Source organism: Glaciihabitans sp. INWT7 (assembly GCF_014217685.1).
Classification (GTDB): Bacteria; Actinomycetota; Actinomycetes; order Actinomycetales; family Microbacteriaceae; genus Lacisediminihabitans.
In genome coordinates, this window is the sequence record NZ_CP043653.1 from 1,641,906 (window position 1) to 1,699,576 (window position 57,671).

The following is a 57,671-nucleotide window of genomic DNA, read 5'->3' on the forward strand; positions in this document are numbered from 1 at the left end:
GGTGTCACCGCGAGGTCACGAGCGAGTCCGGCGACCTCGACGCGGCCGAAGGACCGCGCAGTCTCCAGGATCTGCTTGTGTCGCTCAGGAGCGTACATCGGACCTCTTTGTCGTGGAAATAACAACATCGGGAATGTTGTTCTGCGTTTATATAAGTCCGTTTGTGTCCGCTTGTCAACTCATATGCCATTCACAGGCGTGGCGTGTCGCGGAATGGTCGCGAGCGCAGCCGTAACTCCGGGGCACGCACAAGGATCGGTGCAGTCCCCCGGAACCCGACCCGCGCAGACAGAAACGCGAGGGGCACTGCGCCGGCGCCAAGAGGCAGCGGTGTCAGAGCGCAGCGCTGTCAGAGCGCAGCCGGGTCAGAGCGCAGCCGGGTCAGTGAGCGCCGGGTCAGAGCGCAGCCGGGTCAGTGAGCGCCGGGTCAGTGACCGCCGGGTCAGTGGGCGGCTGCATCCCAGTTCGCCCCGAGGCCGATCTGCACCTCGAGTGGCACCGCGAGGTCAGCGGCGTGCCCCATCCGATCGGTGACGAGCGCGGTGAGCGCGTCGAGCTCGCCGGCGGCCACCTCGAAGACCAGTTCGTCGTGAACCTGGAGCAGCAGCCGAGACTCGAGCCCCTTCTCCTCGAGGTCTGAGGCCACTCCGAGCATCGCGATCTTGAGGATATCCGCGGCCGAGCCCTGGATCGGCGCGTTGAGTGCGGCTCGCTCGGCGTTCTGCTTGAGCACCCGGTTGTTGGACGCGAGGTCGGGGAACGGACGACGACGACCGAAGATCGTCTCGGTGTAGCCGTCTTCACGCGCCTGGTCCACGACGCTCCGCAGGTAGTCGCGCACGGCGCCGAAGCGCTCGAAGTAGTCGGTCATCAGCTGCTTCGCCTCGGAGTTCTCGATGCGCAGCTGCTTGCTCAGTCCGAAGGCACTGAGGCCGTAGGCGAGTCCATACGACATCGCCTTGACCTTGGTGCGCATCGCCGAGCTGACGTCGGCCGGGTCGACACCGAAGATGCGGGAGCCGACGAAACGGTGGAGGTCCTCGCCGGAGTTGAAGGCCTCGATGAGTCCGGCATCCCCGGAGAGGTGTGCCATGATCCGCATCTCGATCTGCGAGTAGTCGGCGGTGAGCAGTGTCGTGAATTCCGGCCCGCACTCGAAGGCGGTGCGGATCTCACGGCCCACCGAGGTGCGCACCGGGATGTTCTGCAGGTTCGGGTCGGTCGAGGAGATGCGGCCCGTGCTCGTGCCGGTCTGGTCGTAGCGGGTGTGAACCCGGTGGTCGTCCGCAATGGCCTTCTCCAGGGTGTCCACGATCTGCCGGAGTTTGGTGGCGTCCCGATGCTGAAGCAGCAGGTCGAGGAAGGGATGCGGATTCTGCTCCTGGAGGTCGGCGAGGGAGGCGGCATCCGTTGAATACCCGGTCTTGTTGGCCCGGGTCTTGGGCATCTGCAGGTCGTCGAACAGCACCTGCTGCAGCTGCTTCGGCGACCCGAGGTTGATCTCCCGTCCGCCGATCTCCGCATAGGCGCGGGAGGCGAGATCCGCCGCGGTCTCTCCGAGCTCCCGATTGAGCCGCTCGAGGATGCCCGGATTCACCGTGATTCCGGTCGACTCCATCGCCGAGACGACGGGGATGAGAGGCAACTCGATCTCCCGAAGCACGCGCAGTGATCCCTCGTCGAGACGCTCGGTCAGGTACTCCGAGAGTCGCAAGACGTACCACGCCTGCGTTGCGGCACTCACCGCGTCCGCCTCCGGCACGAGCTGGTTGGGATCCGGTTCGGCCAGATGCTCGCCGAGGTGCGTATAGACCTGATCCGCGAGCGGCTGGTCGTGACCACCGGGCTTCAGAAGCCACGCGGCGAGGGTCGTGTCGAAGGCGACGCCGTCGAGCGCGAGACCGGCCTTCTGCAGGCGCTTGAGAGTGGGCTTGTAGTCGAAGAGGTACTTCGGCGCCGGGGAGGCGAGCCAGGCGGCGAGAGCGTCATAGTCCGGGCGACCCGCGGCCCAGGGCACATACGCAGAGTCATCCGCCGTCGCGAGCCCGAATCCGATGATGCCCTCGTGACCGATATCGAGGTGCAGGCCGAGAGCGCGGGTTCCCTTCGCGCTCACCGTCGCGATCCAGTGGCCGAGCTCTTCGTCGATCATCGTTCGCACGCCGGGAATCTCCGACACCGGGGCCGCCGAGCCCCCACCGGTGGACTCCAAGGAGACCGGGTCGCCCGCCGCCGCGGCGATCTTCAGCACGCGGTCGAGCAGCGTTCGGAACTGCAGCTTGTCGAAGACTTCGCGCACGGCCGCCTCATCGATGGGGCGCCGGTCGAGATCGTGCGGGCCGACGGGCAACTCAACGTCCGTGAGCAGGTGGTTGAGTTTGCGGTTGCGGATGGCGCGGTCCTGCTGCTCACGGAGCTTCTCCCCGACGACGCCCTTGATCTCATCCGCGTGGGCGAGCACCTCGTCGAGTCCGCCGTACTGGGTGATCCACTTGACTGCGGTCTTCTCCCCCACCTTGTCGATGCCGATGAGGTTGTCGCTGGTCTCGCCGACTAACGCGGCGACATCCGGGTACTGATGAGGTTCGATGCCGTAGCGCTCGAACACGGCATCCCTGTCGTATCGCTTGAGCTCCGACACCCCGCGCGCGTTCGGGTAGAGCAGGGTCACGTCGTCGTTGACCATCTGGATCGCGTCCCGGTCGCCGGAGACGATGAGTACGCGGAATCCCGCCTGCGCGCCCTTCGATGCGAGGGTGGCGAGGATGTCGTCCGCCTCGTAGTCCTCTTTCGAGATCGTGGTGATGCCCATGGCGTGGAGCGCCTCTTCGAGAAGCGGGATCTGGCCGATGAATTCCGCCGGAGTCTCGCCTCTTGTGCCCTTGTATTCGGGGTACTCCCTGGTGCGGAACGAGTAGCGCGAGATGTCGAAGGCCACCGCTAGATGGGTCGGCTTCTCCTTCTGCAGCAGGTTGAGCATCATCGAGATGAACCCGTGGATCGCGTTGGTGTGCTGACCCTCCCGGTTCTGGAAACTGTCGACGGGCAGGGCGTAGAACGCCCGGAAGGCAAGCGAATGCCCGTCGATAACGAGGAGGGTAGGCTTTTCGTTGTCCGGCACGAAGCCAGCCTATCCGCGGCCGCCGACAGCCCGCAGCCCGCCAGGAAGAAGACGATGACCATCATCCCCGACGATCTCGACCCCGAACTGGTTGAGCGGCTCGTGAACTCCGGTGGCGGCGCTCTCGCCCAGAAGATGGGCTTCGAATTCCTCGAACTCTCGGCTGAACGCTCCGTCGCGACCATGCCGGTGGATGGCAACACCCAGGTCGTCGGGCTGCTCCACGGCGGCGCGCATGTCGTACTCGCCGAGACTCTCGGATCCGTGTCATCCGCGATCCATGCCGGCCCGGGTCGCATCGCGGTCGGCATCGAGATCAACGCGACCCACAGTCGCTCCATCACGTCCGGAATCGTCACCGGCACCTGCGTCGCACTCAATCTGGGCCGCACCCTCGCCACACACGAAATCGTGATGCGGGATGAGCAGGGCAGACGACTGTCGACCGTGCGCATGACGAACTTCCTACGCGACGCTTGAGACTCACGGGGCGGGGCCGGCTTCGGCGGCGTCCACCGCGTCGGTGCTGAGGTTTCGCGGCTTCTGGCCAATGGTGCCTGCGGGGAGTATGCCCACAGCGGAGCCCCGCGCAGCCACGCCGCGCAGCAGGCGGCAGGCACGGCGTGTCGTCCGGGATCTCCGCTCTGGGCATCACCGGCAACGAAAGAAGCTGCACGCGCGGAAGCGCGCGTCGACGCCGGCGGAGGTGCGCGCTACTTCTTGGCGGAGAGCTGCTCGATGATCGCCTGGGCGACGTCGTGCATGGTGAGGCGACGATCCATCGACGCCTTCTGGATCCAGCGGAACGCCTCCGGCTCGGTGAGGCCCATCTTCTCGTTGAGGAGGCCCTTTGCGCGGTCCACGAGCTTGCGGGTCTCGAAGCGTTCGACGAGGTCGGTGACCTCGGCCTCGAGGGTGATGATCTGCGCGTAGCGCGCCAGCGCGATCTCGATCGCCGGCAGCAGGTCGTTCGGCGTGAACGGCTTGACCACGTAGGCGAGTGCGCCGGCCTCTGTCGCCCGCTCCACGAGCTCCTTCTGGCTGAAGGCGGTGAGCAGGACGACGGGTGCTATGTGGTTCTTGGTGAGGCGCTCTGCGGCGGAGATGCCGTCGAGGAGCGGCATCTTCACGTCCATGATCACGAGATCCGGGCGCAGCTCAGTGGCAAGGGCGACAGCGGTCTCCCCGTCCCCGGCCTCTCCGACGACTTCGAAACCGTTGTCTCGCAGCGTTTCTACGATGTCGAGGCGGATGAGCGACTCATCCTCGGCCACCACCACACGGCGGGGGGTCTGAGTAGCGTTTTCCTGGTCTGGCACGATCACAACCCTACGGTATTCTTGGGCTCGGTATCGTGCGCCGGTGTGGCGGAATGGCAGACGCGGAGCACTCAAAATGCTTTGCTCGAAAGGGCGTGTGGGTTCGAGTCCCACCACCGGCACGATGGGGCGAGACCGCAGCGGGTCGTCGGTCAGGCGGTCGCCGTCACGACGAACGCGGTGACGAGCGGATGCGGCGAGGCCGTCATCCAGTCCCTCAGAGCCGACAGCGCGTGATCCTGTCGCTCGGGCATGAGCGCGGAGAGCACCGGCCCGTACGGTGTGCCGAAGATGCCGTTCACGGCATCGTCGACACTCGGCCAGTCGAGCCGCAAGGAGGTGGTTTCGATCGCGGCGCCCTCGAAGCCAGCGAGGATCTTCACCAGCTTCGCGCGGGTCATCTTGAACGAGTCGAAATCCCAGGCCCGGGTGAACGGCTCGTCGATACCCTCGTCACGCAGGGCGTCTCCGTAGCTGTCGAAGGGCTCCAGGCGCATCGCCGCGACCCAGACGACGATGCCGAGGCTGCCGCCCGGACGAAGCACCCGCTTCATCTCCGCGAGAGCGGCCGCCTGGTCGCGCACGAAGGGGAGGCCGTGCTGGCAGAGCACCACGTCAACGGAGTCGTCTTCCAGCGGTAGGGCTGTCGCCGGTGCCTCGAGCGTCTCGATGGGCGCCCCGTCCGGGTCCGCACCGCGAGACACCTCGCCGAGCATTCCCGCGCTGATGTCGCTCGCAATCACCCGGCCGGTCGGTCCCACCGCCGTGGCGGCGGCCCGGGCGACCGCTCCGGTGCCCGAGGCGACATCGAGCACGGTGAGGCCCGATCGGGGCGCGACGGTCTGCACCAGATGACGCGCCCACGGTTCGAAGACCGTCGGAAGGAGGTAGTGGCGATAGTTCTCGGCGATCGAGTTCGATTGGAACAGGCCCGATCGGGCATCCTCAGTCATTCTTCGCTCCTCGTGGGTCCGGGCTGCGCTTCAGGGTGTAGTTAGGCTGGTGCTCGCCCACTGCCCGTGACGACACCGCTGGAGAACTCGTGACCGACCTGCCCACACCTGGTTCATCGGTTCCGAACACGCCCGCGGGCTGGTACCCGGACCACACCGGTGCCGCCCAGTTGCGCTGGTGGGACGGTGCGGCCTGGACAGAACGCGTGAGTCCCAGCGCGCCGGCATCCGGAGTCACGCCGTATTCGCTGCGGCCGGCACCACTGACGGTGCCCGCCGGCACTCCCGTGTACAACGTGTTCATCTGGGTCATCGCCCTGCTTCCGTTACTCGGCATCGTGACTCTACTCACGATCAACCTCTCCGCTCTAGTGGCATCCCCCTCCGACCCGCTGGCGATGTACCAGGACCCGGGATACATCACGAGCCTGATTCTCGGCTGGCTCGTCTACGGGGGCGCCGTGGTGCTCGCCTACTTCGACCGGAAGCGGCTGTTGCGTGATGGCTACGACCGGCCATTCCACTGGGCCTGGACCTTCTTCAGCGGTGGCGTCTATGTGATCGGGCGGTCCGTCATCGTCGGCCGGCGCGCGGGTCACGGCCGCGCGCCGCTCTGGGTCTGGGTCGCCATCACGGCGGTGGTCGTCGTGCTCAATGTGGTGAAATTCAGCATGTTCGTGGCCGACTTCGTCGGCACGACCCCGCTCTCGAGCTGAGGTCTTCCGCACTGTCCAAAGGACGCTAGGGTTGCCACAACTTCTGGAGCACCCTCATGGGTAGTCTGCTGTATGGCAATTCGGGCACCGAGATCGGTTTCGACGACCGTGCACTCGTGCACCTGCAGGTGGTGATCACCGCGAAACTCCGGCGCCGGGAGGGATTCCTCTTCACCTGGACCAGCTCGGCGGAGGCCGGAACGGGTCGGAGTTCCATCTGGTTCGACCAAAGCAGCGCCATCGTCTATCGCTATGCCGGGAGTCGGGCCCCCACCCTCAACCGCGCCTGGATCGAGGCCCTCATGCTCTCGGCCAACAGTGCCGGAGGTCTGCAGTTCTCGAGCGAGCCGATCGCCGAGGGGCCGTCGCCCGATTCGACGGCGAAATAGCTCCCGCTTCGGGCGGGCCGCCCCGTCGGCGCAGCCAACCAGAGCATCAGGCCACCTGCAGCGTCGATCGTTACCGCGGGATGGACCGCCCGGGCCGCGGGTCAACCTGCGGCTTCTGCCGGGCGAGTTCCCCGCCGACTCGTCCGCCGTGGGGCCGCCCGTGGTCAGCGAATTCCTCCCGGAAGTACGCCATCTTCCACTTTCCGAGTTCGATCCGCGTGCCGGTGCGCAGAACCTGCCCGCCGTCCTTCCGCCCGCTCGCCTCGGCGAGACGTGAACTGCCGCTCAGTTCGCCGATGGGGTAGAGCACATATTCGTCGTCTTTCGTGTGACGAATCTCCGCGTGCACCGGACTCAGACCCTCGAGTTGCAGGTCGGCTTCGGCTCCGGAGCCGATGGTGGTCCCGTTGGGGAGCAGGTCGAACTCCCGAGGCATCTGGCCGTTCCAGTTCTCCGAGCCGATGACGAAGATCAGCCGGGGACGCCCCGAACCCGGCAGGTAGTGCGTCGTGGTGACCCTGCGGCGGATGCGGCGGCTCACGGTGGGCACGAGAGGGAACAGAGTCGCCGGGGGAAGGGACACTGCGGGGGTCGCAGTGGAGCGCCGGCGAAGCAGTGGAGCAACAGCCGCAGCGCTCCCGAGCCTGATGTGCGGGGAGCCGGTGACGACACGCTGCATCACCGGGGCGTTCACGTCGCCGATCCGCGCGATGACGCCGTCGGGTCCGGTCAGCGTGACGGACAGGCCGTACCCCGCGATCTCCTGGGCGAGGGAGCGGATGTCGGCGAGCTTGACGCTGCGCCCCTGCATGAGCATCTCGGGGTGGTTCGCGAAGATCTCGATGTCGCTGCCCGCCGCCGTGACGGTGCCTTCGAGGGTGTGAGGCCCATCCGCGCCGATGTCATCGCCGTCGGGCTCGTCCAGCGAGAAGCTGAGATCAATCTCCAGCCGGGGAACGGCCACCATGATCAGTTGCGGTGCTGGTCTGCGCCGGCAGCCTGGTCGTCACTCGTGGTGACGCGGAGTGTGCCGTTGAGCTTCCAGGTGGCGCGCGGGGCGTCAGGGCCGATGTCGCGGGGCACCTCGACGGTCATGTCGATGAAGCTGTAATTGACCGCGGCGCCGCGCCCGGTGAGGTACGACCACATCTCCCGCCCGAGATCCGTCCAGTCGCTGATGCTGCGACCCTCCGGCCCCGCCGAGTCGTCGAATGGGCCCGAAACCTGCTGTGAGTCAGTCACGATGAAATCCTTCCCGAGTGGTTGATCTCACCGTACCGAGACGGTGAGGCTGGCCGCCGATTTCACAGCCGACGGCCAGCCTCTTTCCCCCTCCACAGGGAGTCCGCGATCAGTCTGCGGCGTAGGCCGGTGCTACCGCGTTGTGAGCATCGCCGACACGGTGAACTCGCATGTCGTTGGTGCCACCGGAGATTCCGGGAGGGGATCCGGCGATGACCACGACCTTCTCGCCGACGACGGCCCGGTTGTGACCGATCAGGATGTCGTCGACCTGGCCGAACAACTCATCGGTGTGGGTCTTGCGCTCCACGCGATAGGTCTCCGTGCCCCACACCCAGGCGAGACGATTGCGGATGCGCTCCTCCGGCGTGAAGGCGATGATCGGGATGCGGTTGCGCAGCCGGGACATCCGTCGCACGGAATCGCCGGATTCGGTGAACACGCAGAGGAACTTGGCCTCGACGAACTCCGCGACCTCCGCGGCAGCCAGGGTGATCGCGCCGCCCTGGGTGCGCGGCTTGGTGCCCAGCTGCGCGATGCGCTCGAGCCCGTGCTCCTCGGTGGAGGTGATGATGCGTGCCATGGTCTGCACGGTGATCACGGGGTATTCCCCCACGCTGGTCTCGCCGCTCAGCATCACGGCGTCTGCACCGTCGAGCACGGCGTTCGCGACATCCGAGGTCTCGGCGCGGGTCGGGATCGGGCTCGAGATCATGGATTCGAGCATCTGGGTGGCGACGATGACCGGCTTGGCCATGCGACGGGACAGCTCGACCGCGCGCTTCTGAACGATCGGCACCGCCTCGAGCGGCAGCTCCACTCCGAGGTCTCCTCGGGCGACCATGATGCCGTCGAAAGCATCGATGATGGCTTCGAGGTTGTCGACGGCCTGCGGCTTCTCGACCTTGGCGATGACCGGCACCTTTACGCCCTCTTCGGCCATGATCTCGTGCACCCGCACGATGTCGTCGGCGTTGCGCACGAAGGAGAGAGCGATGAGATCCGCGCCGAGCTTCAGGCCCCAGCGGAGGTCCGCCTCATCCTTCTCGGACAGCGCGGGCACGTTCACGGCGACACCGGGCAGGTTGATGCCCTTGTTGTTCGACACCGCGCCGCCGACGACGACCTCGGTGGTGACGACGGTGCCGTCGGTCGAGATGACCTTGAGCTTGACCTTGCCGTCATCGATGAGGAGGGGATCGCCCGGCTTCACGTCGTTGGGTAGGCCCTTGAAGGTGGTGCCCGAGAGCTCCTTCGTGCCGAGCACGTCTTCGATGGTGATCTTGAAGATGTCGCCGACCGCGAGGTCGTGGGGCCCGTTCGCGAACTTGCCGAGTCGGATCTTCGGCCCCTGCAGGTCGACGAGCACGGCGACGGCCCGGCCGGAGTCCGCGCTCGCCTTGCGGATGTTCGCGTAGACCTCCTCATGCACGTCGTAGCTGCCGTGGCTGAGGTTCATCCGTGCGACATCGACTCCGGCATCCACGATGGCGCGGATGTTTTCATAGCTTGCCGTTGCCGGACCGAGGGTTGCGACGATTTTTGCGCGTCTCATGTGTTTCTTTCTGTTGTGGGAAGAACTCGTGAAGAGTGAGAGGAAGAGAGGGCCTTAGATCGCGATGGCGCGATCGGTCGGGGCGACCGGGGACGGGAGTTCGGTGTCGCCCTCGAGGAAGCGGTCCACGGCGGCTGCGGCGGCGCGGCCTTCCGCGATGGCCCAGACGATGAGGGACTGGCCACGACCGGCGTCGCCGGCGACGAACACGCCGGATTCGCTCGTCTGGTAGTCGGCATCGCGTTCAACGTTTCCACGCTCGAGCGGAAGGCGCAACTGGGACTCCAGGGCGTCGCTCTCCGTTCCCGTGAATCCGAGGGTGAGAAGCACGAGATCCGCCGGGATCTCCCGCTCGGTGCCGGCCTTCGGAACGCGACGCCCGTCGAGATATTCGGTCTCCGCGACGCGGATGGCTCGAACCTCACCGGCGTCGTTGGAGAGGAATTCCACGGTGGACGCGAGGTAGACCCGTTCTCCACCCTCTTCGTGTGCACTCGACACCTCGAAGAGCGTCGGGGACATGGGCCAGGGCTGGTGCTCCGGACGTTCGTGGGGCGGCTGGAGTCCGATGGCGAGGTTCGTGACGGAGAGTGCCTGCTGGCGGTGCGCCGTGCCGATGCAGTCCGCCCCGGTGTCGCCGCCACCGAGCACGACGACATGCTTTCCGTCGGCGGTGAGCTGATCGACGATCACGTCGCCGGCGCCCACTCGGTTCTGCTGAACGAGGTAGTCCATGGCGAAGTGCACGCCGGAGAGGTCTCGCCCGGGGATGGGGAGGTCGCGCGGCTTCAGCGCACCGGTGGCGACCACCACCGCGTCGTACCGCGCTCGCAGCTCATCCCAGGGGATGTCGACGCCGATGTTGACACCCGCCCGAAAACGGGTGCCCTCGGCCTGCATCTGCTTGAGACGGAGCTCGATATGGCGCTTCTCCATTTTGAAGTCCGGGATGCCGTAACGCAGGAGACCGCCGATGCGGTCGTCCCGCTCGAAGACAGCGACCGTGTGACCGGCACGCGTGAGCTGCTGGGCCGCGGCGAGGCCGGCGGGGCCGGATCCGACCACCGCGACGGTCTTTCCGGTGAGGCGCTCGGGGGGATGCGGCTCCACCCAGTCGTTGGCGAAGGCCTGATCGATGATCGCGACCTCGACGTTCTTGATGGTCACTGCGGGCTGGTTGATCGCGAGCACGCACGAGGACTCGCAGGGGGCGGGACACAGCCGACCGGTGAACTCGGGGAAGTTGTTCGTGGCATGGAGTCGCTCGATGGCCTGTCGGCCCTCTCCGCGCCAGGTGAGGTCGTTCCACTCCGGGATGAGGTTGCCGAGCGGGCAGCCATGGTGGCAGAACGGGATGCCGCAGTCCATGCAGCGACCAGCCTGCTTGCGCACGGTTGCCGCATCGCCCTGCTCGTAGACCTCTTTCCAGTCCATCAGTCGCAGCGCGACCGGACGCCGCGCGGGCAGCTCCCGCTCGCGCGTCTTCAGGAATCCCTTGGGATCAGCCACCGGTTACCTCCATGATCCGAGACCAGACAACATCCCCGTCGGGGTCGAGCCCCTCTTCGACCGCGGTCGCGCGCGTCGCGATGACCGCGGCGTAGTCGCGGGGCAGAACCTTGACGAACCGGGCCATCGACTCGTCGAGGTTCGCGAGCATGCGGGCCGCGACCGCGGAGTCCGTCTGTGCGAGGTGCTGCCGGAGCAGGTCGGTGACGATCTCGACATCGCCCGCGCCCAGCGGCAGCAGTTCGAGCTCGCCAGAAGCGAGGGCATCGCGGTTGACCCGCTCGGGTGCGAGGTCGAAGACGTACGCGGTACCGCCGGACATGCCCGCGCCGAGGTTGCGCCCAGTGCCTCCCAGGATCACAGCGAGGCCTCCGGTCATGTATTCGAGGGCATGGTCACCGACTCCCTCGACGACGGCGGTCGCGCCCGAGTTGCGCACGAGGAACCGTTCGCCAACGATGCCGCGGAGGAACAGGCTCCCCTGCGTCGCTCCGTAGCCGATCACGTTGCCGGCGATCACGTTGCGCTCGGCCGGGAAGCTGCTGTTGCGGTCGGGGCGCACGATGATCTGTCCCCCACAGAGACCCTTGCCGACGTAGTCGTTGCTGTCCCCCTCCAGTCGCAGGGTGATGCCGCTCGGCACGAACGCCCCGAAGGACTGCCCGGCGGTTCCGCGCAGGGTGATGTCGATGGTGCCGGTCGGGAGGCCGTTCTCCCCGTGACGGAGCGTCACCTCGTGGCCGAGCATCGTGCCGACTGCACGCTCGGTGTTGCGGATCGGGAGCGAGATAGCGACTGGCTCTCCGCTCTGCAGCGCGGCCTCGCTCTGCCGGATCAGCTCCACATCGAAGTGCTTGTCGAGCTCGTGCTCCTGCTGGGAGACATTGGATCGCGGTTCGTCCGCACCGAAGACAGGTCCGTCGAGGATCGGCGCGAGGTCGAGCCCATCAGCCTTCCAGTGCTCGATCGCCCGGTTGACGTCGAGCAGCTCGGAGTGTCCGACCGCCTCTTCGATCGAGCGGAATCCGAGCTCGGCGAGGTACTCGCGCACCTCCTGAGCGAGGAATTCGAAGAAGTTCACCACGAACTCCGGCTTTCCGGTGAAGCGCTTGCGCAGCTCGGGGTTCTGGGTGGCCACGCCGACGGGGCAGGTGTCAAGGTGGCAGACGCGCATGAGGATGCACCCGGAGACCACGAGCGGGGCGGTGGCGAAGCCGTACTCTTCGGCTCCGAGCAGTGCCGCGACGATCACGTCACGACCGGTCTTCATCTGGCCGTCGACCTGCACGACGACGCGTCCGCGCATTCCGTTGAGCATCAGCGTCTGCTGGGTCTCGGCGAGGCCGAGCTCCCAGGGCGTTCCCGCGTGCTTCAACGAGTTGAGCGGGCTCGCGCCGGTGCCTCCGTCATGGCCGGAGACCAGCACGACGTCCGCGAGGGCCTTAGTGACACCGGCGGCGACAGCTCCGATGCCCGACTGGCTCACCAGTTTGACGTGCACCCGGGCATCCGGGTTCGCGCGCTTGAGGTCGAAGATCAGCTGCTTGAGGTCTTCGATCGAATAGATGTCGTGGTGCGGCGGCGGGCTGATGAGGCCGACGCCGGCGGTGGCATGGCGGGTCTTGGCGATCCAGGGGTAGACCTTGTTCGACGGCAACTGGCCGCCCTCACCGGGCTTCGCCCCCTGTGCCATCTTGATCTGGATGTCTGTGGCATGCGTGAGATACATGCTGGTGACGCCGAACCGACCGGACGCGACCTGCTTGATCGCGCTGCGGCGCTGGGGATCGAGCAGGCGCGCGGTGTCCTCGCCGCCCTCCCCCGTGTTGCTCTTGGCTCCCAGGCTGTTCATCGCGATGGCGAGTGTCTCGTGCGCCTCGCCGCTGATCGAGCCGTAGCTCATGGCACCGGTGGAGAACCGCGTGACGATGGATGCCACGGACTCCACCTCGTCGATCGGCACGGCCGGGCGTACGCCATCGCGCAGGGAGAATAGTCCGCGGAGCGTCATCAGGTGGGTGGCCTGCTCGTCCACGAGTTTCGTGTACTGACGGAAGATGTCGTAGCGCCGTGACCGCGTAGCGTGCTGCAGCTTGAAGACCGTGTCCGGGTTGAAGAGGTGGGGCGGGCCCTCGCGGCGCCACTGGTACTCCCCGCCGATGGCGAGCCGCTCGTGCGCGTTGATGGCGCCGTCCTCCGGGTAGGCGGCAAGATGGCGCGACGCACTCTCCGCGGCGATCACGTCGATGCCGACGCCACCCAGAAGGCTCGAGGTACCGGTGAAGTACTGGGCGACGAAGGCCTGGTCGAGTCCGACCGCCTCGAAGGCCTGGGCGCCTGCGTAGGAGCCGACCACGGAGATGCCCATCTTCGACATGATCTTGAGCACACCCTTGCCGAGGGCCTTGATCAGGTTCTTCACGGCCTTCTGCGCATCGATGCTGGAGATCATGCCGCTGCGCACGAGCTCCTCGGCGGACTCCATGGCGAGATATGGATTGATCGCCGAGGCACCATAGCCGATCAGGAGCGCGACATGATGCACCTCCCGCACGTCCCCGGCCTCGACGATGAGCCCGACCTTCATGCGGTTCTCGGCACGGATGAGGTGGTGATGGACCGCCGCGAGCATGAGCAGGGACGGCACCGGGGCGAAGTCCTTATTGGAATCGCGATCCGACAGCACGATGAACAGCGCGCCGTCGGCGATGGCGGTATCGACCTCGTCGCACATGGCGGCGATGCGCTGCTCCATGGCTTTCGGACCCTGGTCGACGCGGTAGAGACCCTTGATCGTGCGGGTGGGGTTGAAGGCCTGGCGAGAGGACTTCGGCGCGATGTGCTGGATCTTGGCCAACTCGTCGTTGTCGATCACCGGGAAGTCGAGGATCACCTGGCGCGCGTGCTCCGGGGTGGCATCCAGCAGATTCCGCTCTGGGCCGAGGCCGAGCTTGAGCGAGGTGACGACCTCCTCGCGGATGCTGTCGAGGGGCGGGTTCGTCACCTGGGCGAACTGCTGGGTGAAGTAGTCGAAGAGCAGGCGGGGTCGCTTCGAGAGCACGGCGATCGGCGTGTCGGAGCCCATGGCACCGAGAGGCTCTGCGCCGTTCTCCGCCATCGGCTTCAGAAGGATCCGCACCTCCTCCTCGGTGTAGCCGAAGGTGCGCTGGCGACGGGTGACCGAGGCGGGGGTGTGAACGATGTGTTCGCGCTCGGGCAGGTCCTTGAGGTTGATGCGACCGCTCTCCAGCCAGGCGCCCCAGGGCTCGGATGCCGCGAGCTCGCTCTTGATCTCGTCATCTTCGATGAGGCGTCCGGCCTCGGTGTCGACGAGGAACATCTTGCCGGGACGCAACCGGCCCTTCCGCACGACCCGCTCGGGGGCGATGTCGAGAACACCGATCTCGCTCGCGAGCACGACGAGACCGTCGTCGGTGACGAGGTAGCGGCCGGGGCGGAGTCCGTTGCGGTCGAGCGTTGCCCCCACGAGCGATCCGTCGGTGAAGACGAGGGCGGCCGGGCCATCCCACGGTTCCATGAGCATCGAGTGGTACTCGTAGAAATCGCGCCGCGCGGGGTCGATGTCCAGCTGGTTCTCGTAGGCCTCCGGCACCATCATCATCATCGCGTGCGGCAGCGACCTGCCCCCGAGGTTGAGCAGCTCGACGACCTCGTCGAAGGACGCGGAGTCGCTCGCCCCCGGCGTGACGATGGGCAAGATCGGCGCGAGGTCGCCGAGCAGTTCAGACTCCAGCTGCGACTGACGGGCACGCATCCAGTTGCGGTTGCCCTGCACCGTGTTGATCTCACCGTTGTGGGCGATCATGCGGAATGGCTGCGCGAGCGGCCACGACGGGAAGGTGTTGGTGGAGTAGCGCGAGTGCACGAGGGCGAGCTTCGACGCGAAGCGCTCGTCGGAGAGGTCGGGATAGAAGGGCTCGAGCTGGAGCGTGGTGACCATGCCCTTGTAGACGATGGTGCGGCAGCTCAGGGAGGGGAAGTAGGCGTTGAGTTCCCGTTCGGCCCGCTTGCGCAGCCGGAACGATTGGCGGTCGAGGGCGATGCCCCGCACCGGCGCACCCGCGGAGCCGAGCGTGCTCGACAGGAAGACCTGCTCGAAGAACGGCATCGCCTCACGTGCGAGGTTTCCGAGCCCATCCGGACGCACCGGGACTTCGCGCCAACCGAGCACCGTGAGGTGCTCCTGCTCGGCGAGGGCCGCAAACTCCTGCTTGATCGAGGCGCGCTCGTCGGCGTCGACCGGCAGGAACGCCGTGCCGGCGATGTACTCGCCGACGGGCGGGAGCGAGATGCCGGAGACCGCGCGGAAGAAGGCATCCGGAATCTGCGTGACGATGCCGGCGCCGTCACCCGTTCCCGCGTCCGACCCGATGGCACCGCGGTGCTCGAGGTTGCGAAGGGCGCCGAGGGCGAGGTCGATGATGTCGTGCCCGGCGGTACCCCGCAGGGTCGCGACCATCGCGAGACCACAGGCATCCTTTTCGCGGCGCGGGTCGTACATCCCGGTCGCGGCGGGAGCGGTGCTGAAGCGGGAGAAAGCTGGCGTGAGTGCCATGGTGAAACCGTCCTCACGAAGTTACGTCGGCAGGTGGGACGGCGGCGGCCCGAAGAGTTGAAGCCCGAGATGATTGCGATACTCAGACGCTGGGGTGCGGCGCCCGACCTTCGATGCCGTAATTCACGGCATTTTTCCGGTGAGACTTCAGGGTATTACGACTTCAGGCGGGTGCCGCTTGTGACGGACTTCCCGCTTGTTGCGGCGCCGCCCTGAGGAGCGGATACCGTTGCCGATTCGGAGTGCGAGTAGTTGTCGAGATCGGCATCGTTGTCGGTCTCATCGTATTCCGAGTAGGTGTCCGCAGAGTCTACCGCAGCCGTCGGGGACCACTGCCGACCGGGCACATAGGCGCTGGGCTCGAGGCCGGGGTGGCGACGCGATTGCACGACGAAGATGATCACACCGACAAGGATCGCCCCCCAGGCCGCCCAGATGTTCGTGCGCACCCCCAGGAAGATCAGGCTGGGGTCGATGCGGATCGACTCGAAATAACTGCGGCCGAGGCCGTACCAGATCAGGTAGACAGAGAGCGTCTTGCCCCACTGGAGGGTGAACTTCTTCGACAGATACAGGATCACCAGCACGCCGGCGACGTTCCAGATCACTTCGAAGAGGAACGTCGGCTGGAACAGCGTTCCCGCCGGGAGCCCCGCGGGGAATGCCGGGTTGGACTTCTCGATCTCGAGGCCCCACCACGCGTTCGTCGGCACACCGTACAGCTCGTGGTTGAAGTAGTTGCCGAAGCGGCCGAAGGCCTGAGCGAGCAGGAGGCCGGGCGCGAGGGCATCCGCGAAGGTCCAGAACCGCACGCCGGTCATGCGGCAACCGATGTAGACACCGATCGCTCCGCCGATGAGCGATCCGAAGATCGCGATTCCGCCCTCCCAGATGTAGAGGATGTGCAACATCTTCTCGGCAGAGCCGAAATAGTCGTCGGGATGGGTGACGACATGGAAGATGCGCGCGCCGATGATGCCGAGCGGCACCGCCCACAGAGCGATGTCGAGCACCACACCGGACTCCGCGCCGCGCGCCTTGAGCCGCTGGTTGGTGAGGATGGTGGCGGCGATGATGCCGACGAGGATGCAGATGGCGTAAGTACGGATACTGAGATTCGGGGAGACGAAGGTCAGGCCGAGGCTGTTGAGCCATTCGCCGAGGTGGATCGCCTGCCAGGCTTCGCTCGGGCTGGGGATGCTCAGGGGAATAACCACTTTTCGAGGGTGCCTTTCGTACTGACGCTGGAGTGCTGCGTGAGTGTGATGCTGGAGTCTCCGGCCTCGACCGCGGGGGAAGACCTAGCTAAGCGTACCGGTCGCGAGGTGCGCGGCCGTCGCCGCGACGGCGGACACCCCGCCATCGGCGAGAGCCTTCACCAGGGCGGAACCGACGATGGCGCCATCCGCGTACTGGATCACCTCACGCACCTGCTCCGGGGAGGAGATGCCGAGACCGACGCAGGTGGAGGTCGCCCCCGCGTCGCGGAGGCGGGCGACGAGGGTCTTCGCCGCGACATCCACATCGCTTCGAGCACCGGTGATCCCCATCGTCGAGACGGCGTAGACGAAGCCCCTGCTGCGCTCGACGGCCTGCTCGAGCCTGGTCTCGGTGGACGAGGGAGCGGCGAGGAACACCCGGTCGAGCCCGGTGCGACTGGATGCTGCCAGCCAGTCGCGCGCTTCGTCGGGAATCAGGTCCGGGGTGATCAGCCCGGCACCACCGGCGGCGACGAGGTCGTCGGCGAACCGTTCGACGCCGTACTGCACCACGGGGTTCCAGTACGTCATCAGGAGCACCGGAACGTTCGTGCGGGCCGTGATCTCCGCGATCGCTTCGAATCCGTGGCGCAGCTTGAAACCGGAATTGATGGCAGTGAGGGTAGCGGCCTGGATGACCGGGCCATCCATCACCGGATCGGAGTACGGCAGGCCGAGCTCGATCACGTCGACGCCGTTCTCGGCAAGGGCGACGGCGGCCTCGATGCTGGTGCGCAGGTCGGGGAATCCCACAGGGAGGTACCCCACCAGTGCGCCGCTACCGGCCGCCTTTCGCGCGGCGATGACCGCTTCGACCGTACTCAGGCCGGCGCTGCTCGCAGTCGCGGTGCTCACGCGTTATCCCCGGTCGAGCCGGCCTGCATGGCGAGCTCCCCCACGGCCTCGGCCGTGAGGGCCTCGGTGTCGAGGATGTCGAAGTACTTGCCGGCCGTCTCCATGTCTTTGTCCCCGCGACCACTGAGGTTCACCAAAATGGTCGCGTCCGGGCCGAGCTCGAGCCCGAGCTTGATCGTGCCGGCGAGGGCATGCGCCGACTCGATGGCCGGGATGATCCCCTCGGTCATCGAGAGTAGCCGCATGGCAGACATCGCCTCGTCATCGGTGATCGGCAGGTAGGACGCGCGCCCGATGTCGTTGAGCCAGGAGTGTTCCGGGCCGACGCCCGGGTAGTCGAGGCCGGCGGAGATCGAATGGGATTCCACGGTCTGGCCGTCTTCGTCCTGCAGGAGATAGGTGCGGGTGCCGTGCAGCACGCCGGGGCGACCGCGGGTGATAGTTGCGGCATGGCGTTCGGTGAGGTGGCCCTCTCCGGCGGCCTCGTAGCCGTAGAGCGCGACACCGGGGTCGTCGAGGAAGGCGTGGAAGATCCCCATCGCGTTGGACCCCCCGCCGACGCAGGCGGTGACGGCATCCGGAAGCGCGCCGGTGAGCTCGAGCACCTGGGCCCTGGCCTCCTCGCCGATGATCTTGTGGAAATCGCGCACCATCACGGGAAAGGGATGCGGCCCCGCGACGGTACCGAGCAGGTAGTGGGTGTTGTCCACGTTGGCGACCCAGTCGCGCAGTGCCTCGTTGATGGCGTCTTTGAGCGTTCGGGAACCTGCGGTCACGGGGATGACCTCGGCGCCGAGAAGGCGCATCCGTGCCACATTGAGCGCCTGGCGCTCGGTGTCGACCTCACCCATGTAGACGACGCAGTCCATGCCGAACAGCGCGGCGGCCGTGGCGGTCGCCACCCCGTGCTGGCCGGCGCCGGTCTCCGCGATCAGGCGGGTCTTTCCGAGTCGACGCGCGAGCAGAGCCTGCCCGAGCACGTTGTTGATCTTGTGCGAGCCGGTGTGGTTGAGATCCTCGCGCTTGAGGATGATGCGCGCACCGCCCGCATGGGCCCCGAACCGGGGAGCCTCGGTGATGATCGAGGGGCGACCGGTGTAGGTGCGGTGAAGCTCGGCGAGCTCCTCCTGGAACAACGGATCGGTCTTGGCCGCCGTGTAGGCGGCATCCAACTCGTCGAGGGCCGCGATGAGCGATTCCGGGACGAAACGTCCGCCATACTCGCCGAAATACGGGCCGAGTTCATCACGCAGTGCCATGGATCTACAACCCTTGCTCGAGATTGACTAGTTACCGAGGAATTCTGCCAGTGTTCGCACCGGATCTCCTGTGACCAGCGCCTCGCCCACCAGCACGACGTCCGCCCCGGCTTCCCGGTAGTGCGCGACATCCGCCGCAGACTTCACGGCGGACTCCGCGACCCGGATCACGCCGGAGGGGATCTGCCCGGCGAGCGTGCCGAAGAGGTTCTGGTCGAGCTCGAAGGTGGAGAGGTCTCTGGCGTTGACCCCGACGAGGCCGGCACCGATGTCGAGGGCCCGGGACACCTCGTCGGCGCTGTGGGTCTCCACCAACACCGCCATGCCGAGTTGGCGGGTGAGTTCGAAGAGTTCGGTGAGTGTCGCCTGGTCGAGTGCCGCGACGATCAGCAGCACCAGGTCCGCCCCCGCCGCGCGGGCTTCGAACACCTGATAGGGCTCGGCGATGAAATCCTTGCGAAGCACGGGCACCGTCACCGCTGCCCGCACCGCTTCGAGATCGGCGAGGGATCCACCGAACTTGCGCCCCTCAGTGAGAACGCTGATCGCGCTGGCGCCCCCGGTCTCATAGGACACGGCGAGTGCAGCCGGGTCGGGGATGTCCGCGAGAGAACCACGAGACGGGCTTGCCCGCTTCACCTCGGCGATGATGCGCACGCGAGACGCCGGGGCGAGCGCCGCGAGGGCGTCGATCGCCGCCGGGCGGGCGAGGGCTGCGGCTTCGACTTCGGCGAGGGTGCGCAGGGCACGGCGCTCCGAAGCATCCTGGATGGCCCCGGAAACGAGATCGGCGAGCACCTGAGTCAGTGGCCCTTCGGGGTGTACTTCGCGCCGTAGACGCCGTAACCCATGCGCTTCATCACGAAACCGACGATGATGCCGACGAGGAGCAGCCCGACTGAGGCCCAGACCATGAACTGCACGTCGAAGAAGAACGCGATCGTGCCGATGCTGAACGCGACAAGCATGATGATCACGGCAGTCCAGGCAGCCGGGGAATTGCCTTCGCCCGGCTCGGGGAATTCGTCGCTCACAGGTCTCCTTCGTGGGTGTTCAGCACACAGTCTATCGCGAGGGGCGATGCCTCTACCGCGAGGTCGGGTCGCTTCCGCCGCTCAGCGTGTCCCAGTCCGAGACGGCGTGGGCAGCGGCATCCTCTGGCTCGGAATCGTCGCCGCCCGAGCCCGCTTCGGGATCCTCGAGAACGACGGGCTGGCGATACCGCCCGGATGAGCCGGGCCAGCGCCTGCCGGTCACCAGCACGACCACTCCGAGCACGGCTGTGAGGATGCCGACGGCGATGGCGATCACCGGATAGGCGGACTGCGACACCGCCGTGACGAGTGCGGCGATCGACTTCGAGCCGCCGACACCGGTGACCGCGGAGATGGCCGCCTCCGATGCGTGCACCGGATTCGACACCGCGAGGATCGCCGAGAGCGCGACCGTGAACCCGATGACGACCTGGAGCACACCGAGCACGACCCGGAAGAGGGGGCCGGACATCGCGAGAGCTGCCACAAGGGCGAGGCTGGCGAGGGCGAGGGCGATGAGCGCCGGGGCCGCGACATCGCCGGTGACGCTGAGTACGGGATGCCCGGTTGCCGACTCGCGCAGAGTGAGCGAGAACCATTCACCGGTCCAGGTGAGCAGGGTGAGACCGCTCAGCACGATCGCCGCGAGCAGCGTGACGTTCTTCAGCCGACGGGGTGACATGGCCTACTGCACTCGCCGCATCGCGTTGGCGATGGCGACCGCCCGGAGCGGAGCGGCAGCCTTGTTCTGCGATTCGAGGTATTCGCTCTCTGGATCCGAATCCGCGACGAGGCCGGCGCCGGCCTGTACCCGCGCGATCCCTCCCGAAATCGTGGTGGTGCGGATCGCAATGGCGAGATCGAGATCCCCCGCGAAACCGAAATACCCGACCACTCCCCCGTACAGGCCGCGCTGGGCGACCTCGAGCTCGTCGATGATCTCCAGCGCCCGCGGCTTCGGCGCACCGGAGAGGGTACCGGCCGGGAAGGTCGCGCGGAACACATCGATCGAATTGGCCGTCGACCTCAGGTCGCCCTCGACGGAGGAGACGAGATGCATGATGTGACTGAAACGCTCCACCTGCATGAATTCGCTCACCTCGACGGTGCCCGGGATGCAGACCTTGAGCAGATCATTGCGGGCGAGGTCGACGAGCATCAGGTGCTCCGCCCGTTCCTTCGGGTCGGCGAGCAGTTCGTCCGCGAGGGCGAGATCCTCTTCCGGTCCGATCCCCCGCGGGCGGGATCCGGCGATGGGGTGCATGTACACCCGCGAGTTCTCCACCTTCACGAGCGCCTCCGGGGAGGATCCCACGATGGAATACGGCTCGCCCTCCGCCGTCACCAGGGACAGCAGGTACATGTAGGGGCTCGGGTTGAGGGTGCGCAGCACCCGGTAGACGTCGATCGGGTCGGCGGTGATCTCGTGGTCGAAGCGCTGGGAGATCACGACCTGGAAGACATCACCGTCGCGGATGAATTGCTTCGACTTCTCGATCGCCTCATGGAAGATCGGGGCCTCGATGCGCGGCACGGCCGCCGCCGGCGTCGACAGGTCGACCTCTGCGAGCCAGGCCTCCGCGGGCTGCGCTATGCCGGCCTGCATCCGATCGAGCCGGGACTGGGCGGCGGACCACAGCTCCTCGGTGGCATCCACCCCGTCGTTGAGCACCGTTGCGATGAGCAGCACCGTTCCGGTGCGGTGATCGACGACCACGAGCTCTGACACGAAGCTCAGTGCCTGCCCGGGGAAATCGAAATCGGCCGGGGGACGGTTGGGCAGTCGCTCGATCTGGCGGATCGCCTCCCAGCCGATGAAGCCGACGAGACCACCAGTGAGGGGAGGATGACCGGGAACGTGAGGGGTGCCCCAGCGTTCGTAGAGATGTGCGAGAGCCGCGAGCGGGCCCGTCGGACATTCGCTGCCGAGCGCGCGCTCGGCGGACAGCCCATAGTCGAGCCAGACCGCGACATCCGCCCCGGACTCATCGACGGACTGGGTGAGCACCCCGAAACTGGACACCCCGATGAAGGAGAACCGCGACCAGATGCCGCCCTGCTCGGCCGATTCGAGCAGGAAGCTGCCCGGTTCGCCCTTCGCGAGTTTGCGGTAGATGCCCACCGGAGTCTCGCCGTCGGCGAAGAGCTCGCGGATCACCGGCACGACACGATGGCCGTCGAGCAGCGATTCGAACTGTTCGCGGCTGGTGGTTTCACTCATGCGCAGTACCTTCCGTCGCCTCGAGCACCACCGGGTCGAGGGGGTCCACATCGAAGCAGGCGTGCGCCCCCGTGTGGCAGGCGGCTCCGACCTGCTCCACCTGCACGAGCAGGGTGTCGGAGTCACAGTCGAGTGCGGCACCCCGCACGTACTGGCGGTGACCGGAGGTGTCCCCCTTGCGCCAATACTCCCGGCGCGAACGGGACCAGAAGGTCACACGCCCCTCGGTCAGCGTGCGGCGCAGCGCCTCCGCATCCATGTAGCCGAGCATGAGCACCTCGCGGCTGTCCCATTGCTGGATGATCGCGGGCAGAAGGCCGTCGCTGTCGAAACTCGCCCGGGCGAGCACGGCGTCGATCGAGGGGTCGAGAGGTGCAGTTCCGCTCGGTGCGGTGTCGATCTGTGGGGTGTCCATCGCGCTCAATTCCTCACCAGGATGCCGGCCTCGGCGAGTCCCTGTTTCACGTCGCCGACGGTCAATTCTCCGTTGTGGAAGACGGATGCTGCGAGCACGGCATCCGCGCCGGCCACGATCGCGGGCGCGAAGTGTTCGATCGACCCGGCTCCTCCGCTGGCGATCACGGGCACCCGGCTGATCTCCCGCATGGCGGCGATCAGCGGCAGGTCGAAACCGTTCTTGGTGCCGTCCGCGTCGATGGAGTTCACCAGCAGCTCCCCGGCGCCCCGTTCGATCGCCTCGATCGCCCAGGCGAGCGCATCGATGTCGGTCTCGGTGCGGCCACCGTGAGTGGTGACCACCCATCCGCTCGCCCCGCGAGTGGACCTCTTCACGTCGAGGGACAGAACAAGGGCCTGGGCCCCGAAGCGATCGGCGATCTCGCCGAGGAGGGCAGGACGGGCGATCGCGGCGCTGTTCACGCCGATCTTGTCCGCCCCATGGCCCTGAAGGCGGGCGACATCCTCGACGGTCCGCACACCGCCGCCGACGGTGAGCGGGATGAACACCTGCTCTGCAGTCGCTTGCACCACGTCGTACATCGTGGCGCGATCATCGACGGTGGCCGTGACGTCGAGAAAGGTGATCTCGTCCGCACCCTGCTCGTAGTAGCGGCGCGCGAGCTCCACGGGATCCCCCGCGTCACGCAGATCGAGGAAGTTGACGCCCTTGACCACCCGGCCGGCCGCGACGTCCAGGCACGGGATCACACGCACCGCGACAGGCACGGTCAGATCCGCGCCGCGTGAATCGGGCCGACCAGGATGGCACGGGCACCGAGTTCGTAGAGTCGATCCATGACCTGGTTGGTGTCCTCCTTCGGCACCATCACTCGCACGGCCACCCAGTCGCTGTCTCGCAAGGGCGAGACCGTCGGCGACTCGAGTCCCGGGGTGATGGCCGAGGCCGCCTCGATCAGCCCGATCGGAAGGTCGTAGTCCATGAGCACATACTGGCGGGCGACGAGCACGCCCTGGAGACGGCGTTGGAGTGTGGTGATTCCCGGCAGGCCGGTCTTCGCGCTGATCAGAACTGCCGAGGATTCGAGGATGACCGGGCCGAAGATCTCGAGGCCCTGGGCGCGCAGTGTCGATCCGGTCGAGACGACGTCGGCCACGGCATCCGCCACCCCGAGCTTCACGGCAGATTCGACCGCGCCATCGAGTTTGACGAGCTCGGCAGTCACTCCGTTCCGGGCGAGGAAATCGCCCACGAGACCGGGATAGCTCGTTGCGACACGGACTCCCTCCAGGTGCTCGAGGGTCGAGAAGGCACCGGCCGGGCCGGCGAAACGGAACGTGGAGGCCCCGAAGTCGAGACTGGCGATCTCGACGGCGGTCGACCCGGAGTCGAGAAGCAGGTCGCGCCCGGTGATCCCGACATCGAGTGCGCCGGATCCGACGTAGGTGGCGATGTCACGGGGACGCAGGAAGAAGAACTCCACGTCGTTCCGGGGGTCGGACAGGTTGAGCGCGCGCGGATCGCGACGGCCGGCGTATCCGGCCTCGGACAGCATCTCGGCGGCGGTCTCGCTCAGGGAACCCTTGTTGGGCACTGCGATTCGCAACATGGTGGTCTCTTCAGGTGAGGGTGACGGTGGACGGAGGGCAGGACTCACAGATGTCGGTAGACATCCGCCGTGGTCAGGCCCTTCGAGATCATGAGCACCTGAAGGTGATAGATCAGCTGGGAGATCTCCTCCGCCGTCTCGTCGAGAGACTGGAATTCCGCCGCCATCCACACCTCGGCGGCTTCTTCGACGATCTTCTTACCGATGGCGTGCACTCCGGCATCGAGTTCGGCAACGGTGCCAGAACCCTCGGGGCGCGACACCGACTTCTCGCTGAGCTCAGCAAACAGGTCGTCGAACGATTTCACACCTGCAAGGCTACCGGGTGCTGGCGGATGCCACGGGCTCGAGCCGCACGATGACCGCCTTCGACACCGGGGTGTTGCTGCCGATCGCCGCGCTGGCCAGGGGCACCAGCACGTTGGCCTCGGGAAAGTACGCGGCGGCACAGCCCTTCGCCGTCGGGTAGGACACCACCCGGTAGTTGCGAAGATACCGGTCGGGCTCCCCCGGCCACTCGCTCGCGATGTCCACCCTCTGGCCGTCTTCGAGCCCGAGCTCCGTGAGGTCTTCCGGGTTGACGAACACGACGTCCCGGCCGTTCTTGATGCCGCGGTAGCGGTCGTTCAGGCTGTAGATCGTCGTATTGAACTGGTCATGCGAGCGGAGGGTCTGCAGGATGAGCCGGCCTTCCGGGCGCTCGAGCGGCTCGAGTTCGTTGACCGTGATCATGGCCTTGCCGGTCTCGGTGTCGAAACTGCGGGTGTCCCGCGGCCCGTTCGGCAGGATGAATCCGCTCGAGCGACGCACTTTCTCATTGAAGTCCTCGAAGCCCGGCACGACCCGCGAGATGTGCTCGCGGATGCGGTCGTAATCGGCCTCCAGCCCATTCCAGTCGATCGGCCCGGAGTCGCCGAGCACGGCGGTCGCCAGTCGGGTGACGATCGACACCTCGGAAAGCAGGCCCGGCGCGACAGGAGGCACGCTCCCGTGGGTGGCGTGCACCGCGCACACCGTGTCTTCGACGGAGAGGAATTGCGGGCCTGACTTCTGCAGGTCGAACTCGGTGCGGCCGAGGGTCGGCAGGATCAACGCCTCCGACCCGATCACCGCGTGGGACCGGTTGAGTTTGGTCGACACCTGCACCGTGAGATCGCACCCCCGCATCGCGGCTTCGGTCGCCTCGGTGTCGGACAGTGCGGCGACGAAGTTGCCTCCGAGGGCGAAGAAGACCGAGACTTCGCCCTTCTGCATCGCGGCGATCGACTTCAGGGCATCCATGCCGTGCGGCCGCGGGGGTGAGAATCCGAACTCCGCCTCGATCGCATCGAGGAATGGAGGCTTCATCTGCTCCCAGATGCCCATGGTGCGGTCGCCCTGCACATTGCTGTGTCCGCGGATCGGGGAGGCCCCGGCACCCGGTTTGCCGATGTTGCCCCGCAGCAGAAGGAGGTTGATGATCTCCTTGAGCGTGGCGACGGAGTTGCGGTGCTGGGTGAGCCCCATCGCCCAGGAGATGATCACCCGGTCGGAGGAGAGATAGCGGTCGGCCAGTTCATCGATCTCTGCGGCGTCCAGTCCGGTCGCCGCGAGAACCTCCGCCTCATCGAGATCCGCAAGGTGCGCGGTGAATTCCGCCAGGCCGGAGCTGTGCTTCTCGAGGAAGTCGTGATCGAGCACGGTGCCGGGCTTCGCCGCCTCGGCGTCGAGCACGCGCTTGGACAGCGCCTGAAGCAGCGCCATGTCCCCTCCCGATCGGATCTGCAGGAATTGGTCGGCGAGAGTGGTGCCCCGACCCACGATTCCGCGCACCTTCTGCGGGTTCTTGTAGCGCATCAGCCCGGCCTCTGGCAGCGGGTTCACCGCCACGATCTTCGCGCCGTTCTTCTTCGCATCCTCGAGAGCGGTGAGCATCCGCGGATGATTCGTGCCCGGGTTCTGGCCGAGGATGATGATCAGGTCGGCCCGTTCGAAATCGTCGTAGGCGATCGTGGACTTGCCCACCCCGATCACCTCGCCGAGGGCCAGGCTCGTCGACTCGTGACACATGTTCGAGCAGTCCGGCAGATTATTGGTTCCGTAGGCACGCGCGAAGAGCTGGTAGACGAAAGCCGTCTCGTTGGCGGTGCGCCCGCTCGTGTAGAACACGGCCTTGTCCGGCGAATCGAGTGCGCGCAACCGCTCGCCGAGCAGGGAGAACGCCTTCTCCCACGAGATCGGCTCGTAGTGATCGGCTCCCGCCGGCTTGTAGACGGGCTCCGTGAGCCGCCCCTGCATCCCGAGCCAGTACTCCGATTTGGTCAGGAGGTCCGACACGGAGTTCTCGGCCCAGAAGCTGGTGGGAACGGTCACCGGCGTCGCCTCCCAGGTGACAGCGCGGGCGCCGTTCTCGCAGAACTCGAGAGTCTTGCGCTTGTCGGGATCCGGCCAGGCGCAACTCATGCAGTCGAACCCGTCTTTCTGGTTCATCGAGGTCATGAGCTTCGCGGTGCGCGTGAGACCGAGCTGCACGATGGCGGGCTCCATCGAGTGGTAGATCGCCGGGAGCCCGACGGCCCAGTCCTCGGGAGGGGAGACCTCGAGATCCGGATAGTCGTGGCCCGGGTTCAGGGATTCCGTGGACTCTGGCTTCTTCGTCATTTCGCTGCTACCGCCTCATCGAGCTTCGTGGCTGGAGTGTCTGTGCCGAGCCGGTGCTCGCCGCTGTACACGACCATGGATGGTCCGCGCAGGAAGCCGACGACAGTCATCCCCACCTCGCTCGCCAGTTCGACGGCGAGGGACGAGGGCGCAGAGACCGCGGCGAGCACCGGGATACCCGCCATCGACGCCTTCTGCGTGAGTTCGAAACTCGCTCGCCCGGAGACCATCAGCACCATGCCACGCAACGGCAGGAGGTTCTGGGTGAGCGCCCAGCCCACCACCTTGTCGACCGCATTGTGCCGACCGACGTCTTCGCGCAGCACCAGCATCTCGCCGGTGGCGCCCTCGAACAGTGCGGCAGCATGAAGCCCCCCGGTCTTGTCGAAGACGTCTTGCCCGGCGCGCAGGCGGTCGGGGAAAGTCGCAAGCAATTCCGCATCCACCACGAGCGGGTCGTCGGCGACGGTGAACGCGGAGAGGGTCCTCACCGCATCGATGCTGGCCTTGCCGCACAGTCCACAGGAACTCGTGGTGTAGAAATTGCGTTCGAGGCTGGGGTCCGGCGCCGGTACGCCGGCGCCAAGCGTGACATCCAGCACGTTGTAGGTGTTCTCGCCGTCGACAGTCGCTCCCGCGCAATAGCGCGCCGCGGCGAAGTGGTCGCCGCTCGAGACGACCCCTTCGGAGACGAGGAATCCCGCCGCCAGGTCGAAGTCGTGGCCCGGCGTGCGCATGGTGATGGCGAGGGCCTTGCCTCCCACCCGGATCTCCAGCGGCTCCTCGACGGCGAGCACGTCTTCGCGCCGCACCGCCCCCTCTCCCAGCGTGATGCGGGTGACCCTTCGCCTGACCGTGATTCTGCCCATACTCTCGAGTATCCACCCGTCTCACGGAGGTGCTGTGATCCACACGCGAATTGCAGGTACCGACCGGGGCGGTGCCCGCGACCTAGAGTTGAACGCATGATCTTCGACGCCATCGTGCTCGCCGGTGGGCGGGCTTCCCGACTGGACGGCGTCTCGAAGCCCGAGCTAGAGGTCGAGGGCAGGTCCTTGCTCGCCCGCGCCCTCGACGCGGCATCCGGTGCCCGGCGCCGCGTGATCGTCGGCACGCCTTCCGAGATACCTCCGGGTGTGATGGTCGCCCGGGAGTATCCGGCCTTCGGCGGCCCCGCCGCGGCGATCGGAGCCGGCGTCCTGGCTCTCACCGCCGCGCCCGCCGGTCGAGGCCCTCTCGGGTTGGCGTCCCCCGACAACCTGCTGGTGCTCGCGAGCGACCTTCCGCACAGCGCGAAGGCCGTGGTCGAATTGCTCGCCCACGTCGATGACGGCACGGACGGAGTGCTCGCGATCGACTCCGGAGGTCGCCGACAACCCCTGCTCGGCCTCTACCGGTACGGGCCTCTCAGCGCGGCGGTGCGGGCGCAGGACCTCACCGGTCTCTCGGTTCGCGCGCTGGTCGACTCACTCGACCTCGCCGAGATCCCGATGCCGGAAGGTGCGACCGACGACATCGACACGTGGGCGGATGCCGCGCGTTTCGGCATCGCGCAGCGTGCGGCACCAGCGGAGCCCGCCGACAGGAAAGGACAGCCCATGAGCGATCGAGACGACGAGGCGATGCGCGCTGCGCTGTCGGAGTGGAGCAATCGACTCACCGCGGCCCTCGGCCTCGAAGCGATGGAGGTCGACATCGACGCCGTGCTCGCGCTCGCCGGAACCGCGGCGCACGCACTGCTCCGCCCGGCAGCACCGCTCACGACCTACCTGGTCGGCTATGCCGCCGGGATCGCTGCAGCCGAGAAGGGCGCGGCGGACGCCGATGCCGCCTTCGGCCGGGCCGTGGCGATAGCGACGCACCTCGCGAAATCCGAGGGACGGTGATCGCGGATCTCCCCGGCGCACAGCCCGGCCTCCCGCTCGCCCACGACTGGCATGCGGCTCGCGGTGTCGCGGCGACCGCGGCATCCGCGCTCCGATCCGAGACGGTGCCGCTCGAGGCCGGGATCGGACGCATTCTCACCAGGGACCTGCTGGCGCTGAGCGATGTGCCGCACTACGCGTCCTCGGCGATGGACGGCTGGGCGGTCAGTGGCACCGGTCCCTGGCGCCTCACGGGCGAGTCGACGCTCGATCCCGGGTTCGCCGCGACGATCGTCACCGGCGGCCTGGTGCCCCCGGGCGCCGATGCCGTGCTCCGAAGCGAGAGCGGCATCGTCGCCGAAGCTGTGCTCGCGTCGACCTCGTCCACAGGCGAGCCCCATCCCGGACAACACATCCGGATGCCGGGACGGGAGGCCCGCTGCGGCGAGATCGTCGTCTCGGCGGGAACGCTGCTCAACCCGGCGCACATCGCTCTTGCGGCAGGCTGCGGGCACGATCGTCTCGACGTGATCCGACGCCCGCGGGTGCTCCTGCTTCTCACCGGGGACGAGGTCGACGAGCACGGTATCCCCGGTCCGGGTCGGGTGCGCGACAGTTTCGGTCCCCAGCTGCCCGGCGTTCTGAGGATGCTCGGCGCCGAGGTCGTCTCTCAACAGCGCGTGCGCGACGACTTCGCCGCGACAGTCGAAGGGCTTGAGGAGCACTCGGGTTCCATCGACGTGGTCGTCACCACCGGCGGCACCGGTGACTCCGCCTCGGATCACCTGCGTGCCGCGCTGCGGTCCCTCGACGCGGAGTTCCTTGTGCACCGGGTCGCCATGCGCCCGGGAGGACCGACGACGCTCGCCCGGATGCCCGACGGCCGCCTGGTGCTCGGTCTACCGGGCAACCCTCTCGCCGCGATGATGGGACTCCTCACCCTCGCGGTACCGCTCCTGGCCGGTCTTCAGGGGCGCGCCTCCGCGCTCGGCCGGGTGGAGTCTGCGGATCGGATCGAGGGACGCGACGCCTCCAGCATCCTCGTGCCATTCCGCACCGTGGACGGACGGGGCGTTGCGAACCCGTGGCTCGGCTCCGGCATGATGCGCGGGCTCGCGGATGCCGATGGAGTACTCGTGGTCCCCCCGGGTGGCGTCGGCGCCGGAGACCGGGTAGAGACCGTCCCACTGCCCTGGCGATGACGCGCGCGCCACGCCAGGGCATCCGCCCTGCCCGCGGGACAGGGCGGAATGCCGGGTGTTCTAGCTGACGCCGAGCAGGTCGATCACGAAGATCAACGTGCGGCCGGAGAGCCGGTGGCCGGACCCCGCTGCGCCATAGGCGAGGGCGGGAGGCACGATCAGCTGGCGGCGGCCGCCGACCTTCATGCCGGGGATGCCCTCTTGCCAGCCGGCGATGAGGGAGCGCAGCGGGAAGTCGACGGACTGTCCGCGGCTCCAAGAGGAGTCGAACTCCTCGCCGGATTCGAAGTCGACGCCGAGGTAGTGCACGTCGACCTTGTCGCCGGTCTTCGCCTCGTCCCCGGTGCCGACCTCGATGTCGATCGACACCAACTCGGCGGGCGCGTCACCCTCGTAGAACTCGATTTCTGGCTTGGTCTTGTTGAACTCAGTCATGGGTCAATTCAAGCAGAGTCGGCGAGCCCGCCCGTTCAGTGGGAGTGTGCGGATGCTGCCGCTCGCAGCAGCGCGATCTGTTCGACCGGCTCCCCCACGTTGAACACACTCGAGCCGGCGACGAAGGTGTCTGCTCCGGCCTCGGCGGCGATCTCGATCGTGTTCACCGTGATGCCGCCATCCACCTGCAACCAGACATCGAGACCGGATGCCGCGACGGCGGCGCGAAGAGCGACCAGTTTCGGCATCGTCGCGTCGATGAACGACTGGCCGCCGAAGCCCGGCTCCACGGTCATCACGAGCACCTGGTCGAACTCGGGAAGCAGCTCGAGATACGGCTCGATTCCCGTGCCCGGCTTCACGGCGATCCCGGCTCGGGCGCCGATAGCGCGAAGGCGCCGCGCGAGGCCGACGGCATCCGCCGCCGCCTCGGCATGGAACGTGACCGAGTAGGCGCCGACCTCGGCGTAACCGGGAGCCCAGCGGTCGGGATCGTCGATCATCAAATGGATGTCGAGCGGCAGGGGCGAGACCCGCTGCAGGGATTCGACCATGCGCGGACCGAACGTGAGATTCGGCACGAAATGGTTGTCCATGACGTCGACGTGCACCAGGTCGGCGGTCGCGATGCGACCGAGCTCGTGCTCGAGGTTCGCGAAATCAGCGGTGAGGATGCTCGGATTGATTCGTACGGTCACCTGCGTCAGCCTAGACGGAGCGCTGCGGCGCCGGGGATCTCGACGAGCTGTGAGTCAGGCCTCGGCGGCTGGGGCCTTCTCCAGCAGGCAGATGAACATGGCGTCGGTGCCGTGTCGATGGGGCCAGAGTTGCACGTGCCCGTCGTCGGCCGAGTCGCCAAGGTCGAGCTCGCGCTTGGTGACAGCCGCGAGCACGGCGACGGTGTCGACCCGAGAGACACCGGGGCTGCGGCGCAGAACCGTCTCCACGACGACCTTCGTCTCGGCCAAGTGCGGCGAACAGGTGACGAAGGCGAGGATCCCGCCGGGCTTCAGAGCGGCGAGCCCGGACTCGAGAAGCGCGATCTGCAGCCCCGTGAGGTCCGCAACATCGCTCGGCTGCTTGCGCCAGCGCGCCTCCGGGCGGCGACGGAGCGCACCGAGCCCGGTGCAGGGAGCATCGAGCAGGATGCGGTCGAACTGCTGCGGCATCCGGTCGCCGAAGAGCGTGCCATCCTGCACCAGAACCTGCGGAGGATCGGGAAATACGGCAAGCGCCTTGCGCACCAGCTCGGCACGCGCGGGGGTGATCTCGTTCGCGACGAGAATCGCCCCGCCCTCACGGGCTTCCGCGGCGAGCAGCGCGGCCTTGCCTCCCGGCCCCGCGCACAGGTCGAGCCAGCGCTCTCCCGCGACCACCGGACGGGCGCGACTGAGGGCAAGGGCCGCGAGTTGCGATCCCTCGTCCTGCACGCGGGCGCGCCCCTCGTGTACCGCCGGCCAGAGGGCGGGGTCTCCCCCGTCACTCACCGCCGCGACCGGCGAATACTTCGCCTTCTGGGTTCCCCTGATCTCGGAGATCGTCGCGAGTCCCGGAAGAGCGACCAATGACACCCGCGGGGCGAAGTTGTCGGCGATCAGCAGGTCTTCCAGGTCCTCCTCCCGGCCCTCCGCCGCAAGGGCCTGGCGGAACGCGCGCACGATCCAGAGCGGATGCGAGTGCTCGAGCGAGAGGCGTTCGTCGTCGTTTCGCGGCTTCGCCATCACCCGGTCGTGCCAGGCCGATGGCTCGCTCCGCGTGATGGTGCGCAAGACTCCGTTGACGAAGCCCGCGGCCGACCGGGATCCGACCTCTTTGGCGAGGGAGACGGCCTCATCGACCGCCGCATGCTGCGCCACGCGCATCGACAGCAACTGGTGCGTTCCCAGCCGGAGCACGTCGAGGATGGGCGAATCGATCTCCTCGGTGGAGCGCCCGGCGGCGAGCTCGATCACCGCGTCGTAGTAGCCCTGCTGACGCAGCGTGCCGTAGGTGAGTTCCGTCGCGAGGGCGGCATCCTGCGGGTTCAGGCGAGCACGCTCGAGCTTCACCGGCAGCAGGAGGTTGGCGTAGGCATCCGTCTCGCGCACCGCCATGATCACGTCGAGGGCGATCCGCCGGGCGGGCTGCACGCGGGACGGGGGCTCTGGCGTGCGGGAACCGCGGGCCGGGCGACGGTCGCTCATCGCGCCACCGTTCCGGATCCGGCCGGGCGACCGCGCCACCAGTCGGCGGCCTTCATCGGCTTCTTGCCGGCCGGATGGACCGACACCAGCTCGAGCGGATCGCTCGCGCTGCCCACCAGTACCCGTCCGTCACGGAGTTCGAGCTGGCCGGGGGCGAGGGACGGCTGATCGCGCACGATCGCCGCCTCGAGGATCTTGACGCGCACATCGTCGACCTGGGTGAAAGCCCCGGGCTCCGGGGTGACCCCGCGCAGGCGATCGAACACCGTGGAGGCGTGCTCGGCGAAGTCCAGTCGGGCGTCGGCGAGCTCGAGTTTTGGCGCGAGAGTCACGTCACCGACCTGGGGCTCGGCCCGTGCGATGCCGTCCGCGATCGCATCCACCACCCGCACCAGCAGCTCCGCGCCGCTCACCGCCAGCGAGTCGAGCAGATGCCCGGCGGTTTCGTGGGCGCCGATCGCCTGGGTGAACTGGCCGAACACGTCACCGGCATCGAGTTCGGGCACGAGCTGGAAGACGGAGGCCCCCGTCACCTCGTCACCGGCGATGATCGCCCGTTGCACCGGCGCCGCGCCACGCCACCGGGGCAGCAGCGAGAAGTGGAGGTTGATCCATCCGAGCCGGGGCACCGAGAGCAGCGGCTCGCGAACGAGGCCGCCGTAGGCCACGATCACTCCGAGGTCTGGTCTGATGGCCGTGACCTCGGCTGTCGCGGGTCCGGCAAGACGGTTGACCCGGATGATGGGCAGGCCGAGTTCTGCGGCGGCGGAGGCCACCGCGGTCGGGGTGAGTTGCCGGCGACGTCCCTGGGGGGAGTCATCACGGGTCAGAACCGCGGCGACCTCGTGGCGACTCGCCGTGAGGGCCTGCAGGCTCGGCACAGCGGCCGCCGGGCTTCCGGCGAAGACGATGACCAGGTCGGACATGGAGGAACTCGTTCGTTGAAGGGTGGCTACTCGGGGCTGTCGAAAGACAGTGCGTCGTCGAAACGCACTCTCAGTGTAGGCAGGGCGACCCGCCCCGTTGCGCCGCCGGCTCGCTTGCGACGGGACGTCGCCGCCCGGATCACCTCCGCCCGAAGGCCGGACGCGACGGCAGCGCCCTCGCCGTAATCGAATCGCACGATGGCCCGGACACCGCCGTCCGCCGTCTCCACCGGACCGAGCACATCCACCCGGTCGATGCCCTGGATGGCGCCGACCGCGGCCTGCACCGTCTCCGGTGTTCCGGTGACGGTAGCCACCCGAACCGCGGGAGGGAAGCGGAGAGTGCGGCGGTCGGCAAGTTCGGACCGGAGGTAGTCCGCACGCCTCCAGGTGGCGAGGGCGGATGCCAGTGCCCCGCCGACCCCCACCAGCACCGTGGTCGCCCCCGGTGCCGCGAGGGCGATCGCGTTGGCCCACCAGCGGAGACAGTCCTCACCGACGCGGAGGCTCTCCCGCGCCACCATCCGCTCGCCATCGAGCAGGAGGACTGCCCGATAGCCGCCGGCGGCGATGGGTTCGGCTCCGCGGGTGGCGATGACGAGAGCAGGCTCGGCGTCGACCGAGAGGATCGGGCGGTCCCCGTCGGCGATGATGATCCGAACCCCGGGGAAAGCACGGCCGAGGTCCTCCGCGGTGCGTCCGGTACCCTGTCCGACCATCCGGAATGTCGTGCCCGCACAGTTCGCGCAGCTCCAGTCCGTGGCGAGTTTGCCGCACCAGGAGCACGAGGGCGTCGAGCGAGCGGTCTTGAGGCGCAGCGGACCCTCGCAGCGCTGGCAGCGGGCCGTATTCCCGCAGCTCGCACAGGCAAGGCGCGGCGCGTAACCGGGCCGGGCCACCTGCACGAGCACGGGTCCGTGTTCGAGGGCGGCGCGCGCTTCCCGCCACGCGGAGGAAGGGATGCGAGCCTGTGCCGCCAGGCGATCCTGGGACTGCTGCTGCGCCGTGGGAAGCACTTTCGGTGGAACCGGGCGAACGGCGGTGAGCTCATCGAGCCAGCCGACTTCGACAAGTCGCTCCACCTCCGTGCTGCGCGCGTGGGACAGGAAGAAGAGCGCGGAACCCTGCAATTCCTGGCGTACAAGGGCGATGTCTCGGGCATGCACGTAGGGACTCAGCGGCTCGTTGTGAAGCGGATCTCCCTCGTCCCAGATGGCCATCAGGCCGAGCCTGGCCGCCGGGGCATACAGCACGGAACGGTTGCCGACGATGGCGAGCGGCGTGTCACCGAGGCAGGCCAGCAGCGCGCGATAGCGATCGGGATTGGACTGCCGGGCATCCAGGTGCACGATCCGGTCCGCCGGCAGCACCGCGCGCAGAGCGGTCACCAATTGCTCCTGGTCCCGGTAGTCGGGCACGGCGAGGATCGCGGATCCGCCTGCCGCCAGTGCCCTCGTGGCGCTCGCGGCCATGGTGGTGGCCCAGTGGCCCACCCAACGCGGTGCGACGTCCCCCACCGTGCGCACTTCCACCACCCGGGGAACGGCGTCCACCGCGAGGCGTCCGCCCGTCGCGAGCGCCAGGTCGATCCGATCGGTATCGAAACCAGGCACCGGAAGGGGCACCACGGCATCGGCATCCGCATCATCGTGGGCATCCAGCAGCCACGCCTTCTCCACCCGCACCTGCCTCTTCGGCACGGCGAGCCTCACGATGTCGCTCGCATTCCCCGCGGCGCGGTCGGCGAGCCGCCGCGCGAGCATCCACACTTCGGGCGACAACACCCTCGCGGAGGAGACCACGTCCTCCAGCTCGCTCAGGGTGCCAGCGAAGTCCCCTGCCCCCGTCACCTCCACGATGAATCCGTCGGCGATGCGCCCGATCGAGCGGAGGGGAACCCGCACCCGAACGCCCGGCTGGGCATCCGCCACCATGGCGGCAGGGATGCTGTAGTCGAAGAGCCTGTCGAGCTGCGGCAGCGGGGAGTCGATGAGCACCCGCGCGACTCGCGGGGTCGTCGTGCCCGGCACCTCGTCCATGGCGAGGACGGTGCCCGCTTCTACAGGCCGGCCAGGCTGCGCAGAGCGTCGACCCGGTCCAGCTTCTCCCACGTGAATTCGGGCAGTTCGCGCCCGAAATGGCCGTAGGTCGAGGTGGCGGCGTAGATGGGACGCAGCAGGTCGAGGTCCCGGATGATCGCGGCCGGGCGCAGGTCGAAGACCTGGCGGATCGCCTCGATGATCGTGGCCTCGTCGACATGAGCCGTGCCGAACGATTCGACGTAGAGCCCCACCGGCGCGGCCTTGCCGATGGCGTAGGCGACCTGCACCTCGAGACGGTCGGCGAGGCCGGCGGCGACGAGGTTCTTCGCCACCCACCGCATGGCGTAGGCCGCCGAGCGGTCGACCTTAGAGGGGTCCTTGCCGCTGAAGGCTCCCCCGCCGTGCCTGCTCGCTCCCCCGTACGTGTCCACGATGATCTTGCGACCGGTGAGGCCGGCGTCGCCCTGCGGACCCCCGATCTCGAACCGACCGGTGGGATTGATCAGCACGCGAGCGTCCAGGCTGTCGAGTCCTACCCGCTCGAGTACCGGTCGGATGACGAGCTCCTCGATCTCCGCGCGCAACATCTCGGTGCTGACCTTCGGCGAGTGCTGCGTGGAGAGCACGACGGTCTCGACGGTGCGCGGCACGATTCCGTCGTACCCGACCGTCACCTGGGTCTTGCCGTCTGGGCGGAGGTAGTCGACCATGCCGGACTTGCGCACCTCGGCGAGACGCTCGGCGAGGCGGTGCGCGAGCCAGATGGGCACGGGCATGAGTTCTGGAGTCTCGGTGGTCGCGTAGCCGAACATGATGCCCTGGTCACCCGCGCCCTGCCGGTCGAGGTCGTCGATGCTCGACTCCTCGCGGCTCTCGAAGGCGTCATCGACGCCCTGCGCGATGTCGGGCGACTGGCCACCGATCGACACCGAGACTCCGCAGGACCTGCCGTCGAACCAGACATCGGACGAGTTGTAGCCGATATTCCAGATGCGGTCGCGCACGATCGAGGGGATGTCGACGTAACCGGAGGTGGTGACCTCGCCGGCGACGTGCACGAGGCCGGTGGTCACGAGGGTCTCGACCGCGACGCGGCTGTTCGGATCCACTGTGAGCAAGGCGTCGAGGATGCTGTCCGAGATCTGGTCGCAGATCTTGTCGGGGTGGCCCTCCGTCACCGACTCGGAGGTGAACAGGCGGAGTGGCGTTGTGGATGCGGCGCTCATGGTGTTCCCAGCGTGGAGGTCGTTCGGGGGGCGAATGGCGGTCTCGGGCCGGGATCAGGCGAAGCGCGCGACCACGGCATCGAGGATGCGATCGGCCACCGTCTGCTTGCTCCCGGTGGCCTCCATCACTATATCTCCGAGCCTGTCGAGAACGATTACCGTGTTGCCGTCAGTGCCGAAACCCTCGGTCCAACCGACCCTGTTGAGGACGAGAAGGTCGCTGCCCTTCCTCGCGATCTTCGCCCGGCCGAGCGCGACCAGCGCATCGCGGTCCTGCTCGGTCTCCGCCGCGAAACCGACAATGACCTGGCCGGCGCCCCGGTTCTCGGCGAGCCCGGCGAGGACGTCGGGATTCTTCACCAACTGGAGCGTGAGCCGGTCACCAGCGATCTCCTTCTTGATCTTCGCGTCGGCCACGGATTCGGGACGATAGTCCGCCACCGCTGCGGCCATGATCACCACGTCGGCCTCCGGAGCGGCATCCTGCATCGCCGTCGCGAGCTCCAACGTCGAACCGACGTGCACCACCCGCATGGACGCGGGCGTGTCCACCTCGAGGTTCGCTCCGACGAGAGTCACTTCCGCACCGCGCGCGGCGGCGGCGAGGGCGAGGGCGACTCCCTGTTTCCCGCTCGACCGGTTGCCAAGGTAGCGCACGGGGTCGAGCGCCTCACGGGTTCCTCCCGCCGAGACGAGGATGCGCCGGCCCACGAGATCCTTCGGCTCCAACACCGCGAGGGCCGCCCGCACGATCTCGTCGGGCTCCTCGAGGCGACCGGGGCCGGAGTCGGCGCCGGTGAGTTGCCCGACGGCGGGGCCGACGACGGTCACACCGCGAGAGCGGAGCACAGCGATGTTGTGCACCGTCGCCGGATGCTGCCACATCTCGGTGTGCATCGCCGGAGCGATGACCACGGGTGCGCGACTCGCGAGCACCGTGTTTCCGAGAAGATCGTCGGCGAGACCCGAGGCGAGTTTCGCGATGGTGTTCGCGGTTGCCGGAGCGATCACGATGAGCTCGGCAGCCTGCCCGATCGCCACGTGTCGCACCTCGGCGACACCCTCGTAGAGATCGGTGTGCACGATGTTGCGGCTGATGGCCTCGAGCGTCGGCTTCCCGACGAAGCGCAGTGCCGCCTCCGTCGCGACGACGTGCACATCATGGCCGAGGAGCACCAGCCCACGAATCACGTTCACGGCCTTATAGGCCGCAATGCCACCGGTGACACCGACGACGATATTCACCTGGCCACCCCTCCGACGGGTTCGAGCACCAGAAGAGACTGCGGAAGCTACTCGACGGGCTCGGCGAGGGCCTTGACGACGAGCTTGTCCTCGTTGATCTCATGCATCGCGACGGAGAGGGGCTTGTCGTCGATGGTGGAGTCGACCAGCGGTCCGACGTTGTCGAACAGGCTGCCTTCGTGGAGGTCGGCGTAGTAGTCGTTGATCTGGCGAGCACGCTTGGAAGCGAAGATCACCAGTGCATACTTCGAGTCGACCTTCGACAGCAGTTCGTCGATGGGCGGATCGATGATGCCTTTGGCGCGTTCAACCATGCGTAAAACTCCTGTTGTTTTTGGGGATTGCCATCAAGTCTACGACTTCGCGGGCGGCGGCGCTCACTTCGGAGTTGACGACCCGGTGATCGAACTCGTCCTGGGCGGCCAATTCGATCTTCGCGGTCTCGAGTCGACGCTGCTGTTCCGCCGAGTCCTCCGTGCCCCGGCCGATGAGGCGACGCACGAGTTCGTCCCAGGTGGGAGGCAGGAGGAAGACCAGCACGGCTTCTGGCATGACCTCTCGAACCGACCGCGCCCCCTGCAGGTCGATCTCGAGCAGCACGCTCTTTCCCGCGGCGAGGGCTTCGTCGATCGGCGCACGGGGGGTTCCGTAGCGGAAGGCGTTGTGCACGGTGGCCGTCTCGAGCATCTGGCCCGTCTCGATGAGCCGGTCGAAGTCGGCATCGCTCACGAAGTAGTAGTTGACGCCGTGCACCTCGCCCGCGCGCGGCGCGCGGGTAGTCGCGGAGACCGAGAGGTGCACATCCGGGTAGTTCTCCCTGATGTAGGTGGAGACGGTGCCCTTACCAACGGCGGTCGGGCCGGCGAGAACCACGAGACGAGCGAGGTCCGGGCTGTCCCGGTGCTCGCGATGGGCGAGCCATTCCACGAGTTTGCGGCGCTGGCGTACGCCAAGTCCGCCAACCCGCTTCGACTCGGCGATCCCGAGTTGGTCCATGGCCTTCGCGGCACGGGTCGGGCCGAGAGTCGGGATGCTGGTCAGCAGTTCGCGCACGCGCAGGCTCGCCTCTGCGGTCGCCGAAGGATCCGCCCAGGCGGTCTCGACGACATCCACCGCACTGCGCACCCGGTCATGGACGGCGAGTTTGACGGATGCCCTGGCCCGCCGGGCGGCGACGGCGGCGTGCGCCGCCGCGACGCGGTCGACCTCGGGCGGAGCTACGCGCGGCACGCGAACACCTCCGCGGCCTGCACACGGATTGCTTCGGTGACGCCTGAAGGGCCGGCTTCGAGGATGCTGCGGGAGGCGCTCACGATCGTGACGGGGGCAGCGGCACCGTACAGCCGGGCGAGATCGCCGAACTGCGCACCCTGGTGACCGAATCCCGGTGCGAGCACCGGCGAGGATGGCATGGCGGCGATGGCGTCGAGGTCGAGATCGAACTCGGTGAAGTCGACTGTGGCGCCGAGCACGAGGCCGATCGAACCGACCACTCGCACCGGCGCGTCAACCACGGTCGTGCCCGTTCCCCCTGAAGAATTCCACTCACCCACCCCAGTGACGATACTGGACGCGACCGTCTGACCGGCATGCGATCCGGAAGAAATCCGGGCGGTCTGCAGGGAATGCGCCTCGGGATTGGAGGTCGCGGCGAGCACGAACACGCCCTTTCCCCGCTTCTCCGCGAGGGTCATCGGTGCTTCGATCGAGCCGAGGCCCATGTAGGCAGTGAGGGTGAGGGCATCCACTTCGAGTGGGCTTCCCTGCGAGAACCACGCCTGGCCGTAGGCCTCGACGCTCGTGCCGAGGTCACCGCGTTTCGCATCCGCGATCACCAGCAGTCCCGCTTCGCGGGCCGATTGCAGAATGCTCTCCAGCGCCGCAAATCCCGCCGAGCCGTGCCTCTCGAAGAACGCGACCTGGGGCTTGATGATGCCCACGGTGCCGGCGGCGGCCTCGACCACCCGCAGCCCGAACCGGCGGAGGCCGGCGGCATCATCTTCGAGTCCCCACCGTTCCAGAAGGTACGGGTGCGGATCGATCCCCACGCACAACTGCCCGTAGCGATCGAAGGCGTTGACGAGCCGGTCGCCGAAGGACGCTGCCGGCAGGTCAGACAAGGGCGGCCAGCCGCTCTGCCCGTTCGCTCGCGTAGTCCTGCAGGGACTTGACGTCGAACCCGTCGCGGATCGACTCGATCGACGCGACGGCCGCACCGAGCTGGGCGATCGTGGTGAAGAGCGGAAGGTCCGCGGCGACGGCGGCCGCGCGGATCTCGTAGCCGTCCACCCGGGCGCTCCGGCCGCTTGGCGTGTTGATCACGATGTCCACCTGCGACCGGTTGATCAGGTCGACGATCGAGGGCTCCCCCTCGATCGACACATCACCCTGGTCGTATTTGCGCACGACCCCCGCGGTGATGCCGTTTCGCGCCAGGATCTCTGCCGTGCCGATCGTCGCCAGGATGGTGAAGCCGAGCTGCTGGAGCCGCAGCACGGGCAGGATGATCGCACGCTTGTCGCGATCCGCGACCGAGACGAAGACGCTCCCGCTGGTCGGCAGCCCGCCGTAGGCCGCCTCCTGGCTCTTCGCGAAGGCCTTGGGAAAGTTGGAGTCGATGCCCATGACCTCTCCGGTCGAGCGCATCTCCGGGCCGAGCACCGAGTCGACGATGAGTCCCTCGGCAGTGCGGAACCGTTTGAACGGCAGCACGGCTTCCTTCACTGCCACGGGCGAGTCCATCGGAACGACCGAGCCATCGGCTGCGGGGAGCATGCCGGATTCGACCAGGGAGCGGATGCTCTGACCCACCATGATCAGCGAGGCCGCTTTCGCGATCGGCAGGCCGAGCGCCTTCGCGACGAAGGGGACCGTGCGACTGGCGCGCGGGTTCGCCTCGAGCACGTAGAGCACCCCGGCACCGATCGCGAACTGCACGTTGATGAGGCCGCGTACCCCGATGCCCCGGGCGATCGCGTGCGTCGCCTCGACCACTCGCTCGATCTGGTCCCGTCCGAGGGTGACCGGCGGCAGTGTGCAACTCGAGTCCCCCGAGTGGATGCCCGCCTCCTCGATATGCTCCATCACGCCGCCGACGTAGAGTTCCTCGCCGTCGTAGAGTGCGTCGATGTCGATCTCGACGGCGTCGTCGAGGAACCTGTCCACGAGTAGGGGGTGATCCGGGCCGACGATGCCCTGCCCCGCGACCCGTTCGAAGTAGTCGGCGAGCGAGGGGCTGTCGTAGACGATCTCCATGCCGCGCCCGCCCAGCACATACGAGGGCCGCACGAGCACCGGGTAGCCGATCTCCTCGGCGACGGTCACGGCGCCCCGGTAGTCGTAGGCCGTGCCGTTCCGGGGAGAGACGAGCCCCGCGGCATCCAGGATGCCCTGGAACAGGCCTCGCTCCTCCGCGAGGTCGATGGCTTCGGGGGTGGTTCCGAGGATCGTCACACCGTTGGCTTTGAGGCCCTTTGCGAGACCGAGTGCGGTCTGGCCGCCGAGCTGCACGACGACCCCGACGAGCTCGCCGCTCTGACTCTCGGCGTGGATCACTTCGAGCACGTCCTCGAGGGTGAGTGGCTCGAAGTAGAGCCGGTCGCTGGTGTCGTAGTCGGTCGAGACGGTCTCCGGGTTGCAATTGATCATGATCGTCTCGTAGCCGGCATCCGACAGCGCGAAGGAGGCGTGCACGCAGGAGTAGTCGAACTCGACACCCTGGCCGATGCGGTTGGGGCCTGATCCGAGAATGACGACCTTGCGGCGTCCGCTCGGCCGCACCTCGGTCTCCTGGTCATAGCTCGAGTAGTGGTACGGGGTGAGCGCGGGGAATTCTCCGGCGCAGGTATCCACGGTCTTGAAGACGGGGCGAACCCCGAAGGCGTGGCGGATGCTGCGCACCTCATCCTCGGTCATCCCGCGCAGTGCGGCGATCTGGATGTCGCTGAAGCCGTGGTCCTTCGCGAGACGGAGGAGCGACGCATCCAGAGCCCGGACGGAGCCGATCTCGCCTGCAATTTCCATCGCCACCTCATTGATGAGCACGATCTGGTCGATGAACCAGGGGTCGATCTTGGTCGACTCGAAGACCTCCTCGATCGACGCTCCGGCCCGCAGTGCCTGCTGCACCGTGACGATCCGACCGTCGGTCGGTACTGCCGCGATCGCCAGGAGGGCATCCTTGTCGCCGGGCTCGCCGTCCCAGTGGAAGCTGCTCCCACGCTTCTCGAGCGAGCGGAGGGCCTTCTGCAAGGCGGTCGAGTAGTTGCGCCCGATGGCCATGGCCTCGCCGACCGACTTCATGGTGGTGGTGAGGGTGGCATCCGCCGCCGGGAACTTCTCGAATGCGAACCGTGGCACCTTGACGACCACGTAGTCGAGGGTCGGCTCGAAGGAGGCCGGGGTCACCTTGGTGATGTCGTTGGGGATCTCGTCGAGCCGGTAGCCGATGGCGAGCTTGGCCGCGATCTTCGCGATCGGGAATCCGGTGGCCTTCGAGGCGAGGGCGCTCGAACGGGAGACCCGCGGGTTCATCTCGATCACGATGACACGCCCGTTGGCCGGGTCGATGGCGAACTGGATGTTGCATCCCCCCGTGTCGACGCCAACGGCCCGGATGATGTCGATGCCGATGTCGCGCAGGTTCTGGTACTCGCGGTCGGTGAGCGTGAGAGCCGGGGCGACGGTGATGGAGTCGCCGGTATGTACTCCGACCGGGTCGACGTTCTCGATCGAACAGACCACGACGGTGTTGTCGGCGGTATCCCGCATCAACTCGAGCTCGTATTCCTTCCAGCCGAGGATCGACTCCTCGAGCAGCACCTCGGTCGTCGGGCTCTGGTGCAGGCCGTCTCCGACGATACGCACGAGTTCGGCTTCGGTGTACGCGAAGCCGGAGCCGAGGCCGCCCATTGTGAAGGACGGTCGCACGACGAGCGGATAGCCGAGGTCCTTCGCGAACTCGATGGCCTCGTCGACCGTGTGGGCGATGTGCGAACGGGCGACGTCGGCGCCGCACTCCAGCACCAGCTGCTTGAAGATCTGACGATCCTCGCCCTTGTTGATGGCCTCGAAGTTCGCGCCGATCAACTCGACGTCGTATTTCTCGAGGATGCCGTGATGGTGGAGGTCGATGGCCGCGTTGAGCGCGGTCTGGCCGCCCAGGGTCGGCAGGATCGCATCCGGACGCTCCTTGGCGATGATCGTCTCGATGACCTGCCAGGTGATGGGCTCCACGTAGGTGGCGTCGGCGAAGTCGGGGTCGGTCATGATCGTGGCGGGGTTGGAGTTGATCAGGATGACCCGCACCCCCTCCTCGCGCAGCACCCGGCACGCCTGGGTGCCGGAGTAGTCGAACTCGCAGGCTTGGCCGATCACGATCGGGCCGGAGCCGATCACGAGCACCGAATTGATGTCGTCGCGCTTGGGCATTAGTTGCTCTCCGTCTGGTCGGTGGCGGGGCTGGAGGTCTCGTGCAGGTGGTCGACCACGAGATCACGGAACCGGTCGAAGAGGTAGTTGGCATCGTGCGGACCGGCCGCCGCCTCGGGGTGGTACTGCACCGAGAAGGCGGGGATGTCGAGGGCGTTGAGCCCCTCCACCACGTTGTCATTGAGGTTGACGTGACTCACCTCGACCCGGCCGAATCCGGCAGGGGACTCGAACGGCCCGTCGAGGGGCGCCTCGACGGCGAATCCGTGGTTGTGCGAGGTGATCTCGACCCGGCCGGTCGCCCGGTCGACGACGGGCTGGTTGATGCCGCGGTGGCCGAAGGGCAGCTTGTAGGTGCCGAGGCCGAGGGCTCGGCCGAGCAGCTGGTTGCCGAAGCAGATGCCGAAGAACGGCAGTCCCTCGCGAAGCACGGCCTGCAGCAGCGCGACATGGGCTTCGGATGCCGCGGGGTCGCCCGGTCCGTTGGAATAGAACACGGCATTGGGTTCAAGGGCGAGGAGCTCGTCGATCGTCACATCCTGGGGAAGCACGTGCACCTCGAGACCGCGGGCGGAGAGGTATCCCAGCGTCGCGTTCTTCACTCCGAGGTCGAGCACTGCGACCGACCCGATCCGCTCCCCCTCGGCGGGGATCGTGACCCGCTCGGTGACCGAGACCTGGGCGGAGAGGTTGAGACCGGACATCCCGGCGCCTCCACGCACGATCGCCAGCTGTTGTCCGGGATCGATCGTGGCATCCGGACCGGAGAAGATGCCGGACCGCATCGCACCGGAGTCGCGCAGGTGCAGGGTCGCGGCGCGGGTGTCGATTCCGCTGATGCCGACGATCCCCTCGGAGACGAGCTGGTCGTCGAGGCTCCCGTCGGCGCGGAAGTTCGAGACGATGCGAGAAGGGTCGCGAACGGCGAACCCGGCCACCCAGATGCGACGTGATTCCGGATCCTCGTCGTTCACCCCGGTGTTGCCGATGTGGGGGGCCGTCATGAGCACGATCTGCCCGGCGTAGGAGGGATCGGTGATCGTCTCCTGGTAGCCGGTCATGCCGGTGGCGAAGACCGCTTCGCCGAGGGTCGTACCGTGGGCACCATAGGCGTGTCCGTCGTAGCGGGTGCCATCTTCGAGAACGAGTACTGCGGGGTCGAAACGCTTCACGTGGCGTCGCCTTCCAGGGGAACGGGAGTGGGGAGCAGGGGGGTCACGACGTCGATGAGCGCGACGGCGTCCACCGGATCGGTGAGTCGGAGATAACTGTCCACCGGGGTCGTGCCGAGCGTCCAGGCGAGTCGAACGAGACCGCCCTTCTCGACGACACGGTCGATCGTGTAGGTGGCGCGGTCGACGCCGCGCAGGGCGGCTGTGGCGATGAAAGTCTCGGCCGTGCCGGCACGGGAGAGGATGATTCCCGAATCCGTCACCGTCACCGTGGCCCGAGCGCGGAATCCGAGGCCGGCGACGGCGACCCGGTTGAGTTCGTCGTCCGCCATGGTGGTGGCGACGTAGAACGCCTCTGCGCTGAACAGTTCTGTGCCGGGATCGGCGGGAACGGCATCCGGTCGGGGCAGGTGGGCTTGCCGCCTCTGCCTGCCGCGCCACCCGATCACCATGCCGGCGAGGGCGAGCACGATGACGGCGATGACGATCGCCGTGGAGGTCGTCCTATCCATTGCGGGCTCCCGCCTGGTCGAACGCGCGAGCCGCCGCGGCGACCGCCTCCGGATCGACCAGTTCGCCGTCGAGCACTGTGGCGTAGCCCCGGTGGATCGTGGTCACGACCCGTCCGGGAAGGCTCGTGGCGAGGAAGGGAGAATTGAGCCCCTTGCCCCGCAGCTGTGCCGTGTCGAAGACCCGGCTCACGCTCGGATCGTAGAGCGTGAAAGATGCCGGAGCGCCGACCGCGATTCCCCGCTCGTAGCCCTCGAGCTGTCCGATCGCCGCCGGGGTACGGGAGAAGACCCGGGCGACATCGGCCCAGTCGAGCAGCCCGGTGTCCACGACGGAGGCCTGCACCACGCTGAGGGCGGACTCGAGGCCGACCATCCCAAAGGCGGCTGCCTCCCACTCGCAGTCCTTCGCCTCGACCGGATGCGGCGCATGGTCGGTGGCGACGATGTCGATGGTGCCGTCGGCGAGTCCCTCGCGCACGGCGCGCACATCCTCGTCCCGGCGCAGCGGGGGGTTCACCTTGTAGCGCGAGTCGTAACTCGCCGCCAGCTGCTCGGTGAGTAGAAGGTGATGTGGTGTGACCTCGGCCGTCACGTCGATGCCGCGCGCCTTCGCCCAGCGCACGACCTCGACAGACCCGGCGGTGGACAGGTGGCACACGTGCAGGCGGGCTCCCACGTGCTGGGCGAGGAGCACGTCGCGGGCGATGATCGCCTCTTCGGCCACGGCCGGCCAACCGGCCAGCCCCAGTTCGCCGGAGAGTGTGCCCTCGTTCATCTGGGCACCCTCGGTGAGGCGGGGCTCCTGGGCGTGCTGGGCGATGACTCCGCCGAAGGTCTTCACATATTCGAGCGCACGCCGCATCAGCAGCGGATCGGAGACGCACTTGCCGTCGTCGGAGAACACCCGGACGCGGGCGCGGCTGTTCGCCATCGCCCCGATCTCGCTGAGCTGTTGGCCTTCCAGGCCGCGGGTGACGGCTCCGATCGGCCGCACCGTCACGTAGCCGTGGCGGTCACCGAGGGACATCACCTGCTCGACGACACCGGCCGTGTCGGCGACCGGTGAGGTGTTCGCCATGGCGTGCACCGCAGTGAATCCGCCGATCGCGGCCGCGCGCGAACCGCTCAGTACGGTCTCGCTCTGCTCGAACCCGGGCTCGCGCAGGTGGGTGTGCAGGTCGACGAGGCCGGGGAGGGCGATCAGGCCGGCGCCGTCGATGAGCCGATCCGCTGAGGCGAAGATCGCCCGGCCGAGCTCGGCGATGTGCCCGTCACGAACCAGGATGTCGGTGCTCGTGCCGTCCACGAGAGTCGCCGCCCTCACCAGGATGGTCTCGGTCATTGCTTTCCTCCCTCGCCGGACAGCGTGAGATAGAGCACGGCCATCCGGATAGACACCCCGTTGGCGACCTGTTCGAGCACTGTGGAGCGCGGCGAGTCGGCGGCGCCCGCCGAGATCTCCAGCCCCCGATTCATCGGTCCGGGATGCATCACCATCGTATCGGCGGCCAGCATGGCGAGCCGCGCGTCGTCGAGTCCCCAGATGCGCGAGTACTCCCTCGCGCTCGGGAAGTATGCGGCGTGCATCCGCTCGCCCTGGATGCGCAGCATCATCACCACGTCGGGCGACGATCGCAGAGCGAGGTCGAGGTCGTAGAGCACGGCCACCGGCCAGTTCTCGACTCCGATGGGCAGCAGGGTGGCCGGCGCGACGAAGGTGACGCTCGCCCCGAGGGTGGTCAGCAGCCAGGCATTGGAGCGCGCGACGCGCGAGTGGAGAATATCGCCCACGATCGTCACGCTCACCCCGTCGAGGGCGCGCCCTCGCGATGCGGCGCCGTGGAGCCGGCGGCGGATCGTGAACGCGTCGAGCAGCGCCTGGGTCGGATGCTCGTGGGTGCCGTCGCCGGCGTTGATCACCGGGGCGTCGATCCAGCCGGAGTCGGCGAGCACTCGCGGGGCCCCAGACGACCCATGGCGGATGACGACGGCATCGGCTCCGATCGCGGCGAGAGTCTGCGCGGTGTCCTTGAGGCTCTCCCCCTTCGACACGCTCGATCCCTTGGCGCTGAAGTTGATCACGTCGGCGGACAGGCGCTTCGCTGCGGCCTCGAACGAGATGCGGGTGCGGGTGGAATCCTCGAAGAAGAGGTTCACGACGGTCTTGCCGCGAAGGGCCGGGAGCTTGCGCACCTCGCGGTCCGCCACCTCCGCCATGTCCTCGGCGACATCGAGGATGGCAATCGCCTCGTCTCTGGAGAGGTCGCGGGTGCTCAGCAGGTGCTTCACGCGGTCGCCTCTTCGATGGAGACGAACTCGTCGCCATCGATCTCCTGCAGGTGCACGTTGATGCGCTCATTCTGGGAAGACGGCAGATTCTTGCCCACGAAATCGGGACGGATCGGCAGCTCGCGATGACCGCGATCGATGAGCGTCGCGAGCCTCACGATCGCCGGCCGACCGATGCCGCCGAGAGCGTCGAGTGCCGCGCGGATCGTGCGGCCGGAGTAGAGCACATCGTCGACGAGCACTACTGTCGTGCCGTCGATCCCGCCGGCCGGCACCTGGGTCGGCGAGGGGACGCGAGTGGGATTGCGACCGAGATCGTCGCGGAACATGGTGACATCGAGCGCCCCGGTCGGCACCGGCGTGCCGGAGATCTCGGCGAGGAGCCGGCCGATACGAGTGGCGAGCACCACTCCACGCGTCGGGATGCCCAGGATGACGAGGTTGTCCGGCCCCCGGTTGGACTCGAGGATCTCGTGCGAGATCCGAGTCAACGCCCGGGTGATGTCAGCGTGCTGCAGCACAGTGCGTGCGGGCAATCCGACCTCCTTCCCCGCCTCTCTGGACGGAATTTAAGGATGGCTATTGGTGACGACTATACCGCGCGTCGCGATCGCGGGCGAAACCGCGGACTCGGACGAGTGCGAGTGCGAGTCAGGCGCGGGTCTGGGCGATGCGACCGAGCAGCCCGTTCACGAAGCCGGCGGAGTCCTCGGTACTGAGCGACTTCGCCGCCTCGACGGCCTCGGAGATCGCCACGCTGTCGGGGATCTCGTCGTTGAAGAGCAGCTCCCAGATGCCGATGCGAACGATCGCGCGGTCGGTGACGGGCATCCGGTTGATGGTCCAGCCCTGCGCATAGGTCTCGATGAGCTCGTCGATCTCGTCGCCGTGCTCGCCGATCCCCTCGACGATGGTGCGGGCGTAGACCCAGGAGTTCCAGCGGTCGGGTTCGCTCTTCGCCCGGTCCGCCTCTAGCGCGATCGCCGCGTTCAGGGAGATCTCGCGCAGGTCGGCGCCGTACAACAGGTCGATCGCGCGCTTGCGTGCCTTGGTTCGAGCTCCCACTAGTTGACGCGACCGAGGTAGCTGCCGTCGCGGGTGTCGACCTTGACCTTCGTGCCCTGCTCGAGGAACAGCGGAACCTGGATCTGGTAGCCGGTCTCGACAGTGGCCGGCTTCGTGCCACCCGTGGAGCGGTCGCCCTGAAGGCCGGGCTCGGTATAGGTGATCTCGAGAGTGACCGATGCCGGCAGCTCGACGTAGAGCGGGTCGCCGTTGTGCAGCGCGATGGTCACGTTCTGGTTCTCGAGCATGAAGTTCGCGGCATCCCCCACCTGCGGAGCGGTGAGCGTGATCTGGTCGTAGTTGCCGACATCCATGAAGACGTAGTTCTCGCCGTCGGCGTAGAGGTACTGGAACTCCGAGCGGTCGACAGTCTCGGTCTCGATCTTCGCTCCCGCGTTGAACGTGCGGTCGACGACCTTGCCGCTCATGACGTTCTTCACCTTGGTGCGCACGAACGCGCCACCCTTGCCTGGCTTCACGTGCTGGAAGTCGATAACGGTCCAGAGCTGGCCGTCCATGTTGAGAACGACGCCGTTCCTGATGTCAGCGGTTGAGGCCATGACTGTAAATCCGTTCGATCTGGAGATGAGAGTATTCAGCGCTCGCGCGCGGGGAAACCAGCTAGTGAGTCTACCGTCTAGCCGAGTTTGCGGTTGATCGCATCGAGAGCGAGCAGGTAGGAGTCGAATCCGAATCCGGCGATCACCCCGGTCGCTACCCCCGAGATGACGCTGGTGTGCCGGAATTCCTCACGGGCATGGGGGTTGGAGAGGTGCACCTCCACGAGAATCAGCCCGGCTGTGGTCACCAAAGCTGCGGCATCCCGAAGCGCGTAGGAATAGTGCGTGAATGCCGCCGGATTGAGGATGACCGGGCTCGCCGTGTCGACGGCCTCGTAGAGCCAGCCGATCAGCTCGGCCTCGTCGTTGGTCTGCCGCAGGTCGATCGCGTGCCCGGGGGGAGCCTCTCGATCGAGCGCGGTCCGCAGGTCTTCGAGGGTTCCGCTGCCGTAGACATCCGGTTCGCGGCTTCCGAGCCGGCCGAGGTTCGGGCCGTTGAGAACGAGGATGCTGACCATGGCGTCGAGCCTAGCGGTCACGGTCCGGTGGTCGCGGCTGGCTCGGGGTATTGCGAGCCCGAGGCCCGAGCGCGCCCACAGCTCAGAATCTCCGACCGATGCGGAGTGTCGGCAACCGGTGGCGGCGTGTCCTTCCCGGCCTCCACCGGCAGAACGAGCCCCGCCCGCCAGAATGGGGTCATGGGATTTGAACAAGACGGATTCTCGACTTCCTTCGGAGTCATCTTCGGCATCGTCGCTACGGTAGTGATCGTCGGCTTCGTCGTTACCATCGCCCTGACCATCCGCAACGCGGCTCGCGTGCGCAACTCGGGGCACGATCCGCTGAGCCTGCAGGCGGACCTCGCCGTGAAGCTGCTCGACAGTGAGGCGCTCACGCCGGCGAAATCACTCGAGAGCCGCCTGCTCGAACTGGATGCGCTCCTCAGCAAAGGCGCGATCACCGCAGAAGAGCATGCCGCGGCTCGCGCGCGGCTGCTCGGCGGCTGAGCATCCGCCGGCGTTCCGGGTGATCGCGCCCACTCCGGGCGGGCGTGCCGGCCCACAGTGTGCGTACTCGCTCGTCAGGCGCGTGACCACGCAGCCGGGGCGCGCCGGGCCACGAGCCGGTTTGGATACTGACCGGTTCGGGTAAGAGCCGCTCTGGCTACGAGCCGATCTCCTGGTAGGCGGCGAAGAGCAGGCTCTCGTCCGGCCCCGTGAGCACCGTCGGTTTGGCGACATCATCGAGCACGATGAACCGCAACAGTGAGCCGCGGGCCTTCTTGTCGCGCTTCATCACCGCGAGCAGCGTCTGCCAGCGTCCCGCCGGATACGAGATCGGCAGCTGCAGCGACGTGAGGATGCTGCGGTGCCGGTCGACCACGGCATCCGGCAGTCGTCCGGTGAGCCGCGCGAGCTCGGCGGCGTAGACCATGCCGATGGCGACCGCCGCACCGTGGCGCCACTGGAACCGCTCCGCATACTCGACCGCGTGCCCGAGGGTATGGCCGTAGTTGAGGATCTCGCGCAGCCCGTTCTCCTTGAAGTCCTGCCCCACGACTCGCGCCTTGAGCCCGATCGACAGCTCGACCATGCGACGGAACTCATCGGAGGCGGAGTTCGTGGCGACAGCCACGTTCCGTTCGATGATGTCGAGGATCTCCGGCTCACCGATGAAGCCGCATTTCACCACCTCGCCGAACCCGGCTAGGATCTCCATCTGGCTGAGCCCCTCGAGGGTGTCAAGGTCGACGACGACTCCGGCCGGAGCGTGGAACGCGCCAACGAGGTTCTTGCCCTCGTTGGTGTTGATGCCGGTCTTGCCTCCGATCGAGGCATCCACCATCCCCAGCAGCGTCGTCGGCACATTGATCAGGCGGATGCCGCGCAGCCAGGTCGCGGCGACGAAACCCGCGAGGTCGGTGACCGCTCCCCCGCCGAACCCGATCACGACGTCGGTACGGGTGAAGTCGGACTGGCCCATCACCTGCCAGCAGAAGGCGGCGACCTCCACGCGCTTACCGGTCTCGGCATCCGGGATCTCGGCGAGGAGCACCTCGAAGTCCGCGCTCAGCGTCTCGCGCAGGCGCTCGGCCCGAGCACCGAGGGTGGCCGGATGCACGATCAGCACCTTCCGCGCGTCTGCACCGATCAGGGCGGGGAGGGTGGAGAGGATGTCACGGCCGACGGTGACCTCATAGGAGTCGTTCCCCGGGACGGTGATGATGGTGGAGCTCATGGTGCCTTCTCTTCTGCGTCGTCGGTGGGGGTCTCCTCGGAGATCCAGGCGGCGATCTCGGCCGCGATGTGGTCGATCGGGCGATCCGAGGTGTCCCAGGTGCGGGTGGCGAGTCGCTCGTAGATTTCACGCCGGGACGCGACGAGCTCAGACCAGGTGTCGATCCCGCTGATCAGGGGGCGACCGGTGCCGAGGATGCGCGCCGCGACCGCATCCGGACTCACCGTGATGAGCGCCACCCGGTGGGCGAGCAGATCGCGCTGGGTCGCCGGGTCGATGATCGCGCCGCCACCGAGCGCGACCACTGCGCGTTCGCCGAGGGCCTTCATCACCTCGGCGCGCTCGAGGGCACGGTAGTGCTTTTCGCCCTGCTCGCTGAAGATCTGTGCGATCGGGCCGTGACCGGCCACGATGCGCCGGTCGGTGTCGATGAACGGCGCCCCGAGGATGCGCGCGATCCGCTTTCCGAGCCGGGTCTTTCCCGCGGCTGGCGGTCCGATCAGCACGAGATAGGGCCGCCCCGGTTCGGGAGTCCGGTTGATCACGAGCCGAGGAGGAGGTTCGACTCCGGAGTCGTCGAGAGGTTGGCCGGGATCGCCGCCAGATAACCGTCCCTGTTGCGTTTGGTCTCGATGACGGAGTCGCCGCCGAACTTCTCGAGCACAGCGTTGGCGAGCACCAGCGCGACCATCGCCTCGGCGACGACGCCGGCGGCCGGGACCGCGCAGACATCCGAACGCTGATGGTGGGCCTCCCCCGCTGCCGAGGTGGCGATGTCGACGGTTCGCAGAGCATGCGGCACCGTCGAGATCGGCTTCATGGCCGCGCGGACCCGCAACACCGTTCCTGTGCTCATGCCCCCCTCGGTGCCGCCGGCCCGGTCGGTGGAGCGACTGATGCCGTCCGCCGTCTGGAATAGCTCGTCATGCGCCTCTGAGCCGCGTCGCGCAGCCGTGAGGAAGCCGTCGCCCAGTTCGACGCCCTTGATCGCCTGGATTCCCATGAGAGCGGCCGCCAGCTGCGAATCGAGGCGACGATCCCAGTGCGTGTAGGAACCGAGGCCCGGGGGCAGGCCGTATGCCAGCACCTCCACGACGCCGCCGAGAGTGTCGCCGTCTTCGTGCGCGGCATCGACCTCAGCCACCATCCGCGCGGAGGTCTCCGCGTCGAAGCAGCGCAGCGGATCCGCGTCCAGAGCCGCTACATCCGCGAATCCGGGAAGCGCTGCGCCCTCCGGAACGCGTATCGAGCCGATGGAGAGGGTGTGGGAGACGAGTCGGATCCCCAGCTCGCCGAGGAACGACCGGGCAACCGCACCGAGGGCGACCCGTGCCGCGGTCTCGCGTGCACTCGCCCGTTCGAGCACGTTCCGCGATTCGTCGAAACCGTATTTCTGCATGCCGACCAGGTCGGCGTGTCCGGGCCTCGGGCGCGTGAGCGGCGCCCCACGTCCCTTGGGAAGGGAATCGAGGTCCACCGGCTCCGCGCTCATCACGTCGACCCAGCGCGGCCATTCGGTGTTGCCGATCCGCAGGGCGACAGGGCTGCCCATCGAGAGTCCGAAGCGGATGCCACCACTGATGGTGAGCGCATCCTGTTCGAACTTCTGGCGGGCCCCCCGGCCATAGCCGAGCGTGCGCCGGTGCAGATCCTCCTGGATCGCCGCCATCGAGACCGGCACTCCCGCCGGAAGGCCCTCGAGGATCGCGATCAATTCGGGACCGTGCGATTCCCCTGCGGTCAACCATCGAAGCATAGGAGAATCCTCCCACAGGCGCGGCCTCGTCCCGGTCAGAGGCCGACTGCCTCGCGCATCGCCGCGAGCACCGCAGCCTCGTGGGGCAGGATGTGGTCGGGGCGCCCTCCGACGAAGATGCGCACCTGCAGCAGTGCCTGGTTGACGAGCATCTCGATGCCGGGGATCACCCGTCCGCCGGCCTCGAGCCAGCTCGCCGCGAGAGGCGAGGGCCACGGGTCGTACGCCACGTCGAAGAGCACGGAGGATGCCCGCACGGAGCTGTCGAAGCGATAGTCGTGATCCGCGCCGCCGGGCAGGGTGCTGATCACGGCATCCGGCCGGATGCCGTCGTCGACACCGTCCGCACGCGCGGCGTGGACATCGACGCCGAGCTCCTCACCGAGGTCGAACAGCGCGAGGAGCTTCGGTGCAGAGCGGGCGGAGACGACGACGCGTCTCGCGCCGAGCTGGGCCACTGCGGCGAGAGCGGATGCCGCGGTCGCTCCGGCGCCGAGCATCCGCACGCTGGTGAGGCGCTCGACACCGGCATCCCGGAAAGCCTCGACGATGCCGAAGACGTCGGTGTTGAATCCGTGGAGGGACGGCTGGCGCGCGCCCTCGCGAAACAGCACGGTGTTCGCTCCCCCGGTGAGTTCGGCGAAACTGTCGGCTTCGGCGAGCAGGGGCATCACGTCGCGCTTGAGCGGCATGGTCAGGGACAGCCCGCGCCAGTCGGGCCCGCAGCCCGCCATGAAGGCGGAGAGCCCGGCAGAGGTCACCTCGATGGCGTCATACTCCCAGTCGACCCCGAGCACCTCGTACGCGGCCCGATGCAGGGCCGGCGACCGGGAGTGCGAGATCGGAGAGCCCAGCACCGCGAGTCTCGTCAATCGCAGCCCCCCGGATTCGCCTTCAACCAGGCGCCGAGTTGCGCGTTCGCGGCCTGGTGCTGGGCGAAGGTGTCGGAGAAAGCAGTCTCCCCGGTGGAGCAGTTGACCACCACGAAGTACAACCAGCTTCCCTGGGTGGGGTGCAGGGTCGCGTCGATCGCCTGATCGCCGGGGTTGGAGATCGGGCCGACCGGCAATCCGGGATTGGCGTAGGTGTTGTAGGGATTGCTCTTGTCGGCGCGCTGCGCCGGGGTGGTCTCGATGCTGGATGACCCGGCCCCGTAGGCCACGGTCGCGTCCGATTGCAGGTTCATCCCCTTGGCGATGCGGTTGTCCCACACCTGGGCCACCTTCGGGAAGTCGGCCGCGGGTCCGCCCTCCTTCTGGGTGAGCGCCGCGAGGGTGAGCACGCGGTGTCGGTCGGCTGGGGCCACCCCTGCGGCATCCAGTCGCTTGAACATCTCCGTGACGAAGACCTGCAGGATCTGGTGCGCCGTTTGGCCGGGTTCGAGGATGTAGGTCGCCGGAAAGAGGTAGCCCTCGAGGCTCGGCGCCTCGGCAGGAAGCCCGAAGGACTTGTAGTCCGCGGCAGCGGCCTCCAGCTGCGCCTGGCTGACCCCGGTGCTCTCGCTGAGGTTCGCGAGTCGTGCGATGACGCCCTTCACCGTGACGCCCTCGGGAAAGGACACCCGGGTGGAGACCTTGTTCGCCGGGTCCACGAGCGCAGCCAGAGCAGCCTTTGCACTCATGTGGCTCTTCAGCTGATAGCTGCCCGGGATGAAGGTCACCGGGGGCTGCTGCACGAGCAGCAGTTTGTAGAACGCTGTGGATGTCTTCGTGACACCCTTCGATGCGAGAGTCTTCGCGACATCCCCGCCGATCTGTCCATTCTCGATCGTCACAACCACCTTGCCGGTGCCTCCACCGGTGTAGTCGATGGGCGGTTCGATCCCGAGCACCTTCTGGATTTGCGGCTGGAAGTTCACCCAGACGGCCGTCGACACGACCCCGAGCACCACCACGATCGAGAGCAGGACCCAGAGCCAGGCGAGGCTGCGACGGGGCTTCTTGCGCGGCGCCAGGCCGTACTCGTCGACTCGCTCCTGCCGTGAGGAGCGATCGCGGCGCGAAGCGGGTTCCCGCGTGGCACGGCCTCGCGGGGCTGCCTGTTCGCGGGCTTCCCGACGGCTCCGGGGAGCGGCGGGGGGAATCTGTGCCCCGGTCGGCGGGGGTTGCGACGAGAAGATCTCGTCCCAGCTTGGCTCATCGGCCACGATTAACGTCCTTCGTGCGGGACGACGACCGCACCCGGCAGACGTCCGCCGGTGCGCTCGGCGTCGAGGGCATGTTGCAAAATTATCACGGCGGCCACCTGGTCGATCACGGGCCGTGATTTGCGGGAGTTTCGCCCGGATGCCTGCAGCGCGCGCGTCGCCGACACCGTGGAGAGTCGCTCGTCGACCATGCGCACCGGGATGTCGCTGGCCTCTGCCACACGCCGGGCGAAGTCACGGGCATCCTGCGTCGAAGCCGAGTCGCCGCCCGAGAGCGCGAGGGGCAACCCGATCACGATCTCCACCACGGATCGTTCGCTCGCCTCGATCATGATGGCTGCGATGTCACCGTCGCCGCGCGGCACCGTTCGCACCGGGGTGGCGAGCATGCCGTGCGAGTCGCTCGATGCCACGCCGATGCGCACCTTCCCCACATCGATGCCGAGGCGCACGCCCGTTCGCACCGCTACCTCGGGAGTCCGGCCGCGATGGCGTCGAGTGCGGTCGCGATCTCGGCGAGATTCGAACCGCCGCCCTGGGCCAGATCGTCCTTGCCGCCGCCGCCGCCGCCGAGAATGCCCGCGGCGGTCTTCGCCAGCGCGCCGGCCTTCGCCCCGAGGCCGCGTGCGGCCTCGTTCGTCCCGACGATCACCGCGGGCTTGCCCGCGACATCTGCCGCGAGGGCAACGACCGCAGCGTCGTTTCCGAGCCTACTGCGCACGGTGGTGACCAGCAGACGGAGGTCATCGGACGACGCGAGGGCGCCGACGTTCGTGATCACGGCGGTAACGGCACCGACCCGGCTCGCCGTGGCGAGCAGGGCGGGCACACGCTCGGTGAGCGCCGCCTGCTCGAACTCTGCGATGCGCTTCTCCGCGCTCTTCAGGCTCGCGAGCAACTCAGAGATCCGTGTCGACACTTGGTCGCGCGGTGTCTTGAGGGTGGATGTCAGTTCGTTGACAATCGCGCGCTCGGTTGCGAGATCACGGAATGCCTCGCGACCGACCAGGGACTCGATGCGGCGATTGCTCGACCCGACGGATGCTTCGCTGATCACGTTGATGAGGCCGATCTCCGCGCTGCGAGCCACGTGGGTTCCGGCGCACAACTCGAGTGACCACGGACCACCGATCTCGACGACCCGCACCTCCTCGCCGTACTTCTCGCCGAACAGGGCCATCGCTCCGAGCGCACGCGCTTCGTCGAGGGGCAGGATCCGGGTGGTCACATCGAGGTTCTGCCGCACAGCGTTGTTGGCGATGTCTTCGATCTCGGTGCGAGTCTCGAGCGAGAGCGGTTTGCTCCAGTTGAAGTCGAGACGCATGTATCCGGCGCGGTTGTCGGAACCGGCCTGGTGGGCATCCGGGCCCAGCACCTCCCGCAGTGCGGCGTGGATGAGATGGGTCGCGGAGTGCGCCTGGGTCGCGCCGCGTCGGTAGTCGCGATCGACGACGCTCGTCGCCGCCTCTCCCACTCCGACCTCGCCGCTGCGCACCTGCACGCGGTGACTGACCAGTCCCTTGACCGGACGCTGCACATCGAGCACTTCCAGATCGAAACCGGTGCCGACGATGCTTCCGGCATCCGCTTCCTGGCCACCGGATTCCGGGTAGAGCGAGGTCTCCGCGAGGATCACCTCGGCGATGTCCCCGGCCACGGCTTTCGGCACCGACACTCCGTCGACGATGAGGCCGAGGACGGTGCTGTCCGTGTCGAGGTGGTCGTAGCCGGTGAAGACGGTCTCGCCCTGCGCCCGGAACGCGCTGTACACGGAGAGGTCGGCGAGCAGCGTCTTCTTGGCTTTGGCGTCCGCCTTCGCCATGGTGCGCTGCTCGAGCATCAACGCGTCGAAGGCGTCGCGGTCGACGCTGAGGCCCGCCTCCTCCGCCATCTCGAGGGTGAGGTCGATGGGAAAGCCGAAGGTGTCGTGCAACAGGAACGCGGTGTCACCGGCGAGCTGCTTCGATCCGGCCCCCTGCGTCTTCGTCACCGCGAGGTCGAGGATGCTCGTGCCGCTCGCCAGCGTGCGCAGGAAGGTCTCTTCCTCCGCCGTCGCGAGGTTGCGGATGCGGTCGTAGTCGGTCTCGACCTCCGGGTAGGCCGCCTTCATCGCATCCTTCGAGGCGGAGAAGAGCTCGGTGAAGGTCGGAGCATCCACGCCGAGAAGCCGCATCGACCGCACGGTACGGCGCAGAAGCCGGCGAAGGATGTACCCGCGCCCCTCGTTCGACGGGGTGATGCCGTCGGACATGAGCATGAGTGCGGACCGCACATGGTCGGCGACGATACGCATGCGAACGTCGTCGTCGTGCACCGCACCGTAGCGACGCCCGGACAGGGTCGCGGCGAGATCGAGGACGGGACGCACCTGGTCGATCTCGTACATGTTCTCGACGCCCTGCTTGAGGAAGGCGACGCGTTCGAGGCCCATGCCGGTGTCAATGTTCTTCTTCGGCAGGTCGCCGAGGATCTCGAAGTTCTTGCCGGAGCCTGGTCCGCGCAGGTACTGCATGAAGACCAGGTTCCAGATCTCGACGTAGCGGTCGTCATCCGTCGCCGGCCCTCCGTCGATGCCGTAGGCGGGGCCGCGGTCGAAGAAGATCTCGGAGCACGGCCCGGCCGGTCCGGGCTGGCCGGTCGACCAGTAGTTGGTGTCCATGTCGAGCCGCTGGATGCGCTCCTCCGGGAGGCCGGCGATCTTCTT

Annotated in this window: 54 protein-coding genes and 1 tRNA gene (2 of these 55 cut by a window edge); 7 read left to right on the forward strand and 48 right to left on the reverse strand. The window is 67.4% G+C overall.

Annotation, left to right across the window (positions count from 1 at the left end):
* Together F1C58_RS07995 and polA are read right to left on the reverse strand one after the other, a co-directional pair.
* Window positions 1–98: the 5' end (the start) of a DeoR/GlpR family DNA-binding transcription regulator gene (locus tag F1C58_RS07995; RefSeq protein WP_185203874.1), read on the reverse strand. 664 nt of this gene lie to the left of the window's left edge; the window shows 98 of its 762 coding nt (coding positions 1–98); its start codon is at window positions 96–98; its stop codon lies beyond the left edge, outside the window.
* Window positions 99–442: 344 nt separating this feature from the next.
* The gene (gene polA, locus F1C58_RS08000) at window positions 443–3,121 is read right to left on the reverse strand and encodes a DNA polymerase I (RefSeq protein ID WP_185203875.1); all 2,679 of its coding nucleotides are present in this window, start codon (window positions 3,119–3,121) and stop codon (window positions 443–445) included.
* A gap of 54 nt (window positions 3,122–3,175) precedes the next feature.
* Here polA and F1C58_RS08005 point away from each other — a divergent pair, with 54 nt between their 5' ends.
* Window positions 3,176–3,601, forward strand: coding sequence for a hotdog fold thioesterase (locus F1C58_RS08005; RefSeq protein WP_185203876.1), 426 nt, complete (start codon window positions 3,176–3,178; stop codon window positions 3,599–3,601).
* A 233-nt stretch (window positions 3,602–3,834) separates the two neighbouring features.
* Here F1C58_RS08005 and F1C58_RS08010 read toward each other — a convergent pair whose 3' ends face one another.
* On the reverse strand, window positions 3,835–4,440 hold the full coding sequence (locus F1C58_RS08010; RefSeq protein ID WP_185203877.1) for an ANTAR domain-containing response regulator: 606 nt from the start codon (window positions 4,438–4,440) through the stop codon (window positions 3,835–3,837).
* Window positions 4,441–4,479: 39 nt separating this feature from the next.
* Between F1C58_RS08010 and F1C58_RS08015 the strand changes: the two genes are divergently transcribed.
* A tRNA-Leu gene (locus F1C58_RS08015) sits at window positions 4,480–4,562 on the forward strand.
* Between the two features lie 30 nt (window positions 4,563–4,592).
* Here F1C58_RS08015 and F1C58_RS08020 read toward each other — a convergent pair.
* On the reverse strand, window positions 4,593–5,393 hold the full coding sequence (locus F1C58_RS08020; RefSeq protein ID WP_185203878.1) for a class I SAM-dependent methyltransferase: 801 nt from the start codon (window positions 5,391–5,393) through the stop codon (window positions 4,593–4,595).
* Between the two features lie 89 nt (window positions 5,394–5,482).
* Here F1C58_RS08020 and F1C58_RS08025 point away from each other — a divergent pair, with 89 nt between their 5' ends.
* Both F1C58_RS08025 and F1C58_RS08030 read left to right on the forward strand, forming a co-directional pair.
* Window positions 5,483–6,109, forward strand: a complete 627-nt coding sequence (locus F1C58_RS08025; RefSeq protein WP_185203879.1) for a DUF2510 domain-containing protein — start codon at window positions 5,483–5,485, stop codon at window positions 6,107–6,109.
* Window positions 6,110–6,165: 56 nt separating this feature from the next.
* Window positions 6,166–6,498: an ATP-dependent DNA ligase gene (locus tag F1C58_RS08030; RefSeq protein ID WP_185203880.1), complete on the forward strand. Its 333-nt coding sequence runs from the start codon at window positions 6,166–6,168 to the stop codon at window positions 6,496–6,498.
* 70 nt (window positions 6,499–6,568) lie between these two features.
* Here the strand turns inward: F1C58_RS08030 and F1C58_RS08035 are convergent, their stop codons facing one another.
* The 18 genes from F1C58_RS08035 to fdhD form a co-directional block, all read right to left on the reverse strand.
* A complete protein-coding gene (locus tag F1C58_RS08035) occupies window positions 6,569–7,465 on the reverse strand; it encodes an FHA domain-containing protein (protein ID WP_185203881.1) in 897 nt (298 codons plus the stop codon).
* A 2-nt stretch (window positions 7,466–7,467) separates the two neighbouring features.
* Window positions 7,468–7,740 carry a hypothetical protein gene (locus F1C58_RS08040; RefSeq protein ID WP_185203882.1) on the reverse strand — a complete coding sequence of 91 codons (273 nt, stop codon included), beginning with the start codon at window positions 7,738–7,740 and terminating at the stop codon, window positions 7,468–7,470.
* Between the two features lie 109 nt (window positions 7,741–7,849).
* A complete protein-coding gene (pyk, locus tag F1C58_RS08045) occupies window positions 7,850–9,295 on the reverse strand; it encodes a pyruvate kinase (protein ID WP_185203883.1) in 1,446 nt (481 codons plus the stop codon).
* Between the two features lie 54 nt (window positions 9,296–9,349).
* The gene (locus F1C58_RS08050; RefSeq protein WP_185203884.1) at window positions 9,350–10,804 is read right to left on the reverse strand and encodes a glutamate synthase subunit beta; all 1,455 of its coding nucleotides are present in this window, start codon (window positions 10,802–10,804) and stop codon (window positions 9,350–9,352) included.
* On the reverse strand, window positions 10,797–15,380 hold the full coding sequence (gltB, locus tag F1C58_RS08055; protein ID WP_185203885.1) for a glutamate synthase large subunit: 4,584 nt from the start codon (window positions 15,378–15,380) through the stop codon (window positions 10,797–10,799). Before gltB ends, F1C58_RS08050 begins: the two co-directional genes overlap by 8 nt.
* Before the next feature lie 155 nt (window positions 15,381–15,535).
* Entirely contained in the window at window positions 15,536–16,597 is a 1,062-nt protein-coding gene (lgt, locus tag F1C58_RS08060; protein ID WP_370543695.1) for a prolipoprotein diacylglyceryl transferase, read from the reverse strand.
* Window positions 16,598–16,681: 84 nt separating this feature from the next.
* Window positions 16,682–17,494, reverse strand: coding sequence for a tryptophan synthase subunit alpha (gene trpA / locus F1C58_RS08065; protein ID WP_370543696.1), 813 nt, complete (start codon window positions 17,492–17,494; stop codon window positions 16,682–16,684).
* A complete protein-coding gene (gene trpB / locus F1C58_RS08070) occupies window positions 17,491–18,753 on the reverse strand; it encodes a tryptophan synthase subunit beta (protein ID WP_185203886.1) in 1,263 nt (420 codons plus the stop codon). Before trpB ends, trpA begins: the two co-directional genes overlap by 4 nt.
* A gap of 27 nt (window positions 18,754–18,780) precedes the next feature.
* On the reverse strand, window positions 18,781–19,551 hold the full coding sequence (gene trpC / locus F1C58_RS08075; protein WP_185203887.1) for an indole-3-glycerol phosphate synthase TrpC: 771 nt from the start codon (window positions 19,549–19,551) through the stop codon (window positions 18,781–18,783).
* A gap of 5 nt (window positions 19,552–19,556) precedes the next feature.
* Window positions 19,557–19,787: a DUF6704 family protein gene (locus F1C58_RS08080; RefSeq protein WP_185203888.1), complete on the reverse strand. Its 231-nt coding sequence runs from the start codon at window positions 19,785–19,787 to the stop codon at window positions 19,557–19,559.
* 52 nt (window positions 19,788–19,839) lie between these two features.
* Window positions 19,840–20,469: a Trp biosynthesis-associated membrane protein gene (locus F1C58_RS08085; protein WP_185203889.1), complete on the reverse strand. Its 630-nt coding sequence runs from the start codon at window positions 20,467–20,469 to the stop codon at window positions 19,840–19,842.
* A gap of 3 nt (window positions 20,470–20,472) precedes the next feature.
* On the reverse strand, window positions 20,473–22,008 hold the full coding sequence (locus F1C58_RS08090) for an anthranilate synthase component I (RefSeq protein ID WP_185203890.1): 1,536 nt from the start codon (window positions 22,006–22,008) through the stop codon (window positions 20,473–20,475).
* Window positions 22,001–22,423 (reverse strand): phosphoribosyl-AMP cyclohydrolase, encoded by a 423-nt coding sequence (hisI, locus tag F1C58_RS08095; RefSeq protein WP_185203891.1) that lies wholly within the window; start codon window positions 22,421–22,423, stop codon window positions 22,001–22,003. The genes F1C58_RS08090 and hisI overlap by 8 nt, the downstream gene beginning before the upstream one ends.
* 5 nt (window positions 22,424–22,428) lie before the next feature.
* Complete coding sequence (gene hisF, locus F1C58_RS08100; RefSeq protein ID WP_185203892.1) at window positions 22,429–23,193, reverse strand: imidazole glycerol phosphate synthase subunit HisF; 765 nt, start codon at window positions 23,191–23,193, stop codon at window positions 22,429–22,431.
* Window positions 23,194–23,195: 2 nt separating this feature from the next.
* Window positions 23,196–24,035: an ATP phosphoribosyltransferase gene (gene hisG / locus F1C58_RS08105; RefSeq protein ID WP_185200647.1), complete on the reverse strand. Its 840-nt coding sequence runs from the start codon at window positions 24,033–24,035 to the stop codon at window positions 23,196–23,198.
* Between the two features lie 44 nt (window positions 24,036–24,079).
* Entirely contained in the window at window positions 24,080–24,343 is a 264-nt protein-coding gene (locus F1C58_RS08110; RefSeq protein WP_185200648.1) for a phosphoribosyl-ATP diphosphatase, read from the reverse strand.
* A gap of 10 nt (window positions 24,344–24,353) precedes the next feature.
* Window positions 24,354–26,675 (reverse strand): FdhF/YdeP family oxidoreductase, encoded by a 2,322-nt coding sequence (locus F1C58_RS08115; protein ID WP_185200649.1) that lies wholly within the window; start codon window positions 26,673–26,675, stop codon window positions 24,354–24,356.
* Entirely contained in the window at window positions 26,672–27,544 is an 873-nt protein-coding gene (gene fdhD, locus F1C58_RS08120) for a formate dehydrogenase accessory sulfurtransferase FdhD (RefSeq protein WP_185200650.1), read from the reverse strand. Before fdhD ends, F1C58_RS08115 begins: the two co-directional genes overlap by 4 nt.
* 96 nt (window positions 27,545–27,640) lie before the next feature.
* On the opposite strand from fdhD, the gene F1C58_RS16965 reads away from it, so the two are divergent.
* Both F1C58_RS16965 and F1C58_RS08130 read left to right on the forward strand, forming a co-directional pair.
* Window positions 27,641–28,561, forward strand: a complete 921-nt coding sequence (locus F1C58_RS16965) for a DUF6457 domain-containing protein (RefSeq protein ID WP_185200651.1) — start codon at window positions 27,641–27,643, stop codon at window positions 28,559–28,561.
* Complete coding sequence (locus F1C58_RS08130; protein ID WP_185200652.1) at window positions 28,558–29,742, forward strand: molybdopterin molybdotransferase MoeA; 1,185 nt, start codon at window positions 28,558–28,560, stop codon at window positions 29,740–29,742. The genes F1C58_RS16965 and F1C58_RS08130 overlap by 4 nt, the downstream gene beginning before the upstream one ends.
* Before the next feature lie 60 nt (window positions 29,743–29,802).
* On the opposite strand, the gene F1C58_RS08135 is transcribed toward F1C58_RS08130, so the two are convergent.
* The 19 genes from F1C58_RS08135 to F1C58_RS08225 all read right to left on the reverse strand — a co-directional run bounded on the left by F1C58_RS08135 (window position 29,803) and on the right by F1C58_RS08225 (window position 49,345).
* Window positions 29,803–30,177 carry an FKBP-type peptidyl-prolyl cis-trans isomerase gene (locus tag F1C58_RS08135; RefSeq protein ID WP_185200653.1) on the reverse strand — a complete coding sequence of 125 codons (375 nt, stop codon included), beginning with the start codon at window positions 30,175–30,177 and terminating at the stop codon, window positions 29,803–29,805.
* 35 nt (window positions 30,178–30,212) lie between these two features.
* The gene (gene rpe / locus F1C58_RS08140; protein ID WP_185200654.1) at window positions 30,213–30,875 is read right to left on the reverse strand and encodes a ribulose-phosphate 3-epimerase; all 663 of its coding nucleotides are present in this window, start codon (window positions 30,873–30,875) and stop codon (window positions 30,213–30,215) included.
* Window positions 30,876–30,929: 54 nt separating this feature from the next.
* Window positions 30,930–32,360, reverse strand: coding sequence for an RsmB/NOP family class I SAM-dependent RNA methyltransferase (locus F1C58_RS08145; RefSeq protein ID WP_185200655.1), 1,431 nt, complete (start codon window positions 32,358–32,360; stop codon window positions 30,930–30,932).
* A complete protein-coding gene (gene fmt, locus F1C58_RS08150; protein WP_185204062.1) occupies window positions 32,357–33,277 on the reverse strand; it encodes a methionyl-tRNA formyltransferase in 921 nt (306 codons plus the stop codon). The genes F1C58_RS08145 and fmt overlap by 4 nt, the downstream gene beginning before the upstream one ends.
* A 35-nt stretch (window positions 33,278–33,312) precedes the next feature.
* Complete coding sequence (locus F1C58_RS08155; protein WP_185200656.1) at window positions 33,313–35,325, reverse strand: primosomal protein N'; 2,013 nt, start codon at window positions 35,323–35,325, stop codon at window positions 33,313–33,315.
* Between the two features lie 20 nt (window positions 35,326–35,345).
* A complete protein-coding gene (gene metK, locus F1C58_RS08160; protein ID WP_185200657.1) occupies window positions 35,346–36,554 on the reverse strand; it encodes a methionine adenosyltransferase in 1,209 nt (402 codons plus the stop codon).
* A gap of 54 nt (window positions 36,555–36,608) precedes the next feature.
* Window positions 36,609–37,799: a bifunctional phosphopantothenoylcysteine decarboxylase/phosphopantothenate--cysteine ligase CoaBC gene (gene coaBC / locus F1C58_RS08165; protein ID WP_185200658.1), complete on the reverse strand. Its 1,191-nt coding sequence runs from the start codon at window positions 37,797–37,799 to the stop codon at window positions 36,609–36,611.
* A 47-nt stretch (window positions 37,800–37,846) separates the two neighbouring features.
* Window positions 37,847–38,113 carry a DNA-directed RNA polymerase subunit omega gene (rpoZ, locus tag F1C58_RS08170; RefSeq protein WP_185200659.1) on the reverse strand — a complete coding sequence of 89 codons (267 nt, stop codon included), beginning with the start codon at window positions 38,111–38,113 and terminating at the stop codon, window positions 37,847–37,849.
* The gene (gene gmk / locus F1C58_RS08175) at window positions 38,106–39,029 is read right to left on the reverse strand and encodes a guanylate kinase (RefSeq protein WP_185200660.1); all 924 of its coding nucleotides are present in this window, start codon (window positions 39,027–39,029) and stop codon (window positions 38,106–38,108) included. Before gmk ends, rpoZ begins: the two co-directional genes overlap by 8 nt.
* A complete protein-coding gene (pyrF, locus tag F1C58_RS08180) occupies window positions 39,017–39,919 on the reverse strand; it encodes an orotidine-5'-phosphate decarboxylase (protein WP_255461025.1) in 903 nt (300 codons plus the stop codon). Before pyrF ends, gmk begins: the two co-directional genes overlap by 13 nt.
* Window positions 39,912–43,229, reverse strand: coding sequence for a carbamoyl-phosphate synthase large subunit (carB, locus tag F1C58_RS08185; protein ID WP_185200661.1), 3,318 nt, complete (start codon window positions 43,227–43,229; stop codon window positions 39,912–39,914). The genes pyrF and carB overlap by 8 nt, the downstream gene beginning before the upstream one ends.
* Entirely contained in the window at window positions 43,229–44,401 is a 1,173-nt protein-coding gene (gene carA, locus F1C58_RS08190) for a glutamine-hydrolyzing carbamoyl-phosphate synthase small subunit (RefSeq protein ID WP_185200662.1), read from the reverse strand. The genes carB and carA overlap by 1 nt, the downstream gene beginning before the upstream one ends.
* Complete coding sequence (locus F1C58_RS08195) at window positions 44,398–44,913, reverse strand: hypothetical protein (RefSeq protein WP_185200663.1); 516 nt, start codon at window positions 44,911–44,913, stop codon at window positions 44,398–44,400. Before F1C58_RS08195 ends, carA begins: the two co-directional genes overlap by 4 nt.
* Complete coding sequence (locus tag F1C58_RS08200; RefSeq protein ID WP_185200664.1) at window positions 44,906–46,255, reverse strand: dihydroorotase; 1,350 nt, start codon at window positions 46,253–46,255, stop codon at window positions 44,906–44,908. The genes F1C58_RS08195 and F1C58_RS08200 overlap by 8 nt, the downstream gene beginning before the upstream one ends.
* Window positions 46,252–47,202, reverse strand: a complete 951-nt coding sequence (locus F1C58_RS08205) for an aspartate carbamoyltransferase catalytic subunit (protein WP_185200665.1) — start codon at window positions 47,200–47,202, stop codon at window positions 46,252–46,254. The genes F1C58_RS08200 and F1C58_RS08205 overlap by 4 nt, the downstream gene beginning before the upstream one ends.
* Window positions 47,199–47,738, reverse strand: coding sequence for a bifunctional pyr operon transcriptional regulator/uracil phosphoribosyltransferase PyrR (gene pyrR, locus F1C58_RS08210; RefSeq protein ID WP_185200666.1), 540 nt, complete (start codon window positions 47,736–47,738; stop codon window positions 47,199–47,201). Before pyrR ends, F1C58_RS08205 begins: the two co-directional genes overlap by 4 nt.
* Before the next feature lie 115 nt (window positions 47,739–47,853).
* Entirely contained in the window at window positions 47,854–48,267 is a 414-nt protein-coding gene (nusB, locus tag F1C58_RS08215) for a transcription antitermination factor NusB (protein WP_185200667.1), read from the reverse strand.
* Window positions 48,267–48,827 carry an elongation factor P gene (efp, locus tag F1C58_RS08220; protein ID WP_185200668.1) on the reverse strand — a complete coding sequence of 187 codons (561 nt, stop codon included), beginning with the start codon at window positions 48,825–48,827 and terminating at the stop codon, window positions 48,267–48,269. Before efp ends, nusB begins: the two co-directional genes overlap by 1 nt.
* Window positions 48,828–48,904: 77 nt before the next feature.
* Window positions 48,905–49,345, reverse strand: coding sequence for a type II 3-dehydroquinate dehydratase (locus F1C58_RS08225; RefSeq protein ID WP_185200669.1), 441 nt, complete (start codon window positions 49,343–49,345; stop codon window positions 48,905–48,907).
* A 180-nt stretch (window positions 49,346–49,525) separates the two neighbouring features.
* Here F1C58_RS08225 and F1C58_RS08230 point away from each other — a divergent pair, with 180 nt between their 5' ends.
* Window positions 49,526–49,834 carry a hypothetical protein gene (locus F1C58_RS08230; protein ID WP_185200670.1) on the forward strand — a complete coding sequence of 103 codons (309 nt, stop codon included), beginning with the start codon at window positions 49,526–49,528 and terminating at the stop codon, window positions 49,832–49,834.
* Between the two features lie 157 nt (window positions 49,835–49,991).
* Here the strand turns inward: F1C58_RS08230 and aroB are convergent, their stop codons facing one another.
* The 7 genes in view from aroB to alaS are tightly spaced (at most 35 nt apart) and all read right to left on the reverse strand, a layout consistent with a single transcriptional unit that may run on beyond the window.
* On the reverse strand, window positions 49,992–51,065 hold the full coding sequence (gene aroB / locus F1C58_RS08235) for a 3-dehydroquinate synthase (RefSeq protein ID WP_185200671.1): 1,074 nt from the start codon (window positions 51,063–51,065) through the stop codon (window positions 49,992–49,994).
* Window positions 51,062–51,610, reverse strand: a complete 549-nt coding sequence (locus F1C58_RS08240) for a shikimate kinase (protein ID WP_255461026.1) — start codon at window positions 51,608–51,610, stop codon at window positions 51,062–51,064. The genes aroB and F1C58_RS08240 overlap by 4 nt, the downstream gene beginning before the upstream one ends.
* Window positions 51,607–52,821 carry a chorismate synthase gene (gene aroC, locus F1C58_RS08245; protein ID WP_185200672.1) on the reverse strand — a complete coding sequence of 405 codons (1,215 nt, stop codon included), beginning with the start codon at window positions 52,819–52,821 and terminating at the stop codon, window positions 51,607–51,609. The genes F1C58_RS08240 and aroC overlap by 4 nt, the downstream gene beginning before the upstream one ends.
* A 35-nt stretch (window positions 52,822–52,856) precedes the next feature.
* Window positions 52,857–53,693, reverse strand: coding sequence for a shikimate dehydrogenase (locus F1C58_RS08250; protein ID WP_255461027.1), 837 nt, complete (start codon window positions 53,691–53,693; stop codon window positions 52,857–52,859).
* The gene (mltG, locus tag F1C58_RS08255; RefSeq protein WP_255461028.1) at window positions 53,690–54,967 is read right to left on the reverse strand and encodes an endolytic transglycosylase MltG; all 1,278 of its coding nucleotides are present in this window, start codon (window positions 54,965–54,967) and stop codon (window positions 53,690–53,692) included. The genes F1C58_RS08250 and mltG overlap by 4 nt, the downstream gene beginning before the upstream one ends.
* Before the next feature lie 2 nt (window positions 54,968–54,969).
* Window positions 54,970–55,431, reverse strand: a complete 462-nt coding sequence (ruvX, locus tag F1C58_RS08260; RefSeq protein ID WP_185200674.1) for a Holliday junction resolvase RuvX — start codon at window positions 55,429–55,431, stop codon at window positions 54,970–54,972.
* A 2-nt stretch (window positions 55,432–55,433) separates the two neighbouring features.
* A protein-coding gene (alaS, locus tag F1C58_RS08265; protein WP_185200675.1) for an alanine--tRNA ligase crosses the window boundary here: on the reverse strand, window positions 55,434–57,671 show its 3' portion. It continues 417 nt past the right edge of the window; 2,238 of the gene's 2,655 nt are visible here — the last part of the coding sequence; the start codon falls outside the window, past its right edge; the stop codon is at window positions 55,434–55,436.

Coding starts and splice junctions, on each gene's coding strand:
- F1C58_RS08005 (WP_185203876.1), top strand. CDS start 3,176: ATGACCATCATCCCCGACGATCTCGACCCCGAACTGGTTGAGCGGCTC.
- F1C58_RS08020 (WP_185203878.1), bottom strand. CDS start 5,393: ATGACTGAGGATGCCCGATCGGGCCTGTTCCAATCGAACTCGATCGCC.
- F1C58_RS08030 (WP_185203880.1), top strand. CDS start 6,166: ATGGGTAGTCTGCTGTATGGCAATTCGGGCACCGAGATCGGTTTCGAC.
- F1C58_RS08035 (WP_185203881.1), bottom strand. CDS start 7,465: ATGGTGGCCGTTCCCCGGCTGGAGATTGATCTCAGCTTCTCGCTGGAC.
- pyk (WP_185203883.1), bottom strand. CDS start 9,295: ATGAGACGCGCAAAAATCGTCGCAACCCTCGGTCCGGCAACGGCAAGC.
- gltB (WP_185203885.1), bottom strand. CDS start 15,380: ATGGCACTCACGCCAGCTTTCTCCCGCTTCAGCACCGCTCCCGCCGCG.
- trpB (WP_185203886.1), bottom strand. CDS start 18,753: ATGGCACTGCGTGATGAACTCGGCCCGTATTTCGGCGAGTATGGCGGA.
- F1C58_RS08085 (WP_185203889.1), bottom strand. CDS start 20,469: ATGTCACCCCGTCGGCTGAAGAACGTCACGCTGCTCGCGGCGATCGTG.
- F1C58_RS08090 (WP_185203890.1), bottom strand. CDS start 22,008: ATGAGTGAAACCACCAGCCGCGAACAGTTCGAATCGCTGCTCGACGGC.
- hisI (WP_185203891.1), bottom strand. CDS start 22,423: ATGGACACCCCACAGATCGACACCGCACCGAGCGGAACTGCACCTCTC.
- hisG (WP_185200647.1), bottom strand. CDS start 24,035: ATGTTGCGAATCGCAGTGCCCAACAAGGGTTCCCTGAGCGAGACCGCC.
- F1C58_RS08115 (WP_185200649.1), bottom strand. CDS start 26,675: ATGACGAAGAAGCCAGAGTCCACGGAATCCCTGAACCCGGGCCACGAC.
- fdhD (WP_185200650.1), bottom strand. CDS start 27,544: ATGGGCAGAATCACGGTCAGGCGAAGGGTCACCCGCATCACGCTGGGA.
- F1C58_RS16965 (WP_185200651.1), top strand. CDS start 27,641: ATGATCTTCGACGCCATCGTGCTCGCCGGTGGGCGGGCTTCCCGACTG.
- F1C58_RS08135 (WP_185200653.1), bottom strand. CDS start 30,177: ATGACTGAGTTCAACAAGACCAAGCCAGAAATCGAGTTCTACGAGGGT.
- F1C58_RS08145 (WP_185200655.1), bottom strand. CDS start 32,360: ATGAGCGACCGTCGCCCGGCCCGCGGTTCCCGCACGCCAGAGCCCCCG.
- F1C58_RS08155 (WP_185200656.1), bottom strand. CDS start 35,325: ATGGACGAGGTGCCGGGCACGACGACCCCGCGAGTCGCGCGGGTGCTC.
- metK (WP_185200657.1), bottom strand. CDS start 36,554: ATGAGCGCCGCATCCACAACGCCACTCCGCCTGTTCACCTCCGAGTCG.
- rpoZ (WP_185200659.1), bottom strand. CDS start 38,113: ATGGTTGAACGCGCCAAAGGCATCATCGATCCGCCCATCGACGAACTG.
- carB (WP_185200661.1), bottom strand. CDS start 43,229: ATGCCCAAGCGCGACGACATCAATTCGGTGCTCGTGATCGGCTCCGGC.
- F1C58_RS08195 (WP_185200663.1), bottom strand. CDS start 44,913: ATGGATAGGACGACCTCCACGGCGATCGTCATCGCCGTCATCGTGCTC.
- F1C58_RS08200 (WP_185200664.1), bottom strand. CDS start 46,255: ATGACCGAGACCATCCTGGTGAGGGCGGCGACTCTCGTGGACGGCACG.
- efp (WP_185200668.1), bottom strand. CDS start 48,827: ATGGCCTCAACCGCTGACATCAGGAACGGCGTCGTTCTCAACATGGAC.
- F1C58_RS08225 (WP_185200669.1), bottom strand. CDS start 49,345: ATGGTCAGCATCCTCGTTCTCAACGGCCCGAACCTCGGCCGGCTCGGA.
- F1C58_RS08230 (WP_185200670.1), top strand. CDS start 49,526: ATGGGATTTGAACAAGACGGATTCTCGACTTCCTTCGGAGTCATCTTC.
- aroB (WP_185200671.1), bottom strand. CDS start 51,065: ATGAGCTCCACCATCATCACCGTCCCGGGGAACGACTCCTATGAGGTC.
- aroC (WP_185200672.1), bottom strand. CDS start 52,821: ATGCTTCGATGGTTGACCGCAGGGGAATCGCACGGTCCCGAATTGATC.